This is a genomic window from Collinsella sp. AM24-1 (genome assembly GCF_003470325.1).
In the GTDB taxonomy this organism is placed as follows: Bacteria; Actinomycetota; Coriobacteriia; order Coriobacteriales; family Coriobacteriaceae; genus Collinsella.
On record NZ_QRHM01000007.1, the window covers coordinates 1 to 57671 of the forward strand.

A 57671-nucleotide genomic window follows, 5' to 3' on the forward strand; every position below is an offset into this window, starting at 1 on the left:
GGCCCGTTCAGGCTGTTGCGTTGAGATTGAAAATCAACCATAACCCCAAAAGAGTACCGTGGACAGGCACAATAGCCGCTCGCTCCTATGCGGCATGCTCTGCCGCCCGAGTCATGCGGGACAGGCGGACCAGTAGCATAAAGCCAACGACCAGCAGCACGCCAATGGAAAGGACGCCCAGCGACGGGTTGCCGGTCAGCGAGGTGACGACCGACACCAGGAAGGTGCCCATAACGCTTGCATAACGACCAAAGATGTCAAAGAAGCCGTAGTACTCGTTGGACTTTTCCTTGGGGATAATGCGGCCAAAGTAGCTACGGCTGAGCGCCTGCACACCGCCCTGGAACAGGCCGACCATAATGGCAAGCACCCAAAACTCAAAGGCAGTCTTGAGGAAGAACGCGGCAAAGAGCACGATGCCCATGTAGGCGGCGACTGCCACCAAGATCATATTGAGCGTGCCCACGCGGCCGGCGAGCTTACCGTAGATGATGGCGGACGGGAAGGCCACAAACTGCGTAACGAGCAGAGCCAGCACCAGTTGGGTCGAGTCGATGCCCAGAGCCGATCCGTAGCTGGTTGCCATGGAAATAACCGTGTGCACACCGTCGATGTAGAAGAAGAACGCGATCATGTAGACCAGCACGGTCTTATTGTGGGCGATCTCACGCATGGTGTGTCCGACCTCGGAGAACACACCGCCCACGATGTGGCCAATAGTATCCTCGGGACCGCGCTCGCGACCGTACTTTTGCTTATAGGCGCGAATGAGCGGCAGGGTAAAGATGAGCCACCAGGCACCAGTGATGATAAACGACAGACGCGTTGCCAGCATGGTGGGGATGCCAAGAGCGGGGCCACCCATGATGAGCGCCAGGCAGATGACGAACGGCACGGTGGAACCGATGTAGCCCCAGGCATAACCCGAGCTGGACACGGCGTCCATGCGCTCGTCGGTGGTAATGTCAGGCAGCATGGCGTCGTAGAACGTCATAGAAGAGTTAAGGCCGATGGTGCACAGCACGTACACGGTCAAAAATGCCATGGCGGACATTGGGATAGCCTGCGCCAGGCAAAGCACCAGGCCCGTGAGGAAGAAGCCCAAGAAGAACTTGATCTTGTTGCCGGCGTAGTCGGCAAGTGCGCCCAGAATGGGCATGAGCATGGCGATGACCAGCGAGGCGATCGTCTGCGCATTGCCCCAAGCGACCACCAGGTCGGCCGAGGAAGCGCCGGTATTGATGGCGTTAAAGTAAATGGGCACCACCGAGGTATTGAGCAGCACGAGGGCCGAATTGCCCACATCGTACATAACCCAGTTACGCTCGAGCTTGGTGTATTTCATGGACAGGGACCCTTCGTATTTGCCCGATATGCAGTTAGTTCATCGTACCCCAATTGTCCAGAAGCACCGGTAAGGATTCGGCAAAGGGGCACGCATGAGCCCTATTCCTCGCGGTCGAACTCCTCATCGGCATTGAGCACGCGACCGCTGTAATTGACATGGTTGGTCACGGCTTCCATATCGCCGGTCTCGATAAAGCGGGCAACCGTGCACTCGTAATCGAGCAGCGCGCGGTCAAAGACCTCGGGGAAGCTCTCGGTCGAGACTTCATCTGTAAAGGGGTTCTTCCATGCCAAGTGGCCCAGGTTGCCGGTACGCTCGGGCAGCTCGGTCGTCACGCGGTGCGCAAGGCCGTCGAGCAGCGAGTAGTCGTGCACCAAGCCCTCAACCAGCGAGATCGCGCGCGTCTTTGCGGAGCCGGCCGGCTCAATCGCGCGGTAAAGTCGCTGCATATTGGCAACGGCAGCACCGTACTCCCCCGCCGGAATGTCAATGCCGTACACGCGTCCGGCAACATAGCTCATCAGCACGCCGGCCACGCGATTGATGCGATCGGTGGTGACGATCTCGCCCGCCGGCGGGTAATCGTCAACCGTAGCGCCATCGCGTTTAAGCTGCAGCATCAGTACATCCAGGTCGCTCTCGATCACGGCATGGACCTGACTGCTCGAATCCTCAAGCTCTGAATCGGACTCCACGATGCCAAACTGTTGCTCATAGACAAAGGGGTGAGCGTTGCGGTCGAGCACGTAATGAGACAGCAGGCCCAGCGCAAAGGCACGACCCAAGCTGGCGTCGCGCGGCAGCAGATGCGACACGCCATCGCGCAGGCACGCGAACTGGCGAGACATGCGCGACCGATGCATGACCTGCGCCAGCAGCGTGCAGTCGGAAACACGCGGTGTCAGAATGTGAAAGAAAAACGGGTCGGGGCCTTGGTTGCCCAAGATAAAGGCAATGCGCTCTTCATCGGACGTGATGACGCCCTGCGGAAGACGGTCGATGCTTTCCTCGCCAAACAGATGATGGGTGATAAGCGCGGGCATAATGATCCTTTCGATTTCATTCGATGCCACCCATTATGCCCACCGCGCGCCCATGCCAAACCTGCGATGGTAAACGACGGCACGCAAGCCTCTTACGCAAGCCCCAGGTGCGACTTGACCTCGGCGGCACGACGACGGGACACCGGCACCGTCGAGCTCACGCGGTCGAGCCTGAGCTCCATCAACCCCGTGGAGCCAATCTCAACATTGTGCACGTCTTCCAAATTGACCAGATAGCTGCGATGAACGCGAATAAAGCCCTCGGAGCCCAAGCGACGTTCGAGCGAAGAGATCGACTCATTGATCAGATATGTTCCCTCGGCGCAGACGGCGTTGCAAAAATCGGCACGCGCCTCAAAGTAGCAGACATCCGCCACGGGGATGAACACCTTTTTGCCCCCGCGATCCACCGTCAGACGCAAGGGCTGGCGCGGAGCATGGACGACACGACGAACGCCCAGGGCGGCCTCGATCTTATCGAGCGCCTTTGACAGGCGGGCATCCTCGACCGGCTTGACGACGTAATCAATGGCATCGAGGTTATAGGCATCGGCCGCATACTCGGCAAATGCCGTCACAAACACCACGACCGGCGGCGTTTTTAGGTTCTGCAGCGTCTCGGCAAGCTCGATTCCCGAGCGGCCGGGCATCGTGATATCCAAAAACAGCACGTCGGGCTTGTTCGACAGAATCGACTCCACGGCCTCGGTGACATTGCCCGCCTCGGCAATCTGTCCCACACGTGCATCCTTTTCCAGCAGATAACGTAGCTCAGCCCTAATAGGAGGCTCGTCATCAACCACCAAGATGTTCCATCCCTCGGACATATGCGCTTCCCCTCTTTTTTTCTCTCAATCCAACCGCGCGCTACACCTTCATCGGCGCCGGCTCATGCGGCTCGCCGTTCAGCTCGACGATGACCTGCGTTCCCACGCCCTCCTGGGACTTCACGCGCATGCCAGAATCTTCTCCGTAAAAGAAATGGATGCGCTGAAGCACGTTGAAGAGCGCCAGGCCGCAGCCTCGCTTGATGGAGCCGTCGGCGGTAATGCTCTCGGGCTCCTCTCGGCGATGCTGCTCAAACAGATGCGCGCAGACTTCTTCGCTCATACCGATGCCGTCATCTTCGACGATGATCTCCAAGCCGTCATCGGTCTCAAAAGCCCTAACATGAATAGAAAGCGGCTCGGTCTCGCGCTGCGCATGCTTGATGCAGTTTTCGAGCAGCGGCTGCAAGATAAACGGCGGCACCATGCTGTCGCGCACCTCAAAGTCGATATCGACCGAGACGCGCAGACGGCCGTCGCCATACCGGGCCTGCATAAGGTTGATGTAACGAGTGCCCTGTTCCACCTCGTGCTCGAGCGTTGTGAGGGTATCGGAATCGGACAGTGTCTGACGGTAGTAATTGGAAAAGTCGATGAGCAGCGACCTGGCCTTGTCCGGCTCGGTACGCACGAGCGACACGATGGTGCTGATGGTGTTAAACAGAAAATGAGGATCGACCTGCGATTGCAAGGCGCGCAGCTCCACGCGGGCTGTGAGCTCGTCCTGGCGCTCGAGCTCAAAGCTGGCGAGCTGCGTGGAGATGAGATCGGCAAAACCCGAGGCCAACGCCGTCTGGCGCATATCGATGCTGCTCAGGCGGGGATAATACAGCTCGAGCGTACCCACGCAATGCCCGCGCACGGTAAGCGGCGCGACAATGCCGGCGCGCAGGCGGGGAAAATAGCCGTCCGTCTCATTGGAGGCGTCGCGCGAAAATACACTCTGCTCGCCGGACTCGATCACGTTGAGCGTGGTCTTGAGTACAACCGGGGTGCCGGCAGGGCACTTTGCCGAGTCCTCGCCCCAGCTTGCCAACACCTGTTTGCCATCGGTAAAGCAGATGGCAGAGGCGATGGTCTCGGACAGGATAATTTTAGAGGCGCCCAGGGCCGCTTCGGGCGTAAGGCCGCGCGACGTGTAGGCGAATATTTTTGATGCGATGGCGAGCGTACGGTCGGTTGCGCTCGATGTGAGGTCGTCGGGGACCACAAAGACATACGAGAAGAAGAAGCACAGCATGACCAGACCGGCAATAACGACAACGCCCGGAACGGGATTGGGATTATCGGTTAAATCCCAGATAAGCAGCAGGATAAGCGCCGGAACGACAATACCGAGCAGGATGGCCTGAACAACATGCTGGGCCGTACGAAAGACCTTGGTAGAGTTGTAGCTCTTGCCCAGAATCAGCCTGTTTAAATCCACCGTCATCCCCTCTTGTCCTTAGCACCCATAGCAATAAAGAGGGCCGCAAGCGACCCTCTCCATTGCATTATGCAATCAAAAACTGTGTTTTACATCAAGCCATCGACAAACGGTATCTTAGGCGCTGTATTTGTTAGCCTCACCAAAAGTGCCAGCCTCGATGATCCAGCCATCCTTCATGATGACGTCCATGTTGTCGGTGTTGAGCACGTGGATGTCGGCGGCGACGTCACCGTTGACAACCAGCAGGTCGGCGCACTTGCCGGCCTCGATGGAACCGGTCTCGTCCTCGATGTGGCACATCTTGGCACCGTTGAGGGTGGCGCAGGTGATGGTCTCGACCGGAGTGAAGCCGATCTTGTCGACGAACTCGTACATCTCCTCGATGGAGCAGGTGCCGTACGGGGTGACGAAGGAGAAGGAGTCGGAGCCGATCGTCATGACGACGCCGCGCTTCTTGGCCTCGCGCAGGCAGTCGTAGTTGCGCTGCAGCTCCTTCTCGACCAGGGTGCCCTCGTACTTGTCGTGCAGCTCGGGGACGTAGACGGGCGGATAGGTGGCGTACCAGGTGGGCAGGAAGGCGATCGTCGGGGTGAAGAAGGTGCCCTGCTCGGCCATGAGGTCCATGGTGCGCTCATCGATATCGAAGCCGTGAATCAGCTGCTCGCAGCCAAAGCGAACGGAGTCGTAGGCGGCGGCGTGGTTGTTGTAGCAGTGACTCCACACGGGGATGCCGACCATCTTTGCCTCTTCGACCACGGCCTGGATCTCCTCGGAGCAATAGTGCTGGTCGCGACCGGAATCCCAACGCCAGATGCCGCCACCGGTAGCCCAGATCTTGATGGCATCGGGGTTCTCGCGCAGGCGACGACGGACGGCCTTGCGCAGATCCCAAGGACCATCGACCTGGTCGCCCCAGGGATGGGATTCCTTGTTGAGCTCCTGGGTGCAGTGGTGGGAGTCACCGTGGCCGGCAACGCGGCAGAAGCCAAGACCAGTGGCCAGAACGCGCGGGCCCTTGAAGACGCCCTTGTCGATGCAGTCGCGAATCTGGATACCAAAGCGGCCGATCTCGCAGACGGTGGTGAGGCCGTGGGTGAGGCAGTCGTAGGCCTGCTTGACGGCGACGGCCTGCTTCTCGAGGAGCGGCTGCATGACCCAGTCGGTGTCATCGTCGGTCAGGTTGCCCGAGAAGTGCAGGTGGGTGTCGATCAGGCCGGGAAGGACGGTCTTGCCGGCGGCGTCGATAACCTCAACGCCCTCGGGAAGGTCCTGCATAGTACCGGCATACTCGATCTTGCCGTTGTCGTCGACGAGAACGAGGGAGTTCTCGACCGGCTCGGCACCGGTACCGTCGATGAGCTTGCCGCCAACGATTGCATACTTAGTGGACATGGTTCCTCCTTATGGATCCATATAGTGGGCGAGGCCATGTTGGGTTATGGCCTCACAAAGCTACCCAAGTGGTGCCGGGTTCGGTGCGCGGAAGAGAGGGGTCCGCGCACCCGATCCGCCCCGGCTAGGCGTTATTTTTTGCGGGAATTGGTGAAGGCCATGAGGGCCAGGCCAACGGCCAGCCAGCCGATCACGATGCTCCACTCCACCATGTTGAGGGAGGCGGGAGAGAACGGGACCACGAGCAGGCCGATGATGACGGCGCAGGCAGCGACAGCGAGGCTGATGCCAAACTTGCCGCCGGGCACCTCGTAGGGACGAGGCAGGTCGGGCTCGGTGAAGCGCATGCGCAGGCAAGCGAGGGCGACCATGCCGCAGGAGAAGATGAAGGCGAGAGCCGACACGTTGGTCAGAGGGATGAGCATGTTCTTGCCCAGGAACGGACCGATGACGGTGATGACGCCCAGGACGGCGCAGGCGAGCTTGGGAGCGCCGGACTTGGGATCGACCTCGGCGAACTTCTCGGGCAGCTGGCCCTTGCGGCCCATGGCAAGCATGATGCGGCTCGTGGCGCCGTAGAAGGAGTTCATCGGGCCCATGGGTCCAAGCGTGGCGATGACGAGCATGGCCAGGTACAGGAGCATGTTGATGCCCTTGAGGCAGGCAAGCGCGGGAACCGGGCTCTTAACAAACTCATGCCAGTCGAGGATGGTGCCGAACGAGTAGATGCAGACCATGTAGAAGCCGCCGGCGGCCAGCAGGGCCAGGGAGATGATCTTGCCGAACTTGTTCCAGTTGAGGCCCTCGGCTGCTTCCTCAGCCTGCTGAGGAATGGTATCGAAGCCGGCGTAGAAGAACGGGGTCAGAACCAGGACCGACACGATGCCGGCGAACAGGCTGGTGCCCTCGGTAGCGGGCTTGCCGCCGCCAGCACCGGTGACCTGGGAGAACACGGGCATGGCGTGTTCCGGCGAACCGGTGAACAGCGAGACACCCATGGCGAGCAGCATGCCGCAGAGCAGAGCCTTGGTCAGGAAGGCCTGGAGCTTGGCGGCCGAGCTGGCACCGCGGAAGTTGAGGAAGATGACGTAGACTGCAAAGCCGAGCGCGATTAGCGTCGGGAACAGGTAAACGTCGGCGCCCAAGATGGTGTAGAGCTTGACGGCGCGCAGCCACTCAAGACCGGGCAGGCTGCCGAACATCTCGGACACGAGGGTCGAAATGGCGATGGCCTCCCACGGGCACAGGATGCCGTTGCCCAGGGCCAGGAGCCAACCGGTGATGTAGCTCAGCGTACGGCCAAAGCTACGGTCGACATACTCGACGATGCCGCCCGAGATGGGGATAGCAGCCGTGAGCTCACCGAAAACAGCTCCGACGGGCACGAGGAAGATTGCACCCAAGAGGAATGCGATCATAGCGGGAACGGGACCGCCGCCCACGACCATCCAGTCGCCGACCTGCAGGACCCAACCAGTACCGATGATGGCACCGAAACCGATGGTGAAGAAGTTCCAGAGCGAAAGCGTTTTCTTCATGCCACCGTTACCTTCGACTGCAACTTCTGCGTTCTTGTCCGCCATTGTTCCCCTCCTTTCCTTATTGACGCCTCTTTGGCGTCACCCCTTGCGCGGTCTGTTTTGCCGCGCGCTTTTATTTCGTGGCTTTAAGATACGGCCTTGGCACAGCAGCGCCGCTTGTGGCTCGACCGAAGGCAGAACTGCAAAACGAGCGGCGCCGTTTTTGGGACGAACGGAGGAAGACGTCATTCGTCTTGGACGCTTTCATCTTGGCTGCTTTTGAATACCTGTTGCCGTGACGCTTGGCGCGCGGCGCGGCAACGTTCATACCATTTGTCAGGCTTTTGGCGCACATGCCCATGTGTCGTGCATCTTTTTATGTAGGATAGACAAGTTACACATGAGGCAAGGTGATTCGAATGGCATATGGATACAATGACGGCGACCAACGGCCACAAAGCGTGCGCCTTGCCGGCCGCACCACGCCAACGCCCAGAAGCACCTCCGACAACGACAACCCGCAGCGCCCCCAAGAGCAGCTCGGGGCTTCTTCGCGGCAACAAAGCCGTACCGTGCAGCAGTCAGACCGAATGAGTACGAGCACACGCCAACGCCAGACCGACACATCGCAGCCACGCCGCTACGATCGCCGTAAGACCGACTACTACGTTAAGCGCTCCTTTTCGCGACCTCAACGCGATCGCGGCAATTCCGCCCCTCGCCCCGCGTCGCACACCACAAGTCACGCGCTTCCGGCCCGCCGCCTACGCCTTGCGTTTTGCTCCATCGCCGCCTGCCTCGTCTTTGTGTTTTTGGGATCCTGTATCTCTCACGGATCAGCCGGTCTCGAGCCCACTGCCGAGGACAAGCTGCTTAAAGCTCCCGTCGCACCCGGTTACTCCTTTGCGTTCTCGACCCCACGCTCGCAGTGGCAGGCCGGCACCATGCCCCACATCTACCAAATTGACCCCGCATGGTCGGAGCTGCCCTATGCCGGTGGCACTATTCGCGAAAACGCTTGCGGCCCCACTTGCCTCACCATGGTCTATATCTTTAAGACCGGCCACACCGATAAGACGCCGGTCGATATATGCGCACTGGCCGAAGCCGGCAACTACGCCCCCACTGGTGCCACCGAGTGGTCGTTTATGACAGGCGGTGCGTGGCAGCTGGGGCTCAACGGAACACAGCTCTATAACAATCGCGAATCGATTACCCAAGCACTTCGCTCGGGTGCGCCCGTCATCGCCGCAGTGCGCCCCGGTACGTTTACCAACGTAGGCCACTACATCGTGCTCTACGGCATCGACGATGCCAACCAGATTGGCGTCTACGACCCCAACTCGGCCAGCCGCAGCGCCCGCCGCTGGGGCGTGGTGGAGGTCCTCAACGAAATCGAAGCCATGTGGGCCTACTACTAGTCATTGGGCACTCATTGGGGACAGACTTAAATGAGTAGTCCCAGATTGCCAGGAACCGCCGGTACGGAAAGCGCATCCCACTTTGGAACTCAATGGTGAGATGCGCTTTCCGCTAGCGGTCCGTTTGGGAAACAACATCCCGCTTTTCGGCCAAATTCGGGGATGCATTTTCCCGTTGAGGACCTCAAGGGAAACTAGATCCCGTTTTGGACGTTCATTCTGGGATGCACTTTCCGCAGTTGATTGGTGCTACTCATTTAAGTCTGTCCCTAATGACTAGCTGAATAGCAAAAGCCCCGCAGTCGGAGCGGACTGCGGGGCTCATGAAGAGAGGCTAGTCTGTGGGCGCTTTGCCTGGCGCCCACGGGAGAGGCAACAGAGTAGGGACTACTCGTGAATGCGGGTACCGGAGAGGCCGGCCATGGTCTCGGCGGCCTTGTCCAGGGCGCCGATGATGCAGGTGCGGCCCTTGCGGGAACGGGCAAACTTGATGGCAGCGCGGACCTTGGGCTCCATGGAACCCTTGCCGAACTGGCCCTCGTCGGCCAGGCGCTCGGCCTCGTCGGCGGTGAGGTCCTCGAGCTCCTCCTGGTTGGGCTTGCCAAAGTTGATGGCGACATGCTCAACGGCGGTCAGCAGGAACAGGACGTCGGCGTCGCAGTCCTCGGCCAGCAGCTCGCCGCCCAGGTCCTTGTCGATAACGGCGGGAACGCCCTTGTAGCAACCCTTGTTCTCGTAGTCGCGGACGACGGGGATGCCGCCGCCACCGCAGGCGATGACGATGAACTCGTTGTCGAGCAGGTTGAGGATGGAGTCAGCCTCGACGATCTTCTTGGGATCGGGGGAGGCGACGACGCGACGCCAGCCGCGGCCGGAGTCCTCGACGAAGACCTTGGAGGGATCCTCGGCCATGAACTCCTTGGCCTGCTCCTCGGTGTAGAAGGGGCCGATCGGCTTGGTCGGGTTCTTGAACGCGGGATCATCCGGATCGCACTCGATCTGGGTGACGACGGTGGCGGCGTGCCAACGCTTATAGCGCTTGTGCATCTCGCGGCCGATGCCCTGCTGCAGGTGGTAGCCGATGTAGCCCTGGGACATGGCGCCGCACTCGGGCAGCGGCATCTCGGGGGTGCCGATGGCGTCGTGGGCGGCGGCGAAGGCGTTCTGGATCATGCCGACCTGCGGGCCGTTGCCGTGGGTGATGATGATCTCGTTGCCCTGCTCGATAAGACCAAGGAGAGCGTGGGCGGTGTTGCTCACGGCCTCGATCTGCTCGACGGGGTTGTTGCCGAGGGCGTTGCCGCCGAGGGCGACGACAATACGATCGGGCTTGCCAAGAGGCTTAGACATTGCTGGAATCCTTTCTGTAAAAGGCCTACAACCCATTAATAACCCGCGTCCGTGCGATACGCGAGTTTATTAAGGTTTATATTCTCTTTATCGCTCATTTTATTCATTTTGAAAATACCTAAGCGGCGAACGGTCGATTTTACCCGCTCAGCGTAAAGAAGCCCAGTTCAGGCATATCTACGCCATTTACGTGCAACTTTATTTAAATAGAGCAGGGATTAGACCAGATTATGCAAACTATATCTTTGCTAAACACAAAACGGACAGCGCAATATCTTACTCGCACTATACGCGATTCTATACATTAATTTGACGAGTATGCACCCCTGCAAAAACATGGGGCTTTTCATCCAACATAAGGGATAGCCGATCGCGCTTCACCCCGCGGCAAGCGACTGCGAGTTCGCAGTATGGAACTTTACCGTCGGCTTCTGCATGAACGCTGCCGACGCCCTTTCGCTCCTGCGCGCCCAAGCAGCCGAGAACGCTAACGGCGCCACTGTCAACCTGGCCACCCTCAACAACGGCGCCGCCAGCCTTTTCGCAAAGTACCGTGCTGGTTCGCTGGCTTTGAGGCCTAAGTGAGCTTTGCTATTTGCCAATTTTTGTATGATTTGGGTCAAATCTATTTGTCAATTTTTGTATGATTAGGGGCAAATCTATTTGCCAATTTTTGTCAATGAGGTGTTTTAATGCTACGCCGCAAAGTCACTGATAGGCTTTTGAGCTGGAAGAATAACTCCCATAAGGCCCTGCTTGTTACCGGTGCGCGTCAGATTGGCAAGAGCTATGCGATTCGCGCGTTTGGAAAGAGCAACTACGCTTCGTATTATGAGGTCAATCTGCTACTTGATGCCGAGGCAAGAGACGTACTTGTTGGCGCTAAGAACTCCATTGACTTCATCAACCGTGTGGCCCTTCTTGCGGATGCACCGCTTGTTGAAGGAGACACGCTTATCTTCGTCGATGAGATTCAGGAGTATCCGCAGATCGTTACACTTATGAAGGCGCTGGTCGAGGACGGACGCTTTAGCTATGTCTTCTCGGGGTCTATGCTTGGGACTGAGTTTAAGGGGATCTCTTCTTTTCCGGTAGGGTATGTCGAGCACATTGTTATGCGGCCGATGGATTTTGAAGAGTTTTGTTGGGCAAACAGCGTCAGCGAGAATGTGCTTGCAGACATCCGCAGCTGCCTTGTCGAGAGGCGTCCCGTCGAAAATTTTATTCATGAGGCGATGCTCAAAAACTTTAGAGCCTATATCGTTTGCGGCGGCATGCCGGAGGTCGTTCAGAACTATATCGATTCGGGCTATTCGCTCGTGAGAACGCGTGAGCTTCAAATTCAGCTAGTCGATCAGTACAAAAGCGATATCTCTAAATATGCATCGACTCGAGCGTTTAACGTTCGCTCCATTTTCGAGCAAATTCCCGTTCAGCTTGAGGCGGAGTCCCATCGCTTTATCGTCTCGTCTCTAGGCGAGGGAGCTCGTCTTCAAAAATACGAGCAGGATTTCCTATGGCTGGTGAACGCAGGCGTTGGATTGATGGTCCCCCAGGTGACGGAGGCACGAAGTCCTCTCAAGAGGACGGAGAAAACGACGGCCTTTAAACTATACGAGTCCGATACAGGTATGCTCGCATCGCGGTATCCCGGCAGCACGGCACGCGCCGTCTACCTTGACATGAAAACCCCCAACCTCGGCGGCCTCTATGAGAACGTGGTCGCACAGGAACTCGTTGCCCTCGGAGCAGATACGTGGTACTACCAAACGCGTGAGGTCGGTGAAGTCGACTTTGTAATCGAAGGTGCCCGCGGGCATGTTGTCCCAATCGAAGTCAAATCGGGCAAGAAAGTTCGAGCACATGCAGCCCTCGACCGTTTGATGAGTGTGGGCGAGTACAAAATTCCCGAGGCCGTTGTGCTGAGCCACGAAAACCTTTGCAAAGAGGGCAAGATCCTTTACGTTCCAATCTATATGACATTCTGTCTCGATGAGTTTATGGAAAAGGACGACCCCAACAACGATTTCTCGTTTGCACCCATATCCCTCTAGGCCATCTGGGTCCGCAACCAGGTCCCCCTCTATGCCCAAAGCAGCGCGTGGTTTCGCGGCAAAGCCGCGAAACAGCGACCGGGATAAAAGGCCCCACCAACCACGCCCCTCGTTCAGCCCCACAATCCGAGGACGTAGTCGTAGCAGGATCTGAGGTCTAACCTTCGCGGACACTCCGCAGGACGAAAGAACCCCCGCCGCACGTTGAACTGCGCCCCAATTCTTGGACGGGCTAATAAGCGGCCTACGCCGCACATAGGGACTGATTCCGGAATTCCTCCGGGGTCAGTCCCTTCAGTTTAACCTGCCTCCTTCTCGTGTTCCAATGGATGATGTATTCGTCCAGGTCTCTCTTGAAGTCTTCGAAGCAAGGCCATTTTCTTCCGCGAAAGAACTCGTCCTTCATATGGCCGAACACCTGCTCCGTCGCGCCGTTGTCGATGCAGTTGCCCTTCCGGGACATGCTCTGCACCACGCCGGCCTCCTCCAGCCGCTTGCACCACCCGGCCTGCTGGTACTGCCAGCCCATGTCCGAGTGCAGGACCGGTCTGGAGCCCTCGGGCATCTTGGACACGAGCTGGTCGAGCAGCTCGTGCTGCTGGGCCATGTTGGGATGCAGCGACGTGGACCAGGCGACGATCTCCTTGCTGCCGAAATCGTAGACCGGCGCGAAGTAGGCCTTGCCCCAGGGCTGCTTGAACTCGGTGACGTCGGTGCCCATCTTCTCCCACGGCCCGTCGGCGGCGAAGTCCCTGCCGATGACGTTCTCGAAGGTCTTTCCGACCTTGCCCCTGTACGAGTTGTACCTGTGGTAGTCGGTCTCGCGGCGGATCCCGCAGCTGATGCCCATCTCGCGCATCATCTTCAGCGTCGTCTTGTCGGCTATGCGCACGCCCTGCTCGGCGCGCAGGCACATGGCGATCTGCCTGTGGCCGCACCCGTTGGCGGTGCGCGAGAATATCTCGGCGGCGGCCTCCCAGAGCTCGGGCCTGGTGGGAGCCTTCGGGTGCGACAGCGCGTAGTAGTAGCTCGACCTCGCCAGGCCGGCGCACTCGAGCAGGTCGGCGAGGGGGTATTGCCCTGAAAGCCCGCTCACGACCGCGGCCTTCTCGCCGTTCGAGAGCGTTTCTCCGCCTTCAGGGCGATCGATTTTTTTAGGTAGGCGTTCTCCGCCTCGAGCCTCTTGATCCTGCGCTCGAGCTCTTGCTCGCGCGTCGTCTCCCCGGACGGGGAGCCGGACCCCCTCGGCCTCCCCCTGGGCTTTGGCCTGAGCGCCTCCGGGCCCTCCTCCCTGTAGGCCTTCAGCCATTTCTTGAAAGGGCTTGGCGAGGCTATCCCGAACTTCTCCATGGCCTCGGGCTTCGTCATGCCCTCGTCGACGACCGCCCTGACGGCGGCCAGCTTCGTCTCGAACGAATAGGCGGTGTGTTTCTTTCCCATCATGGCCAGAACCTCGATACCGGCAGACCTGTAGGTGCACAGCCATTCTCTCACGGTTTCCTCCGGCATCCCGAGAAGGGCCGCGATCGCCGCGCGGCCGTGCCCCTCGTCGTGCAGCTCTGCCGCTCGCAGTCTCATCCCGACGTCGTACAAAGCGTTTCCAGCCATAAAAAAGCCTCCCATTTCTTGTGTCCAAGAAATGGGAGGCAGTTCACGTAGTGCGCAGCGGGGGTTCTTTCATGTCCGAGGACGTCCGCGAAGGTTAGCCCTCAGATCCTGCGGTGGGAGACCTAGGCCTCGTTGTACACCGTCTTGAGCTTCAGCAGGTGCTGATAGCGGTCCATAGCGGCCTGCTCATTCTCCTTGAAGAGCTCCTCGGCGCGCTCGGGGAAGGAACGCGTCAGCGAAGCGTAACGGGCCTCGTTCATCAGGAACTCCTGATAACCGCCCGCGGGCTCCTTGGAATCGAGTGAGAACTTCTTGCCGGCAGCAGCCTCGGGGTTGAAGCGGAAGAGGTTCCAGTAACCGCACTCGACAGCCTTCTTCATCTCGGCCTGGCAGTTCTGCATGCCGCCCTTCTTGATGGAGTGCATCTCGCAGGGGCTGTAGCCGATGATGAGGGACGGACCGTCGTAGGCCTCGGCCTCGTGAATGGCCTTGAGGGTCTGAGCCGGGTTGGCGCCCATGGCGACCTGCGCCACGTAGACGTAGCCGTAGCTCATGGCAATCTCGGCCAGGGACTTCTTCTTGGTCACCTTACCGGCAGCGGCGAACTGAGCGACCTGGCCCAGGTTCGAGGCCTTGGAGGCCTGACCGCCGGTGTTGGAGTAGACCTCGGTGTCGAAGACGAAGACGTTGACGTTGTGGCCGGAAGCCAGGACGTGGTCCAGGCCACCGAAGCCGATGTCGTAGGCCCAGCCGTCGCCGCCGAAGATCCAGAAGGACTTCTTGGTGAGGTAAGCCTTGTCGGCGAGGATTGCCTTGGAAGCGTCGCAGCCGCACTTCTCGAGCTCGGCAACGTAGGCAGCGGCAGCGGTCTTGGAGGCCTCGGCGTCGTTGACGGAGTCGATCCAAGCCTGACCGGCGGCCTTGAGCTCATCGGACGGACCATCGGCAGCGATGATGTCCTGGGTAGCGGCGATCAGCTTGTGCTGAACGGCCTCATAGCCAACGGCCATGCCCAGACCGTGCTCGGCATTGTCCTCGAACAGGGAGTTGTTCCACGCCGGGCCGTGACCGTCCTTGTCCTTGCAGTAAGGAGCGGTGGCAGCGGGGTTACCCCAAATGGAGGAGCAGCCGGTGGCGTTGGAAATGAACATGCGGTCGCCGGCGACCTGGGTCACCAGACGTGCATAGGCGGTCTCGGCACAGCCGGCGCAGGAACCCGAGAACTCCAGGTAGGGCTGCTTAAACTGGCTGCCCTTGACGTTGGCCGCGATGAGCTCCTTCTTCTCGGAGACGTTCTCGACCATGTAGTCCCAAACGGACTGCTGGTCCATCTCCTGCTCGGTGGGAACCATCTCGAGGGCGCCCTTGGGGCAAACCTTGACGCAGTTGGTGCAACCCATGCAGTCGAGCGGGGACACAGCCATGGTGAACTTCATGCCCTTGGCCTTGGGGCCCATGGCGTCGAGCGTGCGGGTAGCCTCGGGCGCGGCGGCAGCCTCGTCCTCGGTCATCGCAAACGGACGGATGGTGGCATGCGGGCACACGTAGGCGCACTGGTTGCACTGGATGCACTTGGTCTCGTCCCAGTGGGGAACGACCACGGCGACGCCGCGCTTCTCGTATGCGGAGGCGCCCAGCTCAAACTGGCCGTCGGCGCAATCGACAAAGGCGGAAACAGGCAGGCTGTCGCCGTCCATGCGATCGATGGGCTCGAGCAGGTTCTTGACCTGCTGGGCGATGGCGGACTTGGTCTCCTCGGAGAGCTCGACGGGAGCGGCATCCTCGGCGGTAGCCCAGTCGGCCGGAACCTCGAACTTACGGAAGGCGGTAGCGCCGGCATCGATGGCCTTGTGGTTGGCGTCGACGATAGCCTGGCCCTTCTTCATGTAGGACTTGGTAGCCGCGTCCTTCATGTACTGCAGGGCGTCCTCGGCGGGCAGGACCTTGGCCAGCGCGAAGAAGGCGGACTGGAGCACCGTGTTGGTGCGCTTGCCCATGCCGACCTTAGCGGCCAGGTCGATAGCGTCGATCAGGTAGACGTTGACGTTGTTGTTCGCGATGTAGCGCTTGGCCACGGCGGGCATGTGCTCGGCGAACTCCTCGTCGCTCCACTGGCAGTTGACCAGGAAGGTGCCGCCCGGCTTGACGTCGCGGACCATCTTGAAGCCCTTAACGATGTAGCTGGGGTTGTGGCAAGCGACAAAGTCGGCCTTGGTCACGTAGTACGGCGAGCGGATCGGGGAATCACCAAAGCGCAGGTGCGAGACAGTGACGCCGCCGGTCTTCTTGGAGTCGTACTGGAAGTAGGCCTGGACGTACTTGTCGGTGTGGTCGCCGATGATCTTGATCGAGTTCTTGTTGGCGCCGACGGTACCGTCGCCACCCAGACCCCAGAACTTGCACTCGATGGTGCCGGGGGCTGCGGTGTTGGGCGCATCCTCGGCCTCGGGCAGGCTCAGGTTGGTCACGTCATCGACAATGCCGATGGTGAACTCGCGCTTGGGCTCGTCCTTCTTGAGCTCCTCGAAGACAGCGAACGCGGACGCGGGAGGCGTGTCCTTGCTGCCCAGGCCATAACGGCCGCCGACGACCTTGATGCCCGTCTTGCCGGCCTCGTAGAGAGCGGAGACGACGTCCTGGTAGAGCGGCTCGCCGATGGAACCCGGCTCCTTGGTACGGTCCATGACGGCGATCTTCTGGACGGTCTCGGGGAGAACGTCCACAAAGTGCTTGATGGAGAACGGGCGGAACAGGCGAACCTTGACCAGGCCGACCTTCTCGCCGTGAGCGTTGAGGTAGTCGATGACTTCCTCGAGCACGTCGCAGAAGGAGCCCATGCACACGACGACGCGATCAGCATCGGGAGCGCCGTAGTAGTTGAACAGGCCGTAATCGGTGCCGAGCTTCTCGTTGATCTTCTTCATGTAGCCCTCGACGACGGCGGGAAGCTCGTCGTAGACCTTGTTGCAGGCCTCACGGTTCTGGAAGAAGATGTCGCCGTTCTCGTGGCTGCCGCGGGTGTGCGGGTGCTCAGGGTTGAGCGCGTGATCGCGGAAAGCCTGGACGGCGTCCATGTCGCACATCTCAGCCAGATCCTTGTAGTCCCACATGGCGACCTTCTGGATCTCGTGGCTGGTGCGGAAGCCGTCGAAGAAGTTAAGGAACGGGGTCTTACCCTCGATGGCGGCAAGGTGAGCCACCGGCGAGAGGTCCATGACCTCCTGGACGTTGCCCTCGGCGAGCATGGCGAAGCCGGTCTGACGACAGGCCATGACGTCGGAGTGATCGCCAAAAATGTTCAGGGCGTGGGAAGCGACGCAACGCGCGGAGACGTGGAAGACGCCCGGGAGCTGCTCGCCCGCGATCTTGTACATGTTCGGAATCATCAGGAGCAGACCCTGAGAAGCCGTGTAGGTGGTGGTCAGAGCACCGGCGCCCAGCGAACCGTGAACGGTACCGGCTGCACCTGCCTCGGACTCCATCTCGACGACCTTGACCGGGGTGCCGAAGATGTTCTTGCGACCCTGGGCCGCCCACTGGTCGACATGGTCGGCCATCGGGCTGGACGGCGTAATGGGATAGATTCCCGCTACCTCGGTGTACGCATACGAAACATATGCGGCCGCCTCGTTGCCGTCCATAGACTTAAACTTACGCGCCATATACCCCTCTCCTCTCATATAGGTATACAGGCCCCGGCGATCGCCGGGATGTTGGCGTGATGGGATTTACGCTGTTGCTTCCAATCATCTGGCAGGCAGGCTCAGCAGCAGGTACGTGGCGTGGAGAGAAGACATGCCGAGGCGAGGGGCAACTGATGCGCCCCACAGACCCGACCGCCCGTCTTGCACATGACCGAGCGCCGCAAAGGCCGCATGCCGGATGCTCCCGGGCACGCCCCGGCGATGGGAGGCACCCGCAACGGAAATCCGCATGCGGGTTTATTGTACCCCGCCGCCAAGTGTAATTTCGACAAATATAGGTGGGCGGTAAAGGTTTACCTCGGGTGACCGCCAAGGGCCAAAATGAACGCTTCGTCCCCGGGCGATTGGCCCTGGCGCGCCATGGAGTGTCCCGGAGTGCCGGCATAAAAGGAACGTCCTCATCTGCCGACTAGAGGGCGCCGACGCCGAGGAGGATAGCGTAGGTGGTGGATTCGCCAAGTCTGAGCTCGTCGCCGGGGTTGAGCTGAGCGGAGCGGCCGGGCTCGACCTGGATGCAGACGTTCGTCGCGCCGTTTACCACCATGGTTCCGTTGGTGGACGACAAGTCCTCGACGTGCCAGATATTTTGAGCATCGCACCAGATATGGGCATGGCGGGCCGAGACGTCGTCGGTGATGCCGCCCTCCCCCGTTGCCAGCGCGCCGATCTCAACGCCTTCCTCACTCGGCTGAATCCAGCGCGGGACGCTCACCACGTAGCCGTTTTGCACGCACAGCAGTCCCAGCGGATGCGCCGGCGCGACCTCGTGCTCGCCCGCGACCGAAGATGTGCTCAGCGAGCGCGGCGTCGACGTGTCGCCGCCACGGGTCGCATGAGCGCGGCGGCTCGCCCGACTTGGAACTAAGGCGGGCGTGAGAGCAAACGGCATAGGGAACGAATCTTGCGGATGTACTCCTCGACGTCAGGCAGGTAAGCCCCACGAAGTCACCGGGGAGGCCCAAGCGGCCCGGCACCACTTCCAGATTCTGACCAGGGCGAGTCGTTCGCCGGTGGCTGAAGGCTCGCTCCCACCCAAAAGGGGAGATTCGCGTTGTTCCCCAATCGCTCTCGCATCTTTCATTTTGCTCGAGGTGGGCTATAAAAACTTTCCTGGTGAAAGGCGGCGATTGGTTTCCTTTCTTTCTAGAGGAGCGCGCCTGTAATCTGTTTTCATCCTAAATCAAGTTAAGATCGGACCTTCCAGAGGCAAGTCGACTCAAACTGCGAGGCTCCATGTTGGAATAAAGAGCGCTGTCGAAGTGCCAACAACACAAAGCTTGCCAGTCTCAAATAGAACCTTTTGGGAGTCCGATTGGGCCGCACACCGAATCCCCGCTGGTGGTTTTTTATAGCTGCGCAACAATAAACAAGGTTAGTGCCAGTCCAGCATGAAATTGAGGAACGTATGCATTTTTTTCTCAGTAAGTGATCGTCGTTACTGCTTCGATGAGGTCACTCGCAATTGCTTTCAGGTTGACCAAGCATCAGAAGATGCGCTTCGCATATTTGAAGCATCGGGAAGAACGGTCAACTCGAAGTTGCTAACAAAGTCACTTGCTGCGAAAGGCTACGACCAAACGACCATAGCAGAACTTGAAGACGACATTGATGAGTATCAACGATTGTCTGAGCGGACTTTCTTAACAAAAGACACGCCTCGAAAACTTAGATCCATCGAACTCAACGTTTCACATGCATGCAACCTTGGTTGTAGTTACTGTTTTGCCGGTAAAGGAGATTATGGAACGTCTCCTCTGCTGATGACAGACGAGATAGCCTTCAAGGCGGTCGACTACCTCGTCGCAAGTTCATCGGAAAACGAAACGCTTGCGATCGTCTTTTTTGGTGGGGAACCCATGATTAACGAGCCGCTGATATGGAAAACGGTCGACTATTCAAAAAGAATATACCCCAATAGAAACTTTACCTATTCTATTACGACCAACGGAACGCTTTTGAATGACACTGCTGTGAATTCTTTCAAGGAGCACGGGTTTTCTGTTCTGATTAGTCTCGATGGTACAGGATGCAAGCACGATGCATCGCGCCCGTACAAGACGGGAGGCGGCTCTTTCTCCGATATCGACAAAAACGTTCGTCGTTTTTCCGAGTCGTTCCCCTTCGGCGCAAGAGCGACCTTAACAAATAATAACTGTAACCTTGTTGAAGACTATCTTCAGTTTAAAGAGATGGGCTTCAGAAGGATTTACTTCTCGCCCGTGAGCTCATTCGATGAGAATATCAAACTCGACGAACACTCATTAAACAAAATCAGGGCGGGCCTAATAGATTTGGCGGATCAATATCTCAAACAGATTGATCAAGGGGAAAAGCCCTTGTTTAGAACATTGAAAACTGCAGTTGATTTGATTATGAGCAACAGGATCGCCTTTGTCGGATGCGGGGCTGGCAGGCGTTTTATTTCCGTGACTCCCGAAGGGGACGTATACCCCTGTCACAGGTTTGTCGGGATGATGCGATTCAAAATGGGCAACATCGTCACCGGAATTGACGAAACTAGGTATATTGAAAACTGGAGTCAGGGTGTCGAAAAAAGAATTGACTGTACGGACTGTTGGGCTCGGTCTTTCTGTGGTGGGGGCTGTAGCTGGGAGGCTGCAGGCGAGCACGGCTACTTGCCCAAGAGTCTACACCCTGCATCATGTGAATATAGAAAAATGTGCTACGAGATGGCTTTTGACCTTATTTCCCGCCACTCATCTTCGCAGGAGAAAAAACAACGAGAAGCTACTGTATCGGAATAAGCGGTTCAGCGCATTGCTGTCACCATTGTGGAGGTGTTCGTTCTTCTGATTACCGTCTGCGAAGCTTATTGCTACGTTCGCCGAAACCACTCTAGAAATATGGTGAACCAGACATCTTGGTTTGTTATACACAATATTGAGGTTTTTCTGCACTCAAAGGGAGGTAGTCGTGAAGCATATTCATCCTGTTGGTTCAAATGAACATCCTCCCGTTGAGCCTTGTTATCTTGGAGTTGATATATGCAATTTTTACGACATCGCCGAGTGCCCTGTTGCGGATTGGTGCTATGTCGATAAAGAATCAAGCTGTGTTTTGCCAGCAGATTGGTGCGATCCAGTTGACGAGTAGTTTTGTGGCTAGGAACTATTTGGTCCAATTCAGAATAAGATGGGAACAAATACCAAAATCTCGTGTCTGGGAGGAGTTATGCCATTATTGCAAGGTCTCGTTGGATTAGCCTTTATACTTGCGTTATATCTGGCACCTTTTTTAATTCTATTCTTCATTATCCGACTCTTTCTTCGGAGAAAATAGGAGTGTCACGCAAACATTAGCGTAGCTTTCTTCCAATATGAGCCGAGCATTGGCAAGTGGAATAAGAAGCCCGACCGTTCGCCACATGAAAGTGATCGGACGGGCTTCTCTATTTAACCCGGGCCGCCACCCATAGCGGCTTTCCAAGCGTATTCTCAGTGCAAAGCAATCGTCAGTTTAATCCTATGCGCTGATACCGCATTTCATTTGTTCGGCTCGAATTCTACGGCCTGGCAACCCTCGCACTCTCCGGCAAATGGATTGAACGCGAAGGCAGAGATGATGTGTGCGTGGACATCGAGGCTGCTGTAGGCAACATACTGGGACATGGACCCCCGCTGCGCGTGGTATGCGGCCCGGCATATTCATTGCCGTCCAACCCCGTGTAGTTGCAGCAAAGGGTGGAACCTCAATGCTCAGCTCATGTTGTCCGTGGGACACGAGAATCGTAAGTACACTTTGGTGCGATTCTCACGCTGATACTGAGCCACCTGGAATAAGATACGTCGCGACAACACTTCGCTTCACCTCTGTCTCGACAAGATGACGTAGACTAAAGTTTCCTTTAGTAAGAGAACGAGAACTATATCTGAAAGCGTTGCGATGGCGTGAAGGCACCGAGTCCGAACCGCCTGAATGCTACGTGCATCTGCATCGCCTTTTTGTTATCTCTGCCAGTTGGGTAGCACTACACTTGTCATCATTTACCCTGGTACATGCTGCCTAAATCCACTACCCCTTCTACCGCGCCGACCATCTCGTCATCGTGAGAGACAACGATGATCAGCTGGCTTTGCTTGTTGCGCTTAACATAGGCCGCAAGCTCGGCGCGGCTTACAGCGTCTAACCCAGTCGTGGGCTCGTCGAGTACCAAAACTGACGACTTGCGTGAAATCGCCGACCATAAGTACACTCGGCGCAGCTCACCGCCCGAAAGCGCGGAGCAACGTTTCCCGAGCAACTCCTTCACGCTGTTTTCCAGCGAAAGTAGGCCATCTACACCCCGGTGATAGGAAGAAAAGGGCGTGTCGAAATACTCTAACAGCTCTTTCACCGTTTCGTCCGGCGCGAAGCACGACTGTGGGCAGCACGATATCTCTCTCGCACGTATGTAATCCAAGTCGCATTCTTCGATTGGCACGCCGTTGTATTTTACTTTGCCTTTCGATGAGTATAGCCCGAGCATCAAGTAAAGAAGTGACGTCTTGCCTCTTCCGTTTTCCCCAACTATGCAATATGTACCAGGACCGGAAAACTTGAAAGAAAACCCGCCGAGGACCTCTCGGACAGATCCGTCTGGAAGGGCAACCGAGAATTCCAAATCAGATACCGAAATGTCATTTATTTCATCGAGTTTAGCTAAATCGGTCCGATTCCACCCCGATCTCTCCTTTTCTCTCGTCGCGATAGCCGTCCTATCCCATGATGCTTTGGCATCTTGATAGGATTTGAACAATGACATCATACTTTTCAAAGTCTTAAAGAGAACCGCGAAGTATGTACCGATGATAGTGTACTCGCCTATTGACATAGTTCCGTTAATGATTCGTACTCCGGAAACAACAAGTATCACCGCTTGAAACAACGCTGCGAAAAGACCATCGAGCGATGTCAGAGAATATGATAGCTTTCCGGAGCGCAAAACTTTGGGAAAATAGCTCTTAAACCCAGCGTCGAGCGCTTGTTCGCTCTTGCCGTACGAAGATGTCAGTTGAATGTTGAGAATCTGATTAAGCTGCGATGCAATTGCGGCGTAAAAGGCGCTGTCCGCCTCTTTCTTCTCATACGTGACCCTATACAAAAGTTTCCTCAACCCAGTAATTACACAGAAATACACGATGAGGAGAATGATGGAAAACACCGCGAGAGTTGAATCAATTGACCATATGATAAGCAATACGATGGGAATGGCTACAATGGACAGCGGCGCACTGATAAAATTCGCCAAAACGAAGGATGAGACCACGCTGGAGTCGGAAATAATCCGTTGCGTTGTATAGGCTGGATCGATGGTCCGACTCACCAAGTAATCGTCTCTTTCAAAACGCAAGACGGCCTCCCTGAGAAGATCAAAGGAAAGTCTCGTGGTTATGCGAATGGAAAGTGTTCCTGCAAAATAAGTAAAGAGGGTGGAGAAAACTCCTATTGACGCAACCAGGAGCGCGAAGAGTACGGCGTCTCTTTCGCTGCGGTTACCGAGAAGAAAATCTAAGAATTTCCCGTTCACGTATGGCATGGCATAGGAGAGAGCGGTTCCAATCACCGTGATAGCAATGAAGACGAAAGCCCCTTTTGCTCTGATGAACCTCGAGAGAACGCATCGAATCAAGGAAGGCCCCAATCTACCCGCCACAAAACATCAATCACTGATACCTTACACCTCAACACAACAGGAGCGAAGATTTGCCAATGAGACTGCTTTAAGATTGCCTTGGGCCAATACGATCTCAAGCTCTTCCTACAAGAGAGTCGGAATCGGACATCTCCTCCGACGAACCTGGCAATCGGGCGGTTGAAATATCTTTTTCAACCGCCCGATTGCCACAATAGATTTGAGCATCCGCCCACAAACGTCCGCGTTTTATACCCATCAAATCCTTTGCCTTTTGTCGTCTAGACTAGAAAAATCGCTCGAAATAACGCAACCGGCCTGCTCGCTTGAAGAAACCTAAGCCCGTAACGTAGATGTGCAAACTTCCGAAACGCCTTGCGCGGCATAGTGCGTATAAACTTCGTCAACCGCCTCAGAAATATCTGAGTATCGCGCCGGGTCAAAAGCATACGATGTCGCAGCTATACCCTGCACCCATTCGGAACGCGGATTAATTGAATAGCCACACAGCATCATCATACATGCATCTAGACCTGATTTCCCAAGTATCCGACGTATTGATGAGAGCATCGCGGGTCGCCCCTGCACCATCGTCGTCACCCCTATTAGCAGTATTTACCGTTTTTCTCTAAATGCGTATCGCCACCCTTAAGAATACGAAGTGTTTTATCCAGACCCGATTGTCCTCCATCTCAAACGAAGGGATAAGGAATCTCATCCGGAATCGGCAGTAACGGAGGATTCACAACGACAAGCGAAAAACATGAGTCATCTCTCAGAGGGGAGTAAAGGCTCCCCTCAAGCACCCTAGTTTCGTCATCCAAAGAGTTGATGGCAGTGTTTTTCTTACAAAGGTCGACAACAAAAGGGTTGATTTCTACAGATGTTACATCCATGCCACAGTTGGTAAGTATCAGGCCCTGTATTCTGGGGCCAGAACACAAATCGAGAGCCTTCCGTGCGCTCTGCGGTGTAAGGCGCCAATCTCAGCAAATCTGTCCCACAATACTGCGCTGAAGAACAAGACGGAACCCCTGAGCCAAACTCCCCTATACCTTATTAAGGCTAAGACAGGCAAGTTCACGCACCCGGCATATTCCAGAATAACATCCTATTGTTTTAGATGCTCTACAAGCATGAACAGCCGCGAATCGGAAAGATCTTCTAGTTTCGCCCCGACTGACCGCCAAGGGCCAAAATGGCCCCTCCATCCCCGGGCGACTGGCTCTGGCGCGCCGAGGAGTGTCCCCAAGTGCCGGCAGAAAAGAAACGTCCCTATCTGCCGGCTAGAGGGCACCGAAGAGGATGGCGTAGGTAGTGGATTCGCCGAGCTTGAGCTCGTCGCCGGGATTGAGTTGGGCGGAACGGCCGGGCTCGACCTGAATGCAGACGCGCGTGGCCCCGTTTACCACCACGGTTCCGTTGGTGGACGACAAGTCCTCGACGTGCCAGATATTTTGAGCATCGCACCAGATATGGGCATGGCGGGCCGAGACATCGTCGCCGACGTCGGTAATATCGCCCTCACCAGTGGCCAGCGCACCAATCTCAACACCCTGCTCACTCGGCTGAATCCAGCGCGGGGCGCTCACGACAAAACTGTTTTGTACGCGCAGCAAGCCCAAGGGGTGCGCCGGAGCGGGTTCGCGTTCGCCCGCGGTCATCGACATGCCAAGCGAACGCGGCGTGGAGGTGCCTCCGCCACAGGTCGCGTGCGCGTAGTCGATGGCATAGTTCACCGAGGACCGCACATCCGCCGAACAACCGACGGCGACAAACAGCACCAGCACGGCCTCGGCGCGCTCGGCGGGCATGAGTTCCGCCGCCTGGGACAGGCGATCGAGCGCGTTGCGATAGAGATTCGTGTCCTGATGGCACTCTTCGAGCGCGCGTACCATCGGTTCACCTGCAGGACCGCACACCATATTGATCACAGCCGTGGAGTCCATGGGATTGCGCTGGCGCAGGGCCAGTTGCGACATAATACGCGCAGCCGAGGTACCGTATTCGGCAAAGTAGCGCTGCTGAAGCGTGCCGACCGGCGCGCGAACGATAAAGCGGGAAACCCAAGAGCGATCGGCGGCTCGGCTCTGCGGGCTGCGGCCGTCGGCGAGCGGACGGGACGAAAGCACCAGGCCGCACAGCTCGATATGGCTCAGATGCGCCGCGCGCTTAAAGATGTCAAACATGGCCCCGCATGGGGTGAGCTTAACTTGAGATGCCATGACCTAGGCCTCCTTGGTCGTAGAAATAGAATCGGACGATACTTCGACAGGTCCGCCAAAAGTACGGGCAGCTGCGGCTCCACCGGCAAGCGGAGTCGCCATCTGGGCTTTTGTGCGTCGCGGTGCCGAAACGGGAAGTTCAAAGGCAAAGCCCATCGCAAGCAAAAACCACGTAAGCGTATAGGTTGCAACCAGAGCGGCAACAAGGCCGCCCATCACGGCGCGTTGGGAAAATACGCTACATGCAGCCACAACCAGTACTGGAACCTCGCAGGCAGAAAGCGCAAGCACACCCTGCAGGAACCCCGAGCGCCGATTGCGCGCAAGTGCCCCCGCGGCAACGCCGGCTATGCCCGGCAGCGCCAACGCCAGTGCGGCAATAATACCCGGTAGCGACCCAGACCACATGAGCGGTCCCAAAGTCGCCGTCACGCGAGCGCCCGACGCCAGCAGCGCGGCCGAAACCACGACCACAGCCCAAACCACGCCACAGACGACCGTCGCGCCGACCATCAGCGCGCGACGAACCGCGCGGCCAGACGCATCCATGGGGCACGGCGTGAGCGGCTCGCCGCGGAGCGAACGACCGACATTTTGCGCATAGTGTTCACAAAACGCCGAGAGCGCCGCCTCGACCGCCGCCGGCTCGGGACGATCTTTTTGATGGCTGGACAGACAGGCCATCACCACGTCGAACAGCTGGGCATCGACAAACGCCAGCGCATCGCGTAGCTCCTCGGAATCCGGCTCAAGCCCCAGCTGCTGGGCCTGCTCGGCCGCGGCGAGCGCCACATCGGGCTCACGACGAAGCAGCTGAGTCAAATCGCAACCGGGTGCATGGGCACCAATGGGATAGTCGGGCAGCGTGTCCATCTTGAGACGGTAGGGGCTCGCGATGTCGCGCGTCTTTTTGCGCGAACCCGAGGTGCCCGAAGTGCTCGGCGCGGCTTCGTATGGCGCGGCGCCGGCAATGAGCTCGTAAACCGTGCTTGCTGCGGCATAGACGTCGATCGCCGGCGACATACGCAAAGCGCGCAGGTCGGGAATATCGTCGGTGAGCATCTCGGGCGGAGCGTAGGCCACCGTCGCGCGACGCAGCGTGGCATAGCGCTCCGTAAACGACGCCTTGCCGCCGGTACCGGCCACGGCCGACGCAGGCTCGAGCGCCAGCGACGAGCCAAAGTCGATCAGGCACAGGTCAAAGGTGCCCTCGGCAAGCTGCCGGTCAAGCGGTAGACGCGCCGTACGCACCATAATATTAGCGGGCGAGATATCGCGATGGACAAAGCCCTCCCCCACCAGGCTCATGCGGCAGAGCAGGTCGAACAGGTCGCGCCCCAAGCGCGCCGCCACAAGCGGCGACAGGCGGCCGGCATCGTCCACGGCAAAGCGCGAGCGCAAGCGGGCGAGCGTCTCGCCCTCGACCCATTCCATGACAATTGCAGGCACACCGTCAACCTCGCCCCAGCCATAGAGGCGGGGAAAGCCCTTAAGGCCCGAAAGGGCACGATGGCATTCATATTCCTCGCGAAACGCCGCTTTGAACTTGGCGACCAGCGCCTCATGGGCGGCATCGTCGTCAAACTCATCGCGCGTCGGCAAGATGAGCTGTTTGAGTGCTACGGCCTCGCCTTGGGCGTTGACGGCACGCGTCACGCGGCCGATACCGCCACGGCGCATGGTGGCATCGTCGGCAAACAGCATCGTAAAACGACGCAGATAGGCAGGCAGTTCGTCCTGACCGAGCGCAATGGCCGGCTCAAACCCGTCGACACGCGCCAGGCGCAGGCCGACCATGGGATCGCGACCGAGCGATTGCGGTGTGGTGGATGCAAGATCGGTCATCATAGGGCAAGCGCCGCCACGTTATTGTTGAAGTTACCGAGCGCGACGTCATCATCGCCGTAATGGCCGACCCATTGACATAGGTTGGTGTAACAGCCCCACAGATTGGCATACTGCTGATACCACTTTGACCGGGGCGAGAATGTCTGACGACCGAACTCGGCTCGAATGACAAACATCTCCCCGACCAGGCTGTCGCACGGCCTGGGATCTCCCGTAGAGTTATAGGTCGAGACCACGTCATTGGCACGAGAAACATAGCCGTCGAGCATGTTGTACTTGGTCACAAGCCAACTGTGAATGCTCTCTTCCTCAGCAGCGGAAAGGCCACCGGAGTTTGCATCGTTGTCAGCGTTGCCGCCCGTCGAGCCGCCGTTTCCAGACCCTCCGGCAGAGGAACCCGGCCCAGAGCCGCCGCCCGAACTCGACGAATCCGAGCCGGAGCCAGAAGTATCCGAGCTACCGGGCTTTCCGGACTGCTGGGCGTCCTGCTCCTTCTGCCGCTCGACCTTATTCACCGTTGCCGCCACGCTATTGTTGGACAACCGATCGATGATCTTGGTGTTGGTGAGCACGATGGTTTTGCCATTGGCAAGCGTGACTTCATTGTCCGGGGCCTCGGCGCCGTCCGCGTCGTCGGCGCCAAACACAATATGCGCGACCACACTTGCCCAAGCATATCCAGTCGTGGTGCCCAGATCACTTTTGACCTCATGCCCCACGTGCGGTTCGCGTGCGGCATGTGCCTGCATCATGGACGGCACGGTCATGCCATAGGCAGAAACGCCAGCTATGACCAGCACCAGCGAGCAAGACAGCAGTGCGTACGCCCGCGGCGCCAAGCCCAGTCGGCGTCGCATGCGCACCGCGGCGCCGCGCTTTGTCTGAGTGCCACCGGGCCGCATGCGTTCTCCTCCAACAAAAACACGCCGCTCGGGAGCGGCGCATTCATTCGAATCCATATTTGAGTGTATCAGCGAACCCAAAAGGTTGCGCAACGAATGGGCAAATTAAGGATGCGAGTGGAAGCATCCATGCGATAAGCGGATACAAAGCATCTTTGTTGCACAACAAACTTACAGTCGCACGGGGAAATTATGACTACCCCGTGCGTCGCGAGGAAAACATACGGCAGGAGCAGGCTCGCCACCTAAATCGTGCGACGGGCCTCGATGGCGCGCCCGAGCGTAAGCTCGTCGGCATACTCCAGGTCGCCGCCCACGGGCAGACCGCTCGCCAGACGCGACACCTCGACGCCCAGCGGCTTGATAGTGCGGGCCAGGTAGCTCGCCGTGGTCTCGCCCTCAATATTGGGGTTGGTGGCGATGATGACCTCGTGGATGTCCTCGTGACCCAAGCGTGCCAGCAGCTCGCGAATGTGCAGCTGCTCGGGGCCAATCTTGTCCATGGGGCTGATCACGCCGCCCAATACGTGGTAGAGACCGTGGTAGCTGCCCGTGCGCTCGATCGCCTGGACGTCGCGCGGCTCGCCCACCACGCAAATGCGAGTGGTGTCGCGCATCGAATCCTGGCAGATGGAGCACTCGTCGGCCGTGGCGTAGTTAAAGCAGCGGCTGCAAAAGTGAACCTCCTGCTTAACCTCCAGGATGGCCTCGGCCAGGCGGCGCGCCTCCTCGGCGTCAGCCTCCAACAGGTAATAGGCGATGCGCTGAGCTGACTTGGGACCAATGCCCGGCAGGCGGCCCAGCTCATCGAGCAGTTTTTGCAGACTGTGATTCGCACTCATATATATGCGTGTCTTAGAACGGCATGCCCGGGATGTTGAGGCCGCCGGTGATGGCGCCCATCTGCTTGTTGGCGAGCTCGTTGACGCCGCGGACGGCCTCGTTGACGGCAGCCATGATCATGTCCTGCAGCATATCGACGTCCTCGGGATCGAGGGCATCGGGGTCGATGGTAAGGTTGACGAGCTCCATCTCGCCGTTAACGGTCACCTTGACCATACCGCCGCCGGCAGAGGCGTCGACGGTCTGGGACTTGAGGTTCTCCTGCGCGGCGGCAAGCTGCTCCTGCATCTTGCGGGCCTGCTTCATCATCTGCTGCATGTTCATACCGGCCATGATGGCTCCTTTACGTGCGGCCGCGCGCCGAGCTGCAAGGACAGCCGGAGCACGGCGGGACTTTCAAACTCAAAAATCGTACCACGGCGCGAAGCCAGAGAGCGGGGCGGACACGCTACCTCAGTCGATATACATGTCCTTGAGCGTGACGCACGCCCAAGATTATGCAAGGTCGAATTATGCAAGGTTGCATAATTATCTCAAGCTACATCTAGCAGAGCTGGAACCAGGCAGTTTATGCGTAGGGCTACAAGGCTACATGGCAAAATGCCGAGCCGCTGCTCGAGGCGGCACGCATGGCGGCTGGGTATAATTTGATTGTCATAGATGACGATTTGGAGGTGCCCTCGTGAATGTCCCAGCCGTACTCCAAAACATCCGCTCAAAACACCCCGTTGCATATGTGGTTCTCTATCTCTTTGTCGTCTGGGTATTACTGGTTATCATCACCCATGCCATAGCTTTTGGAGCAGAACTGCTGATAGCCAGCTCGGACCAGCCCGTCGTCAAATGGGAGACGACCGATGAATGCACCGACGGAACCCGAACCATTTACTACAACAGCCCGTCCCTCTACCAAGAGTTCAAGGTCAAGATAAAGGACTCCAAGATTGTCGATGCCGAACTGGGCTCTTTATTTACAATCGGAGCAACCGTCAACGCCGAGCAAGTCGAGTACACGGACAGCCATGCGACGTATCGTATCGACCTCAGCATCCTAGGCCGACCGTCACGCGCCTGTCTGCTCGAATGCGATATACGCGGCACCACGTTGCACATGTCCGAAATACAGATGCGCCCGGGCAAGGGGCTCTCTTCTTGAGCAGTATACCCGCCTGCGCAGCTACTCCACCGGCTTGAAGATGGTGGACTGGCCGAAGACGCTGCGGATGAGGGCTTTGGCCTCGTCCTCGGTCTGCGGGATGCTCGGGGCTGCACCCTGATGGCCGAAGGGGCCGCCCGCACCGGAGTTGGACTCCCAGGGAGCTGCAGGAGCGTCCTCCTCTTTGGGGGCAGTTGCAGCGGACTTGGGCGCGGACGCCGCACCCGGCACGTCGAACGGAGGCAGATCGTCCCCACCAGCATCGGCAACAAAACCGCCAACCATGGCATCGTCGTAGGGAACCTGCTCGGATTCCCATGGCGCAGACGGCGCGGCGGGCTGAGCCTTGGGAGCGGACGCGCGCTCGGGCGCTCGGGGCGCGGGCTCGGTCGGGAGCTTGCCCGTGGCAGGAGCGCCGGCGGGGTTGTCGGAGCGCAGCCAGGGGGCTTTGCCCAGGTCAGACGACTTGGGCGCGGGCGAGGCAGGCTTGGGCGCGGGTGTCGGAGCAGCCGGTTTGGCCATGACGGGCTTAGGCGCCGACGGGGTCGGCGCCGCTATCGGTGCTGCTTTTGGCTGCGTCGCGCTGGCGCTCGAGGATGCAGGGGCCGCCGAGGACACGGGTTGCGGGTCCGCAGATACCGCAGCCCGTGCAGATGGAGAATGCTCCTCATGTTGAGGAGCCGGCGTGCCACCCCCATCCAGGACATAGTCGACGGTACGACGACCGAAGACCGCACTGACTGTCGGCAGGACCACCGACTGCGTGTCGGCGCGTCCAAGCATCTTGATGGCAAAGGTCGAGCCCGCGGGGAACGAGACCGTGAGCCTGGAGCCGTCGTCAGCCGTGGCGCGGGCATTGAGCAAAAGCCCCGCGTAGGAAGCCTGACGCGCCTTGACACGCTCGACAACCTCGGCCCATTTGCGCTGCAGCTCTCCGGCATCCTCGACCGCGGGCGTCTCGGCAGTACCGGCGGCGGCAACCTGGGCGGCATTGTTGGACTGGGGCTTAGGTGCCGGAGCGGTGGCAGGCGCGGGAGCCGCAACGGGCTGAGGCGTCGGAGTCGGCGCAGGCTGAGGTGCAGGCGCTGCAGGCTTGGAAGCTGACACGGACGCAGAACGGGACGCAGGCTGGGCAGCCGGAACAGCAGCACCACGGTCCCAAGGCATACCGCCCTGGCGCGCGGACGTAGCAGCGGGGGCAGCGGATGCCGCCGGAGCGGCAGCACGAGCGCCCGAAATTAGCGTCGGCTGTTGGGCAGCAGCGGGTACGGATGCTGCAGGCGCGGCGGCCTGAGCAGCAGCCACGCTCGCCGGCACGGCGCCGTTGGCAACCATGGCCTCCAAGCGGGCCACGCGCTCGGCCAATGCCTCAATCGTTAAATCGGCCTCGGGACGTGCCAGGCGCGTGCAGGCGATCTCGAGCACCAGGCGCACGTCGCTCGCGCCCCTCATCTCCAGTGCGGCATCGTCGAGCACCGTCAGCACACGGGCCAGGCGGTCGGCAGGATGCTCGCCAAAGGCAGCGGCCTCGGCAGCAAGCGCCTCGGCCTGCTCGGAGCCGCCCTCAAACAGCTCGGCACGGGCACCGGCAACGCAGGCAACGTACACGTCACGCACATGCGCCACCAGGTCGCGCGTCAGCTCCAGCAGGTCGTTTCCTTCCTCGACCTGCGCACGGATCAGTCCATAGAGCTCGGCAACATCGCGATCGGCAATGGCGCGGGAAAACTCGCCCAGAATCTGGTCCGAAACCTCGCCTAAAAGCGAGCGGGCGTCGTCCGCATGCACAGAACCGTTGCCAAAGACGCTCAGCTGCTCCAGCGTGGACAGCGCGTCGCGCATACCGCCCTTGGCATGGCGCGCCACGATAGCCAGCGCCTCATCGTCGTAATCGAAGCCCTCCTGCTCGCACACGTATGCCAGGCGACGCTCGATATCCTCGTTGCCGATGCGATGGAAATCGAAACGCTGGCAGCGCGAGAGGATGGTCTCCAGAATCTTTTGCGGGTCGGTGGTGCACAGCACAAAGATCACGTGTGCCGGCGGCTCCTCGAGCGTCTTGAGCAGCGCGTTGAACGCCGCCGTCGTGAGCATGTGGACCTCGTCGATGATATAGATCTTGTACTTGCCGCGCACCGGGGCAAAGTTGACGGAGTTGATGATTTCCTCGCGCACATTGTCCACGCCCGTGCGGGAGGCGGCATCGAGCTCGTAGACATCGGGGTGGTTACCCTCGGCAATGAGCTCGCACTCCTCGCAAGTACCGTCGGGCATGCAGCCGCTTGCACCCTCGGCGCGCGCCGCCTCGGCATTGCGGCACAGCAGCGCCTTGGCCAGAATGCGCGCCATGGTGGTCTTGCCCGTGCCGCGCGGTCCGCAGAACAGGTAGGCGTGGGACAGGCGCCCCTCGGTGATGGCGTGCTCGAGCGTCGAGACGATATGCTGCTGGCCCACCACGGAGTCAAAGGTGAGCGGGCGATACTTTCGGTACAACGATTCCATGGGTGCTCCCCCGGGTATACTGAGTCTTGTTGCCGCGGCGGCCATGCGGTCGCACGGCATACTGCATTCCATAATAACCCGTACGGCGAGCCCGCCGCGATAGGAGTCCAAAGAGCATGGCAGACGCAGAGAGCAACCTCGTTCCCTCCGAAGCAGCCGACCAGGTCGAGGTCGCGCTCGAGGAGCAGGCCGCAGCCGACGACGGCATCCTGTACCTCAACGAGTACCAATACGAAAACGACCTCGTCACCGACTTCGCCCGCCTGGTCGCCTCGCCCAGGCGTCGCGGCTCGCTGTATGTCGCCGCGGCAATTGCCGCGCTCATCGGCATCGGCATGCTGGTGGCCGGCGGCAACTGGATCAAGTTTGGCGTCGTCTTGATCGTATTCGGCGCCTTTTTGGCCTGGTGGAGCAAAAACCTGCACCACACCCTCGCCCGCGACTTTATCGACGCCGTTGAGGCCGACGAGTCCATGGGTGGCCGCTATCGCCGCGTCGCCGCCAACGAGGACGGCCTGATGGTTTGGGGCACGAGCGGCAAGTCGCAGTTCTTCCCGTTTGAAAAGCTCGACCACGTGCTCGACGGCGAGCGCATCTTTGTGGCCATGTTCGCCGACCAGGGCGTGACGATCCCTAAGGACACCTTTGTCCGCGGCGATGCCGAGCAGTTCGGTCCCTTCCTTAAGGCGCGCATCAACAAAAAACTCCGCATCGAGACCAAACGCAAGAAGATGAAGGCAGAAAAGGCCGCTGCCGAAGCAAAACAGGGCGACAAGCCCCAGGAGACCAAGGGCAAGCAGCGCAAGCAGAAGAAGAACAAGAAGAAGCGCTAAGGCCAAGCCAGACGGACAGCCTCGCATCCCGCCATCCTCCCCATGCACCCGAGCGTGCTACACTAGCAGCATCTATGCCACCGCGAACGCAGGGACGGGCCACGCCCCGCGCCCGCCGCTCGCAAACGAACTTTAAACGCACGAGGGTTGGCCATGCCGCTTTTCTCGCAACATACCGCCCGGTTCTCGCCGGACGTTCCCTTGGAGGGCACCAGCTCTCGCGAGCTGCTCAAGCGGTACCAGCCGCTCGAGACGCTTGCGACCGGCGGTTTTGGCTCCATCGAGATCTGTCGCGACACGCACCTGCGCCGCCGCGTGGCCATTAAGCGCATCCCCCTCACAGACGGCGCCGGCATGCCCGCCAGCGATATCATGGACGTGCTGCGCGAGGCGCATACCGCGGCCATGCTCCAACATCCCAATATCGTGCAGGTCATCGACTTTACGCACGACACCGCCTATGCCTACCTGGTCATGGAATATGTCGATGGCATGTCGCTCGCCGAGTTTTTGCATCGAGTTGACGGCCATTCGCTCACCTTTGACGAGGCCGCGGCAATTGCCGACGCGCTGGGGCAGGCGCTCACCTTCGCCCATAGCAATGGCGTGCTCCACCTAGACATTAAGCCCGCCAACGTGCTCATCGACCACTCGGGCAATGTAAAGCTCACCGACTTTGGCATGGCGCGGCTGTCTTCTGCCGGCGGCTTTGGCGGCTCGCGCGGCGGCACCATCGGCTACATGCCGCCCGAGCAGCTCGATATCGAGACCGGCACGGTCGACGAGCGCGCCGATGTCTTTGCCCTTGCCTGCGTTATCTATGAGGGCCTGTGCGGCAGCGCTCCCTTTATGGCGGCCACGCCCGCCGACTCGCTCGACCGCATCATCGGCGGCGCAACCTATCCCAGCGAGCTGATACCACACTTTCCCCCGGGAGCCGAGGCCGCGCTCATGAGCGCCCTCTCCCCCATGCCGCAAGACCGCCCCAACAGCATCGAGGCATTTTGTGACCAGCTGCTCGCCGGCTTGGGCAGCGTGCGCGAGGGCCGTCGCAGCCTGGAGCAGATGGTGGGCGAGCTGTCGGATGACGAGCGCGCGGCAGACGGTATCGAGCCATCGACCTACGAGGACGACACCATCGAAGTCGACCCCGCACTCGGTTGGGCGGGCACGCGCTGGAGCTGCGCACGCGATTACACCATGCGCGCCATCTCGGCGCTCTCATGCGGAGCCTTCAGCTTTTTGCTCATGCAGACGGCTGGCGTCGCGGCGCTTCCCGGACTTATTGCCGCGGCCATCGCGATTGGGGCGGCCGCCGGCCTGGCCCCGCAGATTGGCTCGGCTATCTCGGCCGTGGGTTTTTTGGTACTTATGGCCAACGCCACCATGCAGGCGCAGGGCATCCTGTCGATGCTGCCCGTCGCGGTGCTCTTTGCCGCCACCATGTCCGGATGGTGGATCGCCTGGGGCCGCACCGAGGCCGCCGCGAGCGCCGCGCTCACCTGCGCGGTGGCACTTGGCTGTCTAACGGGCGACGCCCTCCTTGCCGCCGGGGTTGCCGCCGGCATCGCGGCCTTTTGGCTCGGCCCGGCAAGCGCCGCGGCAGCCACGGGGATGGGCGCGCTTTTTGGCCGCCTGGCTACGGTTGCGCTTTCCGCCGGAGGCGTGCTGGGGCTCGGCAATGTTGCCGCGGCGCTGGGAGACATGCTCTTCTGGGCTGCCGTTGTGCTCGTCGCGGCGACAGCCGCACTGACATCTCTGCTGCTCAACGCCCATGCCAAGCGTGCCGAGCAGGGCTCGAACCTGACTGCAATCGCCGCCATCGCCGGCTGCGGAATAGGCTCCGCGGTGTCGCTCTGTCTTGCACACCATATGGAAATTGCCAGCCTTGCGGCCGCGGTCGTCGTCAAGGCGGCGGTTGCGGGAACCCTATCCTCTATAATCGTTGGGATATGCCTATATTTGCTCGGATACCAAAGAACCTATACGGAGAGTGATCTTTCGTGAACTTCCTGAACATCTTCGAGGACCACGTGGCCGGCATCTTCGGTGCCACCCGTGCCCCGTTCTCCTTTAAGAAGCTTGCCAAGCAGGCCGCTCGCGACATGGAGGATCAGACTCTGGTGATCAACGGCGTCAACACCGCGCCGGCACTCTATACCATCCTGATCGCCGCCGACGACGATCCCATGCTCGCCCCGTTCTACCCCGAGCTTTCGCGCGAAGTCCGCGAGTTTGTGAAGGCACAGGCCGAAAAACGCCGCTATGTGTTTGTCGGCGAACCCCTCGTTCGCTTTATGATCGACCCGCAGCTGCGTGCCGGTAAGTTCTCGGTCTTTGCCGAGAACGTCGACGCCCCCACGCTCGGTCGTCTGTACGAGGAAGAGCGCGCCTACCAGAATGGCCTGGGGCAGAACAACTCGGCCGCAAGCCGCGCCGCCAGCGCTCCCCGTGCCGGCAAGCAGCAATTCGCCGCTCCGCAGCAACAGCACCCCGCCGCCATGCCCCAGCAGCCGACGCCCCGTGCCGCCGCTCCCGACCCGCTCGCCGTGGCCGATCCCTTTGCGCCCAACGTCCCCGACCCCGCCGCCGCGCCCATCCCCGTGCCGCAGACCGTCTCTCGTGACGCCCTCGCCGGTATGGGCGGAGCCGCCGCGACCGGCGCCGCCGTGGGCCTTGGCGCCGCTGCCGGTATTGCCTCCAACATGGCGAGCACCCGCGCCCCGCAGCGCCCGCTCGCCCAACTCGTCGACGTCGTGAGCGGCGAGAGCCACAGCATCACTTCCGCGCAGGTAACCATCGGTCGCGAGCGTTCGGTTTCGGACATCGCCCTGCGCGACCCCAACGTGTCGCGCCGTCACGCCCAGCTCACCTTTACCGGTTCGGACTGGTCGATCGAGGACCTCAATTCCACCAACGGCACGCTCGTCAACAACCGCCGCATCACGCGCTGCCCGCTGCGCAACGGCGACCTGCTGACGTTTGGCCTAAGCACCTTTGAATTTAGGGGATAGTCGCTTATGAACATCGATATCGTCCTTTTTGCAGGCCGCATCGTCCTGGTCGCCCTGCTCTACATCTTCCTGTTCGCCGTCATGAAAACCGGCGTGGGACTCGTACGCGGCCAGCGCCGCGACTCCGCTATCTGGACGATCGATGTGGACAAGGGTCCGCGCGGCATCCGTGGCATCCATGTAGACATGCTCGGCCCCGTCATCGTGGGCCGCTCGCCGTCCTCGGACATCTGCATCAACGAACCGTTTGTCTCGGCCTCGCACGCACGCTTTTCGCTGCAGGGCCCGGCACTCATCATCGAAGACCTCAACTCGCTGAACGGCACGCTCGTTAACGGCCGCCAGCTGGTGGAGCCCGCAACGCTGCGCGAGGGTGACGAGGTCCAGATTGGCGACGTGGTCATGAAGGTGAACCGTCGATGATCGACGAGGAGAACAAGTCCGCAACCATGCCCGAGACGCCGACTGCCCCCGCAGCTGCGCCGGCTCATGCCGCTCCGGCGCGCCCTGCGACCGTGGAGCCCGAGGACACCGTGTTCTCCCTGCCCCTTTCGCATGTAACTCAAGAATATCCGGCACTCGTCGATGACGAGGACGCCGACACCGAGCAGCTCGACGCCCCCATCGGCGCGCACGCTGCCGAGCAGCCCGCGGAACCGGAGGCAACGCCCGTACCGGCTCACTTTGCCGAGCCCGTCGCCGAGGCGATGAACGAGAGCGCTGCCGTGTTTGCGGCCCCCGAACCCGCCGCGCCGGCGTTTCCCATAGCCCCGACATCCGAGGTTGCGCCCGCGTCTACGCCGGCGCCCGAGGCGGGGCCATCCCCCGAGGACGGCCCTGCACCCAAGGCCCCGCAGCCTGCGCCCGCAAGCGAGTCCGATGCCGTGGCCGAGCCCGCCGCCCAGTCGCAAAGCACACCCGCGCCGTCGCACTTTGCGACGCCCGAGCCTATAGACGCCAGCCCGCAAGACGACGAGTCGACCGCCTGCGCGTCCGAAGAGCCCGGCTCCCCGGACACCGGCGATTCCGAATCAAACGCCGAGACCGACACCGTCTCTCCCGGTGACACAGCCGAGATCGACGTTGCCGCCGTTGAGGCCAAGCTCAAAGACCCCGGCTCGACCATGAGCTTTGAGCCCCTGACCGAGGAGCGCATCGAGACCGACTCGACCTATGATGCCGGCACCACCACGCAACTCATGTGGGGCGCCCGCTCTGACGTCGGATGCGTACGCCCGCACAATGAGGACTCCTATCTGGTGCAGTCGCCGCTCTTTTGCGTGTGCGACGGCATGGGAGGACACGCCGCCGGCGAGGTGGCATCCTCCATCGCCGTCGAGACCATCGCCAAGACGGCGCCGCAGTCCGCCGACGCCGCGCGCCTGGCCGCAGCCGTCGAGGCCGCCAACGCCGCCGTGATCGAGGCCGCCCTCAACGGCCTGGGCAAACCCGGCATGGGATGCACGGCCACCTGCGCCTACATCGAAAACGACACGCTCGCCATCGCCCACGTGGGCGACTCGCGCGCCTACCTGCTCCACGAGGGTACGCTCATCCGCGTGACCCGCGACCACTCCTACGTGGAGGAGCTCGTGGATGCCGGCGAGATTACGGCCGACGAGGCCCGCGTCCACCCCAACCGCTCGGTCATTACCCGCGCGCTGGGCTCGGATCCCGCCATGTATGCCGACCACTTTACCCTGCACATCGAGGAAGGCGACCGCCTGATTCTGTGCTCCGACGGTCTTTCGAGCATGATTCCCGATAGCGATATCGAGAACATCGCTACGCAGTCCTCGACCGCACAGATCTGTGTCGACAACCTGGTGGACGCGGCGCTCGCCGCCGGCGGCCACGACAATGTGACCGTGGTGGTCGTCGACCTGGTCGACGACGGCGTCATGCGCGAGGCAAAACGCGTCCGACGCCGCAATGTCACCATCGCCGCCATCTTGGCCCTTGTCTTTATGCTGGTAGCAGGCATCTGGGCATACACGGGCATCACCGGCTCCTATTACTTGGGAACCTACCACGGCAATGTCGCCGTCTGGCGCGGCCTGCCCGGCAAGACGCTCGGGGTCGAGCTCCACTGGCTCGAGAGCGAAACCAGCATCAAGCTGTCCGACCTGCCCGAAGACACGCAAAACCGCCTGAAGGCAGGCATTACGCAAACGAGTGTCGACGATGCGCAGGACACCATTTCCAAGTACCGCCATCAGATTGACGAGGAGCAGACCCGTCAGGTGATTGACGCGCAAACGATTCGCGACAACACCGATCAGAAATCCACCTCCGAGTCAGATTCCGAGAAAACCACCGAACAGTCAGCCGAGGCCGAAGCCTCCGATAAGAATTAGAAAGGGAGTGCCGCTTATGAGTCGCCGCAACACCGAACTGCTCTTGCTCATCGCCTCGGCGTTCCCCGTCATCCTGCTCTACGCGATGTACGTGCTCACCGCGGGTGCCACGATTTCCTTTGAGACGCTCGCCGTGCCGATCGGCCTGTTCGCCGCCTTCGCCGCGGCGCATATCGCCGTGCGCATCCTGGCGCCCGGCGCCGACCCCGCCATCCTGCCCATCGTCTTTGTGCTCTCGGGCATCGGCATCACATTCGTGACGCGCCTGGCCCCCGACCTCGCCATCTCGCAGCTCATCATCTTGTTTGTCTCGGTGGCGCTCATGGTGGGAACGCTCGCACTGGTCAAGAACCTTGACGTGGTCATGCGCTACAAGTACACCTTTGGCATTATCGGCATCATCCTGCTGATGCTGCCGATCTTTATCGGCACCACGATTTCGGGCTCCAAGCTGTGGATTCGCATCGCGGGCTTCACCATCCAGCCCGGCGAGTTCGCCAAGGTCTTCATCGTCCTGTTCCTGGCAGGCTATCTGGCCGAGAACCGCGAGCTGCTTTCCATCTCCAACCGCAAGGTCCTGGGCCTCAAGATTCCGCGCTTCCGCCTGCTGCTGCCGCTGTTTGCCGTGTGGGGCGTGTGCCTGCTCATCGTCGTCTTCGAACGCGACCTGGGCTCGGCCGTCCTGTTCTACACCATCTTTTTGCTGATGCTCTATGTTGCCACGGGACGCTTTTCGTACGTCATCATCGGCCTTGCGCTGCTGGCCGTTGGAGCCGTGGGCGCCTACAAGTTCCTGTCGCACGTGCAGGTGCGTTTCCAGATCTGGGCCGATCCGTTTAAGGACGCCCAGGGCCAGGGCTACCAGATCGTACAGTCACTTTACTCGCTGGCTGACGGCGGCCTGGTTGGCGTCGGCATCGGCAACGGCATGGCAAACAACATCCCCGTCGTCGAGTCCGACTTTATCTTCTCGGCCATCGGCGAGGAAATGGGCCTTTTGGGCGGCGGCGCCGTGCTCATCCTGTTTATGCTTTTTGCCGTGCGCGGCCTCACCACGGCAGCCCGCGCCAAGTCCGACCTTGCCGCCTTTAGCGCGACCGGCCTTACGGCGGCCATCAGCTTTCAGGCATTCTTAATCGTTGGCGGCGTAACCCGCCTGATCCCGCTGACCGGCGTCACCCTGCCCTTTATGAGCCAGGGCGGCTCCTCGCTGCTGGCGAGCTTTATCATCGTCGCGCTGCTGCTGCGCGCTGGCGACGAGGCAACCGGACGCGAAGCCGAGCTCACCGGCACCGGCACCATGGCCGCTATCACCGATGACCAGGTCGCATCCGCCGCCCCGACCGGTACGCGTTTTGCCAACGTACCTTCCTACGGCCACGGCAACCACTCCACGGGTTCTCGCATGCGCCGTCGCCTGCTCGATACGCCTGAGTCCGGCGTGCTCGGCCGCGTGGCACTTGCCAACCGTCTGACTCGTGCCGTGTTTGCCTTTACGGCGCTGTTCGCCATCCTTATCGGCAACCTCACCTATGTCCAGGTCATCAAGGCGAAAGACTACCAGGACATGCCGACCAACAACCACACCATCGCCCGCTCCAAGTACATCCAGCGTGGCTCCATCATCACGTCCGACGGCGTGACACTAGCCGAGTCGCTGCAGCAGGAGGACGGCACCTACGCCCGTTCCTACCCCAACGGCAACATGGCCGCGCACGTGGTGGGCTACGTGAGCCAGCAATACGGCACCGCCGGCATCGAGAGCGTCATGAACGATACGCTCACCGGCTCCAAGGATTACTCCAGCTGGAACAACGCCATCGCGTCGCTCGCGGGGCAGACCCAGCCGGGCAATACCGCCAAGCTCACCATCGACTCGCGCATCCAGACGGCTGCCGAGCAGGCGCTCAAGGGCTTTAAGGGCGCTGTGGTGGTCATGGATCCGCGCACCGGTGCGGTTCTTGCGTGCGCGAGCTCGCCCACTTACGACAACACCAACATCGATGCCCTGATGCAGTCGGGCGGCGGCGAGGACGGCTCCATGTACGACCGCGCCATGGACGCGCTGTACACCCCGGGCTCGACCTTTAAGGTCGTCACACTCTCCGCGGCGCTCGAAACCGGCACCGCCAGCCTTACCAGCACGTACCAGGCGCCCGGCTCCATGGATATTGGCAACGCGCCGGTCACTAACTCCGCCAACGAGAGCTACGGCACCATCAGCCTGCAGCAGGCCTTCGCCGTGTCGTCCAACGTCGTCTTTGGCCAGGTGGCAAACGAGGTCGGTGCCAGCTCGCTCGTCCAGTTTGCCAACGCCTTTGGCTACGGTCAAAAGCTCGGTCAGGATCTGACCACCGCGGCTTCCATCATGGCCGACCCGTCGCTTATGACCGAGTGGGAGACCGCTTGGGCAGGCGCCGGCCAGCCCGTCGGCATGGACCACACGCCTGGCCCGCAGACCACCGTTATGCAGAATTGCGTGATCGCTGCAGCTATCGCCAACAGCGGCGTGGTCATGGACCCGTTCTTTGTGTCCCAGATACTCGCCCCGGACGGAACCGTTGTTAAGACCACGCAGTCCCGCTCGCTGGGCCAGGCTGTCAGCTCTGCCACGGCCGACCAGGTCAAGCAGGCCATGCTCGCCGTCGTCCAGTCCGGTACCGGCACCGATGCCCAGATTCCGGGCGTCAAGGTTGCCGGCAAGACGGGTTCGGCCGAGACCGGCGGCACCAACGTCAACTCTATGTTTGTTGGCTTTGCACCTTACGATTCACCCACGGTTGCCATCTCGGTGGCCCTGGAGGATTTCGACAAACACGACGTCGAGGCGGCCAAGATTGCCGGCATCGTCCTGACCGCGGCGCTCGCCGCACAGGGAGCGTGATGCCCGTGATCAAAGCGGATACTTGGGGCGCGCCGCGGCCGATGAGCTAGCGGCAACGCGCCACACGGCCCCAGCGGCCACACATTTGGTACTACACACATCGTTGAGCGAATAGTTATGTTAGGAGCAGGAATGGAACAGAGGGTCCTCGGGGGAAGATACCTCCTCAAGGATAAGGTGGGAACGGGCGGTATGGCGACCGTCTTCCGTGCACAAGATCAGGTCCTCGACCGCACGGTTGCCGTCAAGATCATGCTGCCGCAGTATGCCGGCGACGCCACCTTCGCCGCCCGCTTTAAGCAGGAGGCCCAGGCAGCGGCCGGCCTGTCCTCCCCCTATATCGTGGGCGTCTACGACTGGGGCAAGGACGGCGACACCTATTACATCGTCATGGAGTACCTGCGCGGTACCGACCTTAAGAGCGGTATCAAGAGCCACGGTGCCCTCGATCCCAAGAAGGTCGCGCAGATCGGCTCGCAGATCAGCTCCGCGCTTTCGGTCGCACACAAGCACGAGATCATCCACCGCGACATTAAGCCGCAAAACATCATGGTGCTGCCCGACGGCAACATCAAGGTGATGGACTTTGGTATCGCGCGCGCCAAGAACAGTCACCTCACGCAGGATAACAACGTGCTGGGCACCGCCCACTACGTAAGCCCCGAGCAGACCCGTGGTCAGGACCTCGGCCCCACCTCGGATATCTACTCGCTGGGTGTCGTCATGTACGAGTGCGCCACCGGCCGCGTACCCTTTGACGGCGACGACGCCATCTCGGTCGCGCTCAAGCAGGTCAACGAGCTCCCCATCCCGCCGAGCCAGATCAACTCCGGCGTCGATGCCGACCTGGAGCGCATCATCCTCAAGTGCATGGAGAAGGACCCGGCAAACCGCTTCCAGACGGCCGACGAACTGCGTCAGGTGCTCAACAGCTACCTGTCCGGCCGTGCCGTCAACGTCTCGGAGCCCACGCGCATCATCGGTGCCGCCGGCGACCTGGGTGCCACCAAGACCCGCGAGCTTTCCGACTCAACGCGCGCTATGGTTCGTCCCGTCTCGGGCGTGAGCGGTCAGAACACCGCCCGTAGCGCTGTCTCGGGCTCCACGGGCTCCTACGAGGTCGAGAAGCCTAAGTCCAACAAGAACAAGATCATTGCCGCCGTGATTGCCGCCGTCGCCGTGATTGGCGTTGTAGTGGCCTTTGCCACGGGCATGTTCAGTGGCGAACAGGTCACGGTGCCCGACGTGCTGGGCAAGGACCAGGAAACCGCTATTGAGCAGATCAAGGAAGCCGGCCTTGAGGTTGGCACCGTCGACCAGAGCTACAACGACGATGTCGACGAGGGAAAGGTCGCCGAGCAAACCCCCAACGGCAAGACCAAAAAGCCCAAGGGCACAAGGGTGAACCTGGTGATCTCCAAGGGCCCCAAGCCCTCCGAGAAGGTTGAGGTTCCGCAGCTCGTCGGCCTGACCAAGGACCAGGCCGAGGCCGCACTGGCAAGCGTGGGCCTGAAGGGCAGCGCTTCTGAGGAAGCCAATGAGGCCGAAGAGGGCCAGGTCTTTGAGCAAAGCACCGTTGCCGGCAAGGAGGTCGAGAAGGGCACGACTATCTCGTACAAGGTCTCCAGCGGCCCGGACACCATCTCGGTGCCCGATCTGACCGACATGACCGAGGCCCAGGCACGCAACGCCCTCGACGTGGCCGGTTTTGGCGTCAACGTGAGCTACCAGGAGAACGATTCTGTCACCGAGGGCACCGTCATTAGCTGGAACCCCAGCGGCAAGCAGAAGCCCGGCGCCACGATCACTGTCGTCATCGCCAAGAAGTCCGGCAAGGCCAGCGTTCCGGGCAACCTGTACGGCAAGAGCATCTCCGCCGCAGTCACCGCGCTCAACAACGCCGGGTTCTACAACATCGCATTCTGCGATCAGAGCGGCAACCCCGTGAGCGGCAACGAAAACGCCACCGTTACGGGCGTCTCCCCCACCGGCAAGCAGTCTACCGACAGCACGATCACGCTGACGGTTGCACTTTCTGGCTCGGGTTCGGGTCCGGGCACGGGCACGGGCGGCGATTCCGGTACGACCAACTAAGTCGCCACCCCACCGCTCATTACGGCTCTCGCCGCAAACATATTCGCTCACAGGCGCCCGCTTGCTTCCCCAGCAAGCGGCGCTTCGTTTTTGACATGACATGAACCAGAAGAGCCCGGCACCGTAGCGGTACCGGGCTCGACAAATCTCTGGTGCCCCCGGGCGGATTCGAACCGTCGACACCCGCTTTAGGAGATATGATTTAATGCTACCCCCTACCATTCATCAAGCATCATTGAACATCATATAACCGCAGACAAACATAGCAGTTTGCGTCTTTTGCCTCCGGTAGCTGCGCCTATGCTTTTACAAACATATTACTAACGGCTTTAGCTAAACTGCACTCAATGAATTGTTGAAAACTATTCAAAGAAACGGAGTGCAAAGATGTCAGAACAGCCACTCATTAGCGGAAGAGGCACGTGTTGGAAAGACAAGAGATCACCTAACACCTATCGCTATTATTTTTCCCTTGGAGTCAAGGACCCGAAGACAGGGCGCTACAAACGATCCCCAACTTATACGGTTCGTTGCAAGACTAAAACAGAAGCTAAGGCTGCAATGCAGGCCAAGCTGGCTGAAATCAACTCCTCTGGCACGATCACTAAAACTAAAAAGCCCACTTTGCTTGCGTCCTACTGCTGGGCCTTTCATGAAAATAGGGACACCGAGCTTGTGCCAACGAGCTATGAAAGAGAAGCGTACGATTGCAGGCATATCGAAGACCTATTCGGTGCGTTTCAGACAATTGAGGGGCTAACTCCCGATCTAATCGAAGAAGCATATGCCGAAGCTCGTCGTACGGGAAAATACAAACCATCAGAGCTTGTACGAATCAATTCAAAACTGCGTCAGATTCTGTCGAATGCAGTCGCAAAGAGAATAATTGACCGAAACCCCTGCGCTACCGTTCATGTTCGCAGACCACGCAACAAAAGAGAATCACTGACAATCGACCAAGTAGCTACCCTATGCACACATCTTCAACACATTGAGCTCACCGCCGAAGCTGTTGGTACGCTAGTACTAGTGTATACGGGTATGCGGAAAGGCGAGATGCTGGGCCTCGAATGGCGCGATTGGGACCCTGCCAATAAAACCTTGAAAATTGACAGGCAGTACACCAACGACCATGAACTGAGGGCACCCAAGTCACAAGAAAGCCAACGCAAAATCCCCGTTGGAGAAACCTTGGCCGAACGCCTTCAATCATGGTCAGCCATACAAAAAGAGCTCCTGGCCTCTCTGGGGCTGTCCCAGACTGGCAGCACTCCCATCATTAGCGATATTGCTGTCAAGCAGGGGGTCCCTACTGTCTGTCACATGAAAAACTACATCTTCAACCATTGGTTTCGCGATTTCGCAGTTAGCTGTAATCTTGGAATCTATGAGCCGAACAATTCGACTGGCGGAAAACTATATAAGGGCATCTGCCCGCATCAGCTCAGGCATTGTGTAAGCACTTTTATGCTGGCGAACGGATCGGACGTTAGAAGCGTGCAAGGTATTCTTGGCCACGCGGACCCCAATATCACGCTCAAAACGTATACAAGCCTCGTTCAACAATCAGAAATAAAAGCAGTTAAAGGCTACGAAGACTTCATCAACGCCTATATACAGAAAAGCGAGAAATAGCATGTCATTCATTCATCGTTTCATCAATAATATTACGGTACTATACTACTATTTCCGCAGGTAGACGCTTTATTTGATTGACATCTAATGAGTTTTAATAGATTCTAAAGCTGTCAGATGGCTACGCATGTAGTCATAAAAACCGGCCCCCCAAGTGCTTATGAACCTGGTAAGTCTTACAAGCACAGGGAGGGCCCTCATTGAAAGGATAGCTCATCATGGCTACTCCACAGATTAGCACTCAGGCGTCCACACCGACTTTCCCCACTGGTGCCGCTCAGTGCGATCGGTTACTCCGCGTTAACGATATCCGCGAACTCACTGGCTGGAGCGAAAACACCGCGCGCAAGTTTATGCGCGAGTCCGGCAAGCTCATCCAAATCCATCGCTCGAATTACATGTTTGAAAGCTCATTCTATGAGCTTTTCAAGCAGCTTGAAGGTCGTACCGCCCACCTTGACTAGGCGGTAAACATGAGCGAGCTACCGTCAATTTCCGACATATTCAACGATGATGTTACCGAGCAACGAAAGATTATAGAGAAAATGGATAAAGCTATTTTTATTTCAGTGCCCGAGTGGGCGTGCTGCGTCACCACCGTTGCCGCCGAGCGTCTCATCCTCGGCCTCGTATGGAAGTTTGGAAAACCTTCCAAAAACAAACGGCCCATGGGCTTTTGCGCTAGAAGCAAATGGATTGAGGATCACTACCACTTGAGCAAGAACACGATATCCCGAGCCTATACTTCTCTAAAGGATAAGGGGTATTTTCAAAAAACTGGTGATGGCAGCTGGATGCTTAATTACGCTGCAATCTACCGCGCCGCGATCGAAAACGCTTGGGAGCCCCCGAAATCTTAAGTCCACAGCCCGACTATCGACGTGGGCTTCTGTCAAACAACCGAGTTAAAAACCACTGAGCCAGAATCCGCTTCAATAGAAGATGATTCTGGCTCAAATGATATCCGACCATTCACGCAGCATGTCTACCGCAATCTGGCAAGAATCGAGGACGGGGAAACCGTCATCGAGGTCGTGAAGGTCGGTAATCGCCAGGCGTCTACAAAAACATGCCGCGGATGTAAAATGAAGCAGGGTCGAACCGAAACAGTTCCCGGACAATTGGCGTCCGGCCAGACACTTCGATTCGACCCTTTCTCATACCTGCATCTAAAATACTCCCATAATCATTCTCGACATCTTTAACGCCATCACTCTCCCGCCACCAGCACGTCGTAGGTGCTATTTTCAACGAATCGATATGACCGCCCATTCATGTTCTTTAAGGCACGTGATACCATGAAAACGTGCGGTATTTCTCCAATCGAAAACCTGCGTGAACGTATGACTTGAGACGCTTTTAGAACTCACCAAGCGCAGGACAAACACAACTCAACAGCGGCCGCGTATTTGTTCCCAGCCGTACGGCATGGCGGAGCCATGCCCATTGTTGATTGGAGTGCCGCACGATGACAGACAACCCGAACGACAGAAAAATCAGCGAGACGCCCGGCGCGAAGGACGTCCTCGATGAGGCCGCCGAGCAGATTGAAAAGGCTTGGCGAGAGAAGCTGCTGCGCGAGACCGCCGATCTCAAGACCGAGAACGCGTTACTCAGGGCCCAGCTCGACGAATTCAACCGCAAGCTCGTCGAGGCGAGAGACCGGAACGAAAGACTTGAGGCCGACTGCAATGAGCGGGTCGCCTTTATCGAGGAGAAGTTCGAGCTCGACACCGCGAGCATCGAGCTCGAAAACAATGAGCTCCATGCCGCGAGCGTCAGATACCTCGCCGATGCCAGGGAGCTCAGCAGGCAGGTCGTCCAGCTCCACGCCGAGGCTGAGGCCATGTCCGATGAGATCGAGCGTCTGCGCGTCGAGCGTGACGCCGCGTTGAAAGCCCAAGCCGAGCTGAGCGATGCGCTCCTGGCCCAGCGCGACCTGATGGCCGAAGTCGCCGCCCTCAAGGACCGCCTCGCCGCCTCCGAGCGGCGGGCGACCGTGGCCGAGGCCAAGGTCGAGGTCATGACCAAGATGAGGGGCGAGTAGTCCCGCGCCCTTCCTGTCAGGTAACTGATTTCTAGAAACCTTCTAGAGCGCTTTTAGAAGGTTTCTAGAACCGGGCGCAGCATCTTCGATCGGCACGATGTCTCGATAGATAAGGCGATGCCTGGTGTCGCACCATTTATCGCGATGGTAGTGACCGAAGAACCAGACGCGGTAGCCGAGCCGTCCGTCGAGCTCACCCAGGAAGGTTTGCAGCGGATCCCCGCGGTACTCACGTCCGCGTTCGCGACACAGCTCTCTAGCCAGGGCAGCAGGAGCCTCGTGAGTCACAACGTAGTCGACCTTCCAGCCCACGCGGTCGAGCGAGGAGCGGCAGTGTTCCGTCTCTTTCTCGCTCGGCATCTCCTCGGGCCACCAGCTCCTCCCCTCCTTGCGATACTGCCTGTCGTTGCTCGCGGCGCCGCCCATGGCAAGGACTGTGAGCCCGTCGATATCGAACACCTCTCCGCGCATCAGGTGCAGCACGTGCGGTCGTGCCTCATGGACGAGCCCGCCGTTCCACTCCCGCACCGGCAGCCCGGCCAGGGCGTGGTGGTTCTCATGGTTGCCGTCTACGAAACACGTGGTCCAGGGCTTCGACTCGAACCAGTCGAGCCAATACCTCTCAGCATTCGAGCCATCCCAGACAAAGCCGAAGTCGCCGGCCACGATCACCGCGTCATCGCGCGTCAGGGTCCGGCCCAGCGGCCAATTTTTGAATGCAAACCGGCTGGACCCGTACTCGGCCCTGCCGTGCACGTCGCCTGTCACATAGACCGTCATCAGTACGCACCCCACGGCAGGAGTTTGTCCCCGAGCCTCACGATCCGGTCATACAGCACCGTGTGCCGTTCGTCCGGGTTGCCGTCTCGGTGAAAATGACCGTAATACCAGTGCTTATAGTCCAGGCGATCCTCGATCTCGTCGAGGAATCCGGTCAGCCGGTCCACATCAGGGCGTTCCCAGCCCGGGTCCGGGTAGAGCGTCGGCGAGAGCATGCGCGTGGCGCAGGTATGGGTGATGACGCAGTCGACCTTCCAGCCGACCTCGTCGAGCTTGGCCCGCGCGGCATCGAATTCGCGCTCGTCCGGAAGCTCCTGAGGCCACCAGCTGGAATACGGCACGCGGTATTCCCTGTCCACGCTCGTGGCACCGCCCATGGTGAAGACCGTCGAGCCGTCGAGCTCGAAGACCTCCCCGCGCATGAGGCGGCGGATAGACGAAGTATCCGACAGGCGTTGCGTCAGCCCACCGTGCCACAGTTCCATGGGTCGCTCCGCCCAGTGATCGAAGCGCTCGTGGTTGCCGTCGACGAACAGCACCGTGTAGGGGCGCGACTCCAGCCAGGCGATATCGGCGCATTCCTCGGCAGAGAAATCCCACGGAAAGCCAAAGTCGCCGGCGACAATGAGGTAGTCATCGCCGGTAAGGCTATCCCCAAGCTCCCAGTCGCGGAGCTTTTGCATGTCGAGCCCACCGTGGATGTCGCCCGTCACATAGACCGTCATCGAATCACCTCTTCCCTCTTGTACGCCGCCAGCTCGCGCTCGACCTGCCTGTCGCCGGTCTCGTTGACCCACCAGGGCCATTTCACCCGGCCGCACGGCTCGCCGACTCCGGCGAACCACTCCCTCAGCTCGTCGAGGCTCACCGGGGAGTGCCCGTTGGCATCGCAACCGACGTCGTAGCGCAGAAGGCCCTGCTTGCGGTTGAACTCGTTGTACGCGCCGCCGCTGCTGTGGATGTGCCCGTGGAGGTGCCACGATCCATGGCTCATGCCCTGCCAGTCGGCCATGGGGTAATGGCTCAGGACGATCTTCTGCCCGTCGATCTTGAGCACGCAGATCGGCGGCTCCACGGTGAAGGCGCCCGCGACCGCCGGCTGGGTCCAGTCCTTGTCGTGGTTTCCCGGGACGAGGTGGATGCGCCTGCAGGCGATCCGCTTGCGCAGCCCGTAGGCGTCCTGGGCGGTCATCTTGAATGAGAAATCACCCAGGATGTAGAGCTCGTCGTCCACGGCAACCCTGCCGTTGATGCTGTCGACGATGGCGTCGTTCATCTGCCAAATCGTCTCCCACGGGCGGTCGGTGAACTTCAGCACGTTCTCATGCCCGAAGTGGGTGTCGCTGGTAAACCAGATCATATTTATGTCTCCTTCTGTCGCTAAAAAACGTTCTCCTTCGAGGTCAGGAGACGTTTTATGAGCGACATGAGGTGCATATCCCTCATGTTTCAAGCTCCAATCTGTCGGGTTTGCCCAACTAAAAGTTTACGCCCACGCGCCCACGCGCGAACAGGATTCGATTTTTGAAATATGGACGAATTCCTCGTCAGAAGGGTAGAATGGTGCCGACGGCAGCCCAAGTTGTAGTGAGCTGGGCAGAGCCGTTGCTTAATAGAGTTAGGTCATCGTCTTAGCGACGGTGGCCTTTCTTTTTGGGCTTCGAGCCCTGCTTGAGTGCCTTGGAAAGGCCGACAAGGGCCGTGAGGAGCGAGACCGTAGCGGTCAGGAGCTTCACGAGCTCGGTGAAATCGGTCATGGGCATCACCTCCCATCGAATGGAGGGCTCTGCCCGGCACGAGGGCTGCCGACAGCAAGGACGATTCTATCAGAGCGGCTGACTCCCGCCGATCAATTCATACTCCTCACCCTCGCCGAATTGCGAGCATGAAAGAATCGGCACTGGATGGCAGCACGCTAGGGCACCGACGATAGGCTCTCCAAAACTAGCGAGGCGTGTCTCCGCGAGCGTAATCGCCTCGGTCGACCGCACGATCGACCTGCGGCGAGATGTCGATGTTGCCACCATGGGCTCGGCCTGCGGCGCGAACGCGGTCATCGCCAGCATCGGGAACGGCGCCGGCGTAACGGTTTCGAATCTCCCTTGCGTAACCGCGCCGGGCAAGAAGCTCATCACGAACCGCCGGATCCTCGAGCAGATCTTCATCGCACTTCGGTGCGATGAACTTAGGGAAGAGATTGTAGGCGACGCCCTTGCTCGCCTCTGCCTGCTCGACCCACGCCGAATACGCTTTCTTAAGCCGTTGAATGTAAATCTCGCAACGCCTCTCATAAGGAAGGGCTCGCTCGGCTTCCAGCACGTTATTTTTAAAGGCCGCCTCAAGCTGCTTGATCGCAAACCGCCCGTCAAGACGGGTCAGGTTGAAAGTGCATTTCGGATTGCCGGCCTCCTTGATATCGAGATCCGTCGCATAGACTCGGTTGTTCTTAATGAAAATCTCTACGCCCCATGAGGCAAGTAACTTTTTGAACTGCTCCATAGTCTTCGGGTGATAGTCGTTGATTGCAATATGGATCAACTCGCGCAAATTGTTTTTATAGCTGTACTCTCCCCGATCGACAATTTTCTTTTCAGTGTCGCGCGGCTGTCGGTCTCGAATCTTCGAGTTCTTCTTTCCCTTTTCGAGCTGAGCGAGATTCCAGGCCTTGTCCATTTCACGAACCCACGCAGCGCGTTCGTACTTTCCGCGACGCCCACCCGTCTCGCAACGCTTACCCGTCAAAAGATCCGTGCGGTTAATCGCCATATGGACCGCGTAACGTTTTCCCGCCTTATCGCTTTCCTCATGCAAGGCGACAATCACTTGTTGATGCGGGTAGTGTTTCGCAAGCCATTGCTCCGCGTAGGCCATACATGCATCGGGGGTCATCTTGCCTCCGTTGCAGCTGCACTCCTCGGGAAGAAACGCAAGAACCTGATGAAGCATCGTTATGTTCTTCGCGCCGGCACGCGCAGGCCTGTCGTGATGAAACATCTTCCGCGTCATAGCCATCTCGGAAAACCAGTACTTTCGGTTCGCGAGGTTCCAGCCGCCGCGGGCCAAAGCGTACTTTCCGTTAATGTACTTGCGCACGTTCTTCGCATAGCGCTCGGACGAAACACCTTTCTGCTTAACGACGGTCATTTTGATCACCGCCGACGAAATAGCGCTGTTCGAGTTCTTCGATAAAGAGAGTGACTTTGCGGGCGTTCTGGTAAACCTTTTCAAGCGTTCGGAAAACTGCCTTCTCGTTGTAGGCCGGAAGACCTTGCGCGTGCACGAAGTACATCAGCTGGTTGAGGTTCGTCCCCTCGCGATACAGCTCGTGATAGATTTTTGCGACCTGGCTCATATCGAAATCGATCATCTCGATTTTCCCGGCCAGCATCACGCGGCGGGCATACGCACTGACGGTCGTGCCGAGCGCATCCGCCTGCTTGCGAATCGCCTCGTGCTCGCCATCGGTGACTTTGACGTAAATAACCGCCGAGCGCTTTTCGTTCGAATCCTCTGAAACGGTTTGCAGCTTTTTGCTACGGCCACCGTTCTTATTTTTGGAAATGGCTAGATCATCGAACGATTCATTCCAATGAATCAGTGCATAGCGAATGAATTCGGCTTTCGTCATGCCCGCCTTTTCTGCCAAAGCGGAAAGCGTTTCGTATTCTTCAGAAGTGAGTGTCGCCTTAACGGTGTACGGACGTTTGCAACTCATCATTCATGCCCCCAGGAAAGCAGAGCGAATCGGTGAGGCCACCGATTCAAAACCGATATGAGATTGCTTTCCTTTTTAGGAGCGACTGACGTCGCGCCGATTTTTGAAGTGACGCCGTCGCTTCCCTTAGAGAAATGAAGGCGAACTTCATTTCTAACTTTATCGCCGTGTGAGGTGTTAAACAAGATGTGTTGGCAGATAAAGGGGGCGAGTATGGCCCCATTTATCTAGCCCAACACCAATCTTGCAATCACCGGGACGGCGATTGGGCGAAGCGTAGCGTAGACACGAAATGAGAGGCCTCGTTTCGAGCGAAAGGCTTCGCGGTGTCGTAGTGTCAGCGGAGACCGTGAGCGGAAGCGAATTTTTAACGCGAAGGATGCTGAGTGTTAGAAATTCGCTGTAGCGGACTCCGGGCGAGGGCTGGAGCAAGTTGATGGAAGACCTTACCGATTTGCGGAAGGTTTTGCCCGAAGCATCCGGCACCGCCGAATTCTTTTGGAACGGCCTCTCGTTTGATTGCTTTCCTATCGTTTGCTCCCAGACTGGGCGTCTAAAAAAGGCGGCCGAACCGGCCGCCCGCAAATTAACATTTACCAAATGTAAGAGAAGAGGAACGATGCACATTACTCCCAGTGGCCGGCGACGTCGACAATCCAATGTTGTCCCGTAGCCTGCTGTTCATAATGCCCCTGATCTTCAGAGGTGGTATACGAATCATTGATTGCAGAAGCTCCATTAGGGTGTTGTGCATCACCGTAGGTAGAGATAACATGATTGTCCATTTCGGCTGCTGAGTTAAACGTCGCATGGCATACAGAGCACATCCAACGTTCATGACGCGTATATACCACATTCGGCACCCAGACCTGGCTGTAATCAGTCTCCCAGTGGCCCTGCTCGGCAACCCACTTCTTCTGGCTACCGCCGTTGGAAGAGGAATTGTTGCTGCCAGAGCCCTGCGAATTGCCGGAATTCTGCTTGGACTGGGAGGAATCGCCCTTGCTGTCCGACTTCGAGGAATCGGAAGACTTGTTATCCTCCTTCTTGGAGTCATCGGACTTCTGGTCCTTGTCGTCGGATTCTTTCTTCTCCTCGGACTTGGCTCCAGAGGTTTGCGCCGCCTTTTCTTCGCTTGGCTTCTTTTTGTCTTTATTCTTTACCGCTGTGGCGGCCCTTTCCGTAGAGCCGCTTCCTTGCTTTGCAACGCTGGCACATCCAAGTTGAGGTGCCGAAAGGCACACCAGAAGCGCAACGATAATAGCCTTTGTTCTCACACCGATCTCCCTGTCCATGAAACCAGGCGTTGGACACTAGCCGATATCCAACGCCCGACTCGCTTTTACATCTGCTCGCGGCGCTTCTTCCGGTCGAGGAAGACGCCGGTCGCCACGAGGACGGTACCGCCGATGACGAACGTCTCGCCGATGAGTCCCGCGCGGTCACCGGTCTGGGCGAGGCTGCCGGTCTGGGCGGTATCCGTGCCGGCGAGGTGCTTCGGGCTGTATGCCGCCTGCTGCTTTGCGACCTCCTCTGCCTCCTGTCGTGCGATCTCATCGGAAAGCTTCTGCTCCGCTGCGATGCGGTCGGACTTCGCCAACTCGTAGGCGGCGAGTGCCGCATCATAGCCGGGCTGGAGCTCGTCCACCGCGGTCTGCTTCTCGTCCAGGATGGCCTTGGCGGGCGCGACCTTGGCACGTGCCTCGACTGCTGCGGCGAAAAGCGCGTTGAGGGCGTCATCCGCGTTCGCGTCACGGCCGGAAGCGATCGCCGCGCCGGCATCGATGGAGTTCAGCTTCGACAGCTTGGCGTCTGCCTGCGCCTTCGCCTGTTCGGCGGCGGAGACCAGGGACTCGGCGGCGCCGGCGGCTGCCTTCGCGGCATCGAGTTCGACCTTGGTGTCATTGACGGCCCTTACTGCATCCTGCTCGCGCTGCTGTGCCTCTGCGAGCTTCGCGGCAAGACCGGTGAGGATGTCGAGGTTCGACTGTGCGTCCTCGAGATCGGTCTGGGAGCCGGTAAGCCTGTCGGCGGCAACGCCGGTGTCGGTCTTTGCGGCATCGACGGCACGCTGGGCATCCGCGAGGGCGCGTGCGGTGGCGTCCGCCTTTTGCTCGGCGGCGGCGAGGACGGTCGCTTTCTCGACCTGATCGGCTGCCGCCGCGTCATGGACGCTCTTTGCGGTATCGACCGCCTTCTTGGCGTCGGCGACGTCCTGGAAGAACTTCGCGAGGTCGGCGTTCGCATCGTCCACGCCCTGCTGCTTAGCAGCGGTGTCCGCCTTGGCGGAATCCAACTTAGACTGTGCGGTCGTTACGGCTGCGTTGGCGGCATCAAAGGCGACCTGCTTCTGCTGGACGGTCGACTTTGCCGTAACGACTGCCGCGTTGGCGGCATCGAGGCTCGATTTCGCCGCATCCAACCCAGCTCGGGCATCCGTGACGCCCTGCTGCTTGGCGGCGAGATCGGCCTTTGCGGCATCGACGGCACGCTGGGCATCGGTGACGTCCTGCTTCGCGGCATCGACGTCTGCCTGTGCGGAATCCGCTGCGACCTGCTTCTGCTGGACGGTTGTGGCGGCGCCGGCGGCTGCCTGCTGCTTGGATGCGAGATCGGCCTTGGCTGCGTCGAGTGCGCTCTTGGCGTTCTTGAGACCGTTGATATAGGAGATCAGCTTCTGCTCGTACTCGTCGACGGAGATGGGGTTCATGTTCCAACCGGAGCCGGACCAGCCGGAGATCTCTGCGGTGTAGCACTGCGTCTGAAGCCCGGACATGGTGCCCTTGGTGCAGGTTGCCATTCCCATAACGGCGAGTTCGGGATTGATGATGTTCATGTAATGGCCGACGGTGCCGCTGCTGCCGTTCTCCCAGCGGCAGTTGTCTGCAATCCAATGGTTGATTGCGACGCCGTTCTTTGCATAGAAATCATAGGCATCCTTGCCGACAAGACCGGTGACTCCATAAAGGGCCTCCGTTGCCTTGTCGAAAAAGCCCTTCTCCTGCTCGATCCACTGCCCACTCGGATCGATTCCGTAATTCCATGCCAGATTTTCGGCAAAATCATATTGACGGGCATGATCGAGCACGGTGTCGCTGTAGTTGGCATCCGCAATGGCACCGGCGATGAGCTTGTAGGTGACATGGAGCTCGGACAGGCCGACCGACTTGCGGTAGTCGTTGACGGACTTCATCCACCTGATCGCATTGAGCATGTTATCAAGGGACGTGGCGTCCTTGGAGTTGCCGACTTCGGTCTTTCCGGCATATTTGGCGTTCAGGATGATGTTGACTGCGTCATCGGCACCCATGGCACGGAAGAAGCCGATGGCTCCCTGCTTGAGCTGCGCGTCGGCGGAATCGAGTTTCGCCCGTGCCTCGTCGACCTTCTGCTGGGCGGCGGTCACGGCAGCGTCTGCGGTATCCTTCGCCGCCTTGGCGTTCGCGAGCTCTACGTCGGCGGCCGCCTTGGCGGACTCAGCGTCCTTGACAGCCTGCTTCGCGGCATCCAGCTTGGAGATGGCGTCGACGTTCGCCTGCTTGGCGGCATCGAGGTCGGCGTTCGCGGCATCGAGTGCGGACTGGGCGGCGTTCACACCGGATTCGGCATCGGCCGCGGCCTGCTGCTTTACGGAGAGGGACGCCTGGGCATCATTCAGATCGGCCTGTGCCGTTGCCGCAGCGGACTGTGCCTGCTCGAGCTCGGACTCGCACTGGGACTGTGCCGCTCGTGCGGCGGCGAGGGCTGCCTCTGCGTCCGCGACCTTCTGTTTTGCCGCATCGTACTCCGGACCGCTGGCACCTGCCTCCGCTGCAGCGAGGTCGGCTTTCGCCTTCTCGTAGGCGGCGCTGGCGGCTGCGGCCTTCGCATCCGCCGCGTCCTTGTTCTGCTTGGCTGCAGCGAGGACAGAATCGGCGGCATCCTTTGCAGACTGGGCCGCAACCAGCTTGGACTGAGCATCGGCAAGCGTCGTGTTGGCGTTGTTAAGTTCGGCCTGTGCCCTGTCCACGGCAGCCTGGGCGTCACGCACGGCCTGCTCGGCGGCACTGATTGCCTCCGGGGTGGCGCTTACGGCATCTGCCTTGGCTTTATCGAGGGCATCCTTGGCATTCTGGGCCGCCTTGATGGCGGACTGGTACGCTTCGTCCTTCTCGGATGCATCTGCCTTGGCGTCTGCGAGACCCGCCTTCGCCTGCTCGAGGTGCTTGCCGGCGGCATCGGCGGCGTCCTTGCCCTCCGCGACCTGACGGGCGTACTCGTCCATTGCCGCACGGTCGGCTGCCGTACCGGCGTTGACTGCAGAATCGTAGGATGCCTTGGCCTGGTCGCGGGCGGAAGCCGCCTCGTTGTAGGGGCCGGCGACCTCATCGTAGGATGCCTTGGCGGCGTCCTCCTTCGCCTTCGCCTCGTCGACTGCCTTCTGCAGGTCCGCGATGGTCTGTGCGGCGGATTTCGCGCCGGCACCGGATGCCGCGCCGGCGTGGGCGGCGATCGGCGACATCACGGCGGGGTGCTGCGTGCCCCCGTCACCGGTCTGGGCGAATGCCGTGAACGGTGAGATGAGGCTCGATCAGGTCATGGCGGCCATGGTCGCCGCGGTGACGGTCAGACGCGCGATCCCCTTCGGAGTGTGAATCTTTTTGCTTGGCAGTGCGGCGAAGTGATCGCCACCGGCAGCGAAATGCTTTCCCTGAGTCATTGTGCTGTTCCATTCCTTTTCCGTGCCCTATCCGACTGGGCATCAGAACTCTTTCCAATAAAGGTAATTATGCGCCTTAACAGGGATTGTTGTATATAGTCCGTTGGCATAAATACAACAATCCATGACTCTTTTTGTCATGGATGCGAAGACGCTTCAGAAATCATTCGGCATGAGATGCAAAGAGCTCCGCGCTGGACTCGGGTACAGCCAGGAGCAGTTCGCCAATTTGATTGAGATGGATCGTTCCTACTACGCGAGCATTGAAGTCGGACGAAGAAATGTCAGTCTTTCTAACCTCTCTAAAATTGCCAATGGATTTAACATATCAATTGCTGCACTTATGACTGGTGTCAGCGATAAATCGGATTAGTCCATCAATCAGCGAACGAAGTGAGCGAATAAATCGGCGGCGTAGCCGGCGGCAAGGACACGGTACGTGGCCGCGCAGCGAGCTTCGCGAGCGAAGAGGACGGCATCGCCGTCCCTATATCTTTATAGTATATTTCTCTATTAATTGGTTTCACCAAAATGGGTATTGCGCAAGCTTCTGAACAGGCGTTTTTATCAAAAACTCAAAGCAGCCGAATCATCAAAATGGTGAAATTTTTTACCCAAATTGAGGAAGCGCTTCACCAAAATGGAACCGACTAACGGCTGTTGAAAACTTTTTATCCCCAAAATGGTGATTTCCTGTTTTCAGTGGAAAACTCGGTAAGTTAAATTATTTACTTACCAGATTTACAAACAAAAGCAGTTCTTAACCCTAAAACCAGAACAGGTCAGAAGCAAAATTAACTCCTGACCTG

The 57671-nt window shown here is 59.2% G+C and carries 45 protein-coding genes and 1 pseudogene; 18 read left to right on the top strand and 28 right to left on the bottom strand.

Going from position 1 to position 57671, the window contains the following annotated elements; all coding sequences use genetic code 11:
• Positions 1-85: 85 nt before the first annotated feature.
• The 6 genes from DW661_RS03830 to DW661_RS03855 form a co-directional block, all read right to left on the bottom strand.
• Positions 86-1345, bottom strand: coding sequence for an MFS transporter (locus DW661_RS03830; protein WP_117770287.1), 1260 nt, complete (start codon positions 1343-1345; stop codon positions 86-88).
• Positions 1346-1446: 101 nt separating this feature from the next.
• Positions 1447-2391 (bottom strand): zinc dependent phospholipase C family protein, encoded by a 945-nt coding sequence (locus DW661_RS03835; RefSeq protein ID WP_117634430.1) that lies wholly within the window; start codon positions 2389-2391, stop codon positions 1447-1449.
• Positions 2392-2483: 92 nt separating this feature from the next.
• Entirely contained in the window at positions 2484-3218 is a 735-nt protein-coding gene (locus tag DW661_RS03840; protein ID WP_117716143.1) for a LytTR family DNA-binding domain-containing protein, read from the bottom strand.
• Between the two features lie 40 nt (positions 3219-3258).
• Complete coding sequence (locus DW661_RS03845; protein ID WP_233504650.1) at positions 3259-4644, bottom strand: histidine kinase; 1386 nt, start codon at positions 4642-4644, stop codon at positions 3259-3261.
• 117 nt (positions 4645-4761) lie between these two features.
• Positions 4762-6039 (bottom strand): amidohydrolase family protein, encoded by a 1278-nt coding sequence (locus DW661_RS03850; RefSeq protein ID WP_117770285.1) that lies wholly within the window; start codon positions 6037-6039, stop codon positions 4762-4764.
• Between the two features lie 131 nt (positions 6040-6170).
• Positions 6171-7622, bottom strand: coding sequence for an APC family permease (locus DW661_RS03855; protein WP_117646630.1), 1452 nt, complete (start codon positions 7620-7622; stop codon positions 6171-6173).
• Positions 7623-8149: 527 nt separating this feature from the next.
• Here DW661_RS03855 and DW661_RS10295 point away from each other — a divergent pair.
• A complete protein-coding gene (locus DW661_RS10295) occupies positions 8150-8980 on the top strand; it encodes a C39 family peptidase (RefSeq protein ID WP_233514984.1) in 831 nt (276 codons plus the stop codon).
• Between the two features lie 387 nt (positions 8981-9367).
• On the opposite strand, the gene arcC is transcribed toward DW661_RS10295, so the two are convergent.
• Positions 9368-10330, bottom strand: coding sequence for a carbamate kinase (gene arcC, locus DW661_RS03865; protein ID WP_006235166.1), 963 nt, complete (start codon positions 10328-10330; stop codon positions 9368-9370).
• Between the two features lie 435 nt (positions 10331-10765).
• Here arcC and DW661_RS10145 point away from each other — a divergent pair, with 435 nt between their 5' ends.
• On the top strand, positions 10766-10915 hold the full coding sequence (locus DW661_RS10145) for a hypothetical protein (RefSeq protein ID WP_156333784.1): 150 nt from the start codon (positions 10766-10768) through the stop codon (positions 10913-10915).
• A gap of 107 nt (positions 10916-11022) precedes the next feature.
• Positions 11023-12384: an ATP-binding protein gene (locus DW661_RS03870; protein WP_117634440.1), complete on the top strand. Its 1362-nt coding sequence runs from the start codon at positions 11023-11025 to the stop codon at positions 12382-12384.
• Between the two features lie 244 nt (positions 12385-12628).
• Here the strand turns inward: DW661_RS03870 and DW661_RS03875 are convergent, their stop codons facing one another.
• The 4 genes from DW661_RS03875 to DW661_RS03890 all read right to left on the bottom strand — a co-directional run bounded on the left by DW661_RS03875 (position 12629) and on the right by DW661_RS03890 (position 18585).
• Positions 12629-13534 carry an IS3 family transposase gene (locus DW661_RS03875; RefSeq protein ID WP_233504648.1) on the bottom strand — a complete coding sequence of 302 codons (906 nt, stop codon included), beginning with the start codon at positions 13532-13534 and terminating at the stop codon, positions 12629-12631.
• A complete protein-coding gene (locus DW661_RS03880) occupies positions 13477-13992 on the bottom strand; it encodes a helix-turn-helix domain-containing protein (protein ID WP_117583281.1) in 516 nt (171 codons plus the stop codon). Before DW661_RS03880 ends, DW661_RS03875 begins: the two co-directional genes overlap by 58 nt.
• A gap of 122 nt (positions 13993-14114) precedes the next feature.
• Positions 14115-17654, bottom strand: a complete 3540-nt coding sequence (gene nifJ / locus DW661_RS03885) for a pyruvate:ferredoxin (flavodoxin) oxidoreductase (protein ID WP_118934719.1) — start codon at positions 17652-17654, stop codon at positions 14115-14117.
• A gap of 451 nt (positions 17655-18105) precedes the next feature.
• Positions 18106-18585, bottom strand: a complete 480-nt coding sequence (locus tag DW661_RS03890) for an FHA domain-containing protein (RefSeq protein WP_117564921.1) — start codon at positions 18583-18585, stop codon at positions 18106-18108.
• Positions 18586-19084: 499 nt separating this feature from the next.
• On the opposite strand from DW661_RS03890, the gene DW661_RS03895 reads away from it, so the two are divergent.
• Both DW661_RS03895 and DW661_RS10100 read left to right on the top strand, forming a co-directional pair.
• On the top strand, positions 19085-20461 hold the full coding sequence (locus tag DW661_RS03895; RefSeq protein ID WP_118934721.1) for a radical SAM/SPASM domain-containing protein: 1377 nt from the start codon (positions 19085-19087) through the stop codon (positions 20459-20461).
• Positions 20462-20630: 169 nt separating this feature from the next.
• On the top strand, positions 20631-20810 hold the full coding sequence (locus DW661_RS10100) for a hypothetical protein (protein ID WP_147356419.1): 180 nt from the start codon (positions 20631-20633) through the stop codon (positions 20808-20810).
• 886 nt (positions 20811-21696) lie between these two features.
• On the opposite strand, the gene DW661_RS03905 is transcribed toward DW661_RS10100, so the two are convergent.
• From DW661_RS03905 to DW661_RS03935, 7 genes and pseudogenes are all read right to left on the bottom strand, one after another.
• Positions 21697-23325 (bottom strand): ABC transporter ATP-binding protein, encoded by a 1629-nt coding sequence (locus DW661_RS03905; protein WP_117564924.1) that lies wholly within the window; start codon positions 23323-23325, stop codon positions 21697-21699.
• Between the two features lie 695 nt (positions 23326-24020).
• Positions 24021-24287, bottom strand: a pseudogene (locus DW661_RS10500) (methyltransferase); the annotation flags it as partial.
• 327 nt (positions 24288-24614) lie between these two features.
• The gene (locus tag DW661_RS03915; RefSeq protein ID WP_117862639.1) at positions 24615-25553 is read right to left on the bottom strand and encodes an FHA domain-containing protein; all 939 of its coding nucleotides are present in this window, start codon (positions 25551-25553) and stop codon (positions 24615-24617) included.
• 3 nt (positions 25554-25556) lie between these two features.
• Positions 25557-27401 (bottom strand): hypothetical protein, encoded by a 1845-nt coding sequence (locus tag DW661_RS03920; protein WP_118934724.1) that lies wholly within the window; start codon positions 27399-27401, stop codon positions 25557-25559.
• The gene (locus tag DW661_RS03925) at positions 27398-28303 is read right to left on the bottom strand and encodes a hypothetical protein (RefSeq protein WP_118934726.1); all 906 of its coding nucleotides are present in this window, start codon (positions 28301-28303) and stop codon (positions 27398-27400) included. Before DW661_RS03925 ends, DW661_RS03920 begins: the two co-directional genes overlap by 4 nt.
• 245 nt (positions 28304-28548) lie before the next feature.
• Positions 28549-29145, bottom strand: coding sequence for a recombination mediator RecR (recR, locus tag DW661_RS03930; protein ID WP_089573257.1), 597 nt, complete (start codon positions 29143-29145; stop codon positions 28549-28551).
• A gap of 13 nt (positions 29146-29158) precedes the next feature.
• A complete protein-coding gene (locus DW661_RS03935; protein ID WP_006235174.1) occupies positions 29159-29479 on the bottom strand; it encodes a YbaB/EbfC family nucleoid-associated protein in 321 nt (106 codons plus the stop codon).
• A 349-nt stretch (positions 29480-29828) separates the two neighbouring features.
• Here DW661_RS03935 and DW661_RS03940 point away from each other — a divergent pair, with 349 nt between their 5' ends.
• Positions 29829-30302, top strand: coding sequence for a hypothetical protein (locus tag DW661_RS03940; protein ID WP_118934729.1), 474 nt, complete (start codon positions 29829-29831; stop codon positions 30300-30302).
• 21 nt (positions 30303-30323) lie between these two features.
• Here the strand turns inward: DW661_RS03940 and dnaX are convergent, their stop codons facing one another.
• Positions 30324-32804 (bottom strand): DNA polymerase III subunit gamma/tau, encoded by a 2481-nt coding sequence (dnaX, locus tag DW661_RS03945; RefSeq protein ID WP_158551940.1) that lies wholly within the window; start codon positions 32802-32804, stop codon positions 30324-30326.
• A gap of 116 nt (positions 32805-32920) precedes the next feature.
• Between dnaX and DW661_RS03950 the strand changes: the two genes are divergently transcribed.
• From DW661_RS03950 to DW661_RS04005, 11 genes are all read left to right on the top strand, one after another.
• A complete protein-coding gene (locus DW661_RS03950) occupies positions 32921-33637 on the top strand; it encodes a hypothetical protein (protein ID WP_118934731.1) in 717 nt (238 codons plus the stop codon).
• A gap of 153 nt (positions 33638-33790) precedes the next feature.
• Positions 33791-35644 carry a serine/threonine-protein kinase gene (locus tag DW661_RS03955; RefSeq protein ID WP_118934734.1) on the top strand — a complete coding sequence of 618 codons (1854 nt, stop codon included), beginning with the start codon at positions 33791-33793 and terminating at the stop codon, positions 35642-35644.
• Positions 35641-36651, top strand: coding sequence for an FhaA domain-containing protein (locus DW661_RS03960; protein WP_118934736.1), 1011 nt, complete (start codon positions 35641-35643; stop codon positions 36649-36651). Before DW661_RS03955 ends, DW661_RS03960 begins: the two co-directional genes overlap by 4 nt.
• A 6-nt stretch (positions 36652-36657) precedes the next feature.
• Positions 36658-37074: an FHA domain-containing protein gene (locus DW661_RS03965; RefSeq protein ID WP_006235180.1), complete on the top strand. Its 417-nt coding sequence runs from the start codon at positions 36658-36660 to the stop codon at positions 37072-37074.
• Positions 37071-39008, top strand: coding sequence for a Stp1/IreP family PP2C-type Ser/Thr phosphatase (locus DW661_RS03970; RefSeq protein WP_118934738.1), 1938 nt, complete (start codon positions 37071-37073; stop codon positions 39006-39008). The genes DW661_RS03965 and DW661_RS03970 overlap by 4 nt, the downstream gene beginning before the upstream one ends.
• Positions 39009-39024: 16 nt before the next feature.
• Positions 39025-41892 carry an FtsW/RodA/SpoVE family cell cycle protein gene (locus tag DW661_RS03975; RefSeq protein ID WP_118934740.1) on the top strand — a complete coding sequence of 956 codons (2868 nt, stop codon included), beginning with the start codon at positions 39025-39027 and terminating at the stop codon, positions 41890-41892.
• A gap of 132 nt (positions 41893-42024) precedes the next feature.
• Positions 42025-43986: a Stk1 family PASTA domain-containing Ser/Thr kinase gene (gene pknB / locus DW661_RS03980; RefSeq protein ID WP_118934742.1), complete on the top strand. Its 1962-nt coding sequence runs from the start codon at positions 42025-42027 to the stop codon at positions 43984-43986.
• A 387-nt stretch (positions 43987-44373) separates the two neighbouring features.
• Complete coding sequence (gene xerC, locus DW661_RS03985) at positions 44374-45621, top strand: tyrosine recombinase XerC (RefSeq protein ID WP_117629697.1); 1248 nt, start codon at positions 44374-44376, stop codon at positions 45619-45621.
• A 218-nt stretch (positions 45622-45839) separates the two neighbouring features.
• Complete coding sequence (locus DW661_RS03990) at positions 45840-46085, top strand: hypothetical protein (RefSeq protein ID WP_117629696.1); 246 nt, start codon at positions 45840-45842, stop codon at positions 46083-46085.
• A gap of 9 nt (positions 46086-46094) precedes the next feature.
• Positions 46095-46481: a hypothetical protein gene (locus tag DW661_RS03995; protein ID WP_118934744.1), complete on the top strand. Its 387-nt coding sequence runs from the start codon at positions 46095-46097 to the stop codon at positions 46479-46481.
• Positions 46482-47089: 608 nt separating this feature from the next.
• A complete protein-coding gene (locus DW661_RS04005) occupies positions 47090-47668 on the top strand; it encodes a hypothetical protein (RefSeq protein WP_117629693.1) in 579 nt (192 codons plus the stop codon).
• A gap of 42 nt (positions 47669-47710) precedes the next feature.
• Here DW661_RS04005 and DW661_RS04010 read toward each other — a convergent pair whose 3' ends face one another.
• From DW661_RS04010 to DW661_RS10440, 9 genes are all read right to left on the bottom strand, one after another.
• Complete coding sequence (locus DW661_RS04010; RefSeq protein ID WP_117629692.1) at positions 47711-48448, bottom strand: metallophosphoesterase; 738 nt, start codon at positions 48446-48448, stop codon at positions 47711-47713.
• Positions 48448-49245 (bottom strand): metallophosphoesterase family protein, encoded by a 798-nt coding sequence (locus DW661_RS04015; RefSeq protein ID WP_233547447.1) that lies wholly within the window; start codon positions 49243-49245, stop codon positions 48448-48450. Before DW661_RS04015 ends, DW661_RS04010 begins: the two co-directional genes overlap by 1 nt.
• Positions 49170-49808 carry a hypothetical protein gene (locus tag DW661_RS04020; RefSeq protein ID WP_117629690.1) on the bottom strand — a complete coding sequence of 213 codons (639 nt, stop codon included), beginning with the start codon at positions 49806-49808 and terminating at the stop codon, positions 49170-49172. The genes DW661_RS04015 and DW661_RS04020 overlap by 76 nt, the downstream gene beginning before the upstream one ends.
• Before the next feature lie 271 nt (positions 49809-50079).
• On the bottom strand, positions 50080-50205 hold the full coding sequence (locus tag DW661_RS10435; RefSeq protein WP_255413310.1) for a hypothetical protein: 126 nt from the start codon (positions 50203-50205) through the stop codon (positions 50080-50082).
• 187 nt (positions 50206-50392) lie between these two features.
• Positions 50393-51592 (bottom strand): relaxase/mobilization nuclease domain-containing protein, encoded by a 1200-nt coding sequence (locus tag DW661_RS04025; protein WP_117786234.1) that lies wholly within the window; start codon positions 51590-51592, stop codon positions 50393-50395.
• Entirely contained in the window at positions 51579-52166 is a 588-nt protein-coding gene (locus DW661_RS04030) for a ribbon-helix-helix protein, CopG family (RefSeq protein WP_117629688.1), read from the bottom strand. The genes DW661_RS04025 and DW661_RS04030 overlap by 14 nt, the downstream gene beginning before the upstream one ends.
• Positions 52167-52789: 623 nt before the next feature.
• A complete protein-coding gene (locus DW661_RS04035) occupies positions 52790-53440 on the bottom strand; it encodes a hypothetical protein (RefSeq protein ID WP_233547448.1) in 651 nt (216 codons plus the stop codon).
• Positions 53441-53505: 65 nt separating this feature from the next.
• Entirely contained in the window at positions 53506-56664 is a 3159-nt protein-coding gene (locus DW661_RS04040) for a hypothetical protein (RefSeq protein ID WP_199584846.1), read from the bottom strand.
• A gap of 69 nt (positions 56665-56733) precedes the next feature.
• Positions 56734-56862 carry a hypothetical protein gene (locus DW661_RS10440; RefSeq protein WP_255413577.1) on the bottom strand — a complete coding sequence of 43 codons (129 nt, stop codon included), beginning with the start codon at positions 56860-56862 and terminating at the stop codon, positions 56734-56736.
• Positions 56863-57034: 172 nt separating this feature from the next.
• Here DW661_RS10440 and DW661_RS04045 point away from each other — a divergent pair, with 172 nt between their 5' ends.
• Complete coding sequence (locus tag DW661_RS04045; protein WP_233505692.1) at positions 57035-57235, top strand: helix-turn-helix domain-containing protein; 201 nt, start codon at positions 57035-57037, stop codon at positions 57233-57235.
• Positions 57236-57671: the final 436 nt, after the last annotated feature.

Coding starts and splice junctions, on each gene's coding strand:
- DW661_RS03830 (WP_117770287.1), bottom strand. CDS start 1,345: ATGAAATACACCAAGCTCGAGCGTAACTGGGTTATGTACGATGTGGGC.
- DW661_RS03835 (WP_117634430.1), bottom strand. CDS start 2,391: ATGCCCGCGCTTATCACCCATCATCTGTTTGGCGAGGAAAGCATCGAC.
- DW661_RS03840 (WP_117716143.1), bottom strand. CDS start 3,218: ATGTCCGAGGGATGGAACATCTTGGTGGTTGATGACGAGCCTCCTATT.
- DW661_RS03850 (WP_117770285.1), bottom strand. CDS start 6,039: ATGTCCACTAAGTATGCAATCGTTGGCGGCAAGCTCATCGACGGTACC.
- DW661_RS03855 (WP_117646630.1), bottom strand. CDS start 7,622: ATGGCGGACAAGAACGCAGAAGTTGCAGTCGAAGGTAACGGTGGCATG.
- DW661_RS10295 (WP_233514984.1), top strand. CDS start 8,150: ATGAGTACGAGCACACGCCAACGCCAGACCGACACATCGCAGCCACGC.
- arcC (WP_006235166.1), bottom strand. CDS start 10,330: ATGTCTAAGCCTCTTGGCAAGCCCGATCGTATTGTCGTCGCCCTCGGC.
- DW661_RS10145 (WP_156333784.1), top strand. CDS start 10,766: ATGAACGCTGCCGACGCCCTTTCGCTCCTGCGCGCCCAAGCAGCCGAG.
- DW661_RS03870 (WP_117634440.1), top strand. CDS start 11,023: ATGCTACGCCGCAAAGTCACTGATAGGCTTTTGAGCTGGAAGAATAAC.
- DW661_RS03880 (WP_117583281.1), bottom strand. CDS start 13,992: ATGGCTGGAAACGCTTTGTACGACGTCGGGATGAGACTGCGAGCGGCA.
- nifJ (WP_118934719.1), bottom strand. CDS start 17,654: ATGGCGCGTAAGTTTAAGTCTATGGACGGCAACGAGGCGGCCGCATAT.
- DW661_RS03890 (WP_117564921.1), bottom strand. CDS start 18,585: ATGCCGTTTGCTCTCACGCCCGCCTTAGTTCCAAGTCGGGCGAGCCGC.
- DW661_RS03895 (WP_118934721.1), top strand. CDS start 19,085: ATGAAATTGAGGAACGTATGCATTTTTTTCTCAGTAAGTGATCGTCGT.
- DW661_RS03915 (WP_117862639.1), bottom strand. CDS start 25,553: ATGGCATCTCAAGTTAAGCTCACCCCATGCGGGGCCATGTTTGACATC.
- DW661_RS03920 (WP_118934724.1), bottom strand. CDS start 27,401: ATGATGACCGATCTTGCATCCACCACACCGCAATCGCTCGGTCGCGAT.
- DW661_RS03925 (WP_118934726.1), bottom strand. CDS start 28,303: ATGCGGCCCGGTGGCACTCAGACAAAGCGCGGCGCCGCGGTGCGCATG.
- recR (WP_089573257.1), bottom strand. CDS start 29,145: ATGAGTGCGAATCACAGTCTGCAAAAACTGCTCGATGAGCTGGGCCGC.
- DW661_RS03935 (WP_006235174.1), bottom strand. CDS start 29,479: ATGGCCGGTATGAACATGCAGCAGATGATGAAGCAGGCCCGCAAGATG.
- dnaX (WP_158551940.1), bottom strand. CDS start 32,804: ATGGAATCGTTGTACCGAAAGTATCGCCCGCTCACCTTTGACTCCGTG.
- DW661_RS03950 (WP_118934731.1), top strand. CDS start 32,921: ATGGCAGACGCAGAGAGCAACCTCGTTCCCTCCGAAGCAGCCGACCAG.
- DW661_RS03955 (WP_118934734.1), top strand. CDS start 33,791: ATGCCGCTTTTCTCGCAACATACCGCCCGGTTCTCGCCGGACGTTCCC.
- DW661_RS03965 (WP_006235180.1), top strand. CDS start 36,658: ATGAACATCGATATCGTCCTTTTTGCAGGCCGCATCGTCCTGGTCGCC.
- DW661_RS03970 (WP_118934738.1), top strand. CDS start 37,071: ATGATCGACGAGGAGAACAAGTCCGCAACCATGCCCGAGACGCCGACT.
- DW661_RS03975 (WP_118934740.1), top strand. CDS start 39,025: ATGAGTCGCCGCAACACCGAACTGCTCTTGCTCATCGCCTCGGCGTTC.
- pknB (WP_118934742.1), top strand. CDS start 42,025: ATGGAACAGAGGGTCCTCGGGGGAAGATACCTCCTCAAGGATAAGGTG.
- xerC (WP_117629697.1), top strand. CDS start 44,374: ATGTCAGAACAGCCACTCATTAGCGGAAGAGGCACGTGTTGGAAAGAC.
- DW661_RS03990 (WP_117629696.1), top strand. CDS start 45,840: ATGGCTACTCCACAGATTAGCACTCAGGCGTCCACACCGACTTTCCCC.
- DW661_RS03995 (WP_118934744.1), top strand. CDS start 46,095: ATGAGCGAGCTACCGTCAATTTCCGACATATTCAACGATGATGTTACC.
- DW661_RS04005 (WP_117629693.1), top strand. CDS start 47,090: ATGACAGACAACCCGAACGACAGAAAAATCAGCGAGACGCCCGGCGCG.
- DW661_RS04010 (WP_117629692.1), bottom strand. CDS start 48,448: ATGACGGTCTATGTGACAGGCGACGTGCACGGCAGGGCCGAGTACGGG.
- DW661_RS04020 (WP_117629690.1), bottom strand. CDS start 49,808: ATGATCTGGTTTACCAGCGACACCCACTTCGGGCATGAGAACGTGCTG.
- DW661_RS10435 (WP_255413310.1), bottom strand. CDS start 50,205: ATGACCGATTTCACCGAGCTCGTGAAGCTCCTGACCGCTACGGTCTCG.
- DW661_RS04025 (WP_117786234.1), bottom strand. CDS start 51,592: ATGACCGTCGTTAAGCAGAAAGGTGTTTCGTCCGAGCGCTATGCGAAG.
- DW661_RS04030 (WP_117629688.1), bottom strand. CDS start 52,166: ATGATGAGTTGCAAACGTCCGTACACCGTTAAGGCGACACTCACTTCT.
- DW661_RS04040 (WP_199584846.1), bottom strand. CDS start 56,664: ATGTCGCCGATCGCCGCCCACGCCGGCGCGGCATCCGGTGCCGGCGCG.
- DW661_RS10440 (WP_255413577.1), bottom strand. CDS start 56,862: ATGACTCAGGGAAAGCATTTCGCTGCCGGTGGCGATCACTTCGCCGCA.
- DW661_RS04045 (WP_233505692.1), top strand. CDS start 57,035: ATGAGATGCAAAGAGCTCCGCGCTGGACTCGGGTACAGCCAGGAGCAG.